Raw genomic sequence first — 46,400 nt, forward strand, 5'->3', positions numbered from 1 at the left:
AGCGCCTTTTCGAGCTTTTCGCGCTCGCGCGACAGCATCAGCCGTTCTTTTTTGGTCAGGCCGGAGGCGCCGGCGCCGAGCTGGTCGTCGAGCTTGCGCAGCCGCGAGATCGAGCCGGAAATGGTCTTCCAGTTGGTCAGCATGCCGCCGAGCCAGCGCGAATTGATGTAATATTGCGCGGAACGCTTGGCGGCGTCGGCGATCTGCTCCTGCGCCTGACGCTTGGTGCCGACGAACAGCACGCGACCGCCGCGGGCCACGGTGTCGGACACGGCCTTGAGCGCCTGATGCAGCAGGGGCACCGTCTGGGCGAGGTCGATGACGTGAATATTGTTGCGGACGCCGAAAATATAGGGGGCCATTTTCGGGTTCCAGCGATGCGACTGGTGGCCGAAATGCGCGCCGGTCTCCAGAAGACCACGCATGGTGAAGTCGGGAAGCGCCATGTAACTTTTTCTCCGGTTGAACCGCCGCGAAACTTTTGGGCCGGAGATCCGGCCACCGGAGCGCGACCTTGAAGCAGGAAGCGCACATTTCGCGTGTGGATTGGAGCGCCCTGTTATACCAGCGCGGGGGGTTTGGCAAGGCGCGGGAAAATCGATCGTCGATTTGGTCTTTGCCGGGCTGCGGCGAAGGGCTTTATGCGGCGGGAAGCGGACAGGCGCCAAAAAAACCTTCTCGAAGTTTCGGCATTGGAGTAGTTTGTGGTCTTGAGGTGTGTTGCGATGGCCCGGTGGCTTTGGCTGTTCCTGTCTGTCTTCGCGCTCGCAGGCTTGCTGGCCTCGACGCAGGGGCGATCGTTTGCCCCGCGAACGCAGCATGCCCTCCATGGGCAACAGGATTGCTGCCCGGGGATGGCCGGCGCGCCTCAAGACCAAATGCAACACGGCTCGAAACATGGCCACGCCACTCTGCCCGAGTGCTGCGTCGTCGGCATTTGCGCCTGCCATATCGCTCAGCCCGTTGTTTTGCGCATCGCCGACCTTCTGCCCGTGACCTTTTCAGCCATTCATTTTGCCGGCTCAAGGCATGACAACGGCCACGTCGGCCAGTCCCGCCCGCCGGACCTGAGGCCTCCCATCGCCTGACATCGCCAGAAATTGCGCCGTGACGCCCTTTTGGGCGATGCGGCGAATGCGATGTCGCGCGCGCCGGTTTGCCGGCTGGAGTTCCTGTCATGCCCTTCCCTTCACGGCTGAATGCGCTTGCGCGCATGGGCCTCGTCGTCCTTTTCGCCTTGCCGGCCGCGCTGGCGCAAGCCGAGCCGGCTGGCGGCGCGCGGACGACGCCGGACGATCCGATCCTGCTCTATCGCGATCCGATGGGCGGTCCCGAACTCTCGACGACGCCGAAGAAAGACGCGATGGGCATGGAGTTCCTGCCCGTTCGCGCCTCCGCGCTCGCCGGCCGCCTGCCAGCCCTTGGGGGGACGCAGGCGCCTGCGGGCAGGCGAGTCCTTTATTATCGCAACCCCATGGGTCTGGCGGACGTTTCGCCGACGCCCAGGAAGGATTCCATGGGCATGGACTATATCGCCGTCTACGAGAGCGACGAAAGCGACGCCGCCGTCGTCAAGCTCTCTCCCGGCAAGGCGCAGCGCATCGGCGTGCGCTCCGAACCGGCGAAGCTCGCGTCGCTTGCCGAAAAAATCCGGGTTCCGGGCGCCATTCAGCTCGACGAACGGCGGGTCACCATCGTGGCGACGCGCACGACGGCCTATCTCGAAAAGGTCGCCGACGTCACCACCGGCGACAAGGTCGTCAAGGGACAGACCCTGCTGCGCTTCTACGCGCCGGAGATCGTCTCGGCGGCGGCGGAATATGCCGCCAATCCGGGTTTCGAGGGCGCGCGCTCCCGGCTCGATGTACTCAATGCGCCGCCCGATTACATCGCCGAGGTGGCGCGAACCCGCAAGGCGCAGCGTTCGATCGTCTGGCCCGCGCCCCAGAGCGGAATCATCCTGGAGCGCAACGCCATCGAGGGCATGAAGGCCGATCCCGGCCAGCAATTGTTCAGAATCGCCGATCTGTCGGTGATCTGGGCGCTGGTTGACGTGCCGGAACGCGATTATCCGCGCGTCGCCCCCGGCCAGAACGTCACCCTCCACGCGCGCGGCCTGCCCGAACGCGCCTTTCTCGGGCGCGTCAGCCTGATCTATCCGCAGATCAACCGCGACAGCCGCACGGCGCGCGTGCGGATCGAATTGCAAAATCCCGATCTCATCCTGCGGCCCGACATGTATGTCGAAGCCGAAATCGATGTTGTCGAGCCCGGCAAGGTTCTGGTCGTTCCCGAAAGCGCGGTGCTGGATTCGGGCGCGCGCAGGATCGTGCTGCTCGATCTCGGCGACGGGCGCTTCGCACCGCGCGACGTCGCCATCGGGCGGCGCAGCCAGGGTCTGGTCGAAATCCGCAACGGCCTGAGCGAGGGCGACAAGGTCGTCACCTCCGCCAATTTCCTGATCGATTCCGAGAGCAATCTGAAGGCGGCGCTGCAAAGCCTCGCGCCGCAAGGCGAGACCCAGGACAAGACGGAAGACAAGGCGAATACGGCGGACAAGCCATGATCGCCCGCCTCATCGCCTGGTCGGCGCGCCATCTCGTGCTGGTCTTCGTCGCCGTCGCCTTTGCGGTCGGAGCCGGATGGCTGGCGCTGAAAACCCTGCCGCTCGACGCGCTGCCGGACCTGTCCGACGCGCAGGTCATCATCTACACCGAATTTCCGGGCCAGGCGCCGCAAGTCGTCGAGGATCAGGTCACCTATCCGCTGTCCAGCGCCATGCTGACGGTTCCGCGCTCGCGCACCGTGCGCGGCTTTTCGTTTTTCGGCGTCTCCTTCGTCTATGTGATTTTCGAGGATGGCGTCGATATCTACTGGGCGCGTTCGCGCGTGCTGGAAAATCTCAATTCGGTCGGCGGCCGGTTGCCTGCCGGCGTGACGCCGTCGCTCGGCCCTGACGCGACCGGCGTCGGCTGGGTCTATCAATATGCGCTGACAGCGAAAAACCGGACTTTGGCGGAGCTGCGCTCGCTTCAGGACTGGACCCTGCGCTATGGTCTCGCCAAGGCGGAAGGCGTGGCGGAAATCGCCAGCGTCGGCGGCTTTGTCAAGCAATATCAGGTCGTCGTCGATCCCAACCGGCTGCGCGGGCTGAACGTGCCGCTGGCGAAAGTGCGCGACGCGATCCGCTCCAGCAACAGCGATTTCGGCGGCCGCAGCATCGAATTGTCGGAGTTCGAATTCGTCGTGCGCGGGCGCGGCTATCTGCGCGGCGTCGAGGATATCGAGAACATCGTCATCCGCTCCGACAATGGCACGCCCTTGCTGGTGAAGGATGTCGCGCATGTCGAGATCGGCCCCGACGAGCGGCGCGGCCTGACCGAACTGAACGGCGACGGCGAGGTCGCGAGCGGCATCGTGCTGCAACGCTATGGCGCCAACGCGCTGAGCGTGATCGACAACGTCAAGGCGACGCTGGCGCAACTGGCGCCAAGCCTGCCCAAAGGCGTCGAGATCCTGCCCGTCTACGACCGCTCGCAACTGATCCACGCCGCGATCGAAACTTTGCAATCCACCCTCGTCGAGGAAGGCCTGATCGTCGCTCTGGTCTGCGTGGTTTTCCTGCTGCATGTGCGCAGCGCGCTGGTGGCGATCCTGATGCTGCCGGTCGGGGTCTTGATGGCTTTCGCCGCGATGCGGGGGCTGGGGCTTGGCGCCAATATCATGAGCCTGGGCGGAATCGCCATCGCAATCGGTGCGATGGTCGACGCCGCCATCGTGATGATCGAGAACGCGCACAAGCATCTGGAGCGGGCGCCGCAGGGCGAGAGCAGGATCGACAGCCTGATCGCGGCGGCGGTCGAGGTCGGGCCGGCGCTGTTTTTCAGCCTGCTGGTCATCACCGTCTCCTTCCTGCCGATTTTCACGCTGGAGGCGCAGGAAGGACGGCTGTTCGGCCCGCTCGCCTATACCAAGACCTTTTCCATGGCGGCGGCGGCGCTGTTGTCGGTGACGCTCGTTCCGGCGCTGATGGTCGTCTTCGTGCGCGGGAAAATCATCGCGGAATCCCGAAACCCGATCAACCGGGCGCTGATTTTTCTGTACCGGCCGGTCATCGCCCTGGCTTTGCGCGCCCGCGTCGTCACCGTCCTGCTGGCGCTGGCGGTTCTGCTCGCGACCATCCTGCCGGCGCAAAAAATCGGCGCCGAGTTCATGCCGACCCTCAACGAGGGAACCCTGTTCTACATGCCCACCACGCTTCCCGGCCTTTCCGTCACCAAGGCGGCGGAACTCCTTCAGCAACAGGACGCGATCATCAAGAGCTTCGGGGAAGTGCAATCGGTCTATGGCAAGGCGGGGCGCGCCCAGACGGCCACCGATCCGGCGCCGATGGAAATGTTCGAAACCATCATTGCTTTGAAGCCGAAGGCGCAATGGCGTCCGGGCGTGAACATCGACAAGCTTGTCGCCGAAATGGATGCGGCGCTACAATTTCCCGGCGTCTCCAACGCCTGGACCATGCCGATCAAGGCCCGGCTCGACATGTTGTCGACGGGCATACGCACCCCGGTCGGCGTCAAGATTTTCGGACGCGACCTCGCGCAGATCGAAGGCGTCGCGCGTCAGGTTGAGGCCGTGGTCAAGCATGTGCCGGGCGCGACCAGCGCCTATGCCGAGCGGATCATGGGCGGCTATTATGTCGAAATCGTCCCGGACCGTGCGGCTTTGGCGCGCTATGGCCTGATGATCGGGGACGTGCAGGACGTCGCCGCCTCGGCGCTCGGCGGCGAGACCGTGACGACGGCGGTGGAGGGGCGTGAGCGCTATGGCGTCGCCCTCCGCTACCCGCGCGATTTCCGCTCGACGCCGGAGGAAATGGCGAGCGCCGTATCGATCGCCCTGCCCGGCGGGGGGAGCGTGCCGCTCGGCGAAGTGGCGCGCGTGGAGCGGACCGTCGGTCCCGCCGCGATCCGCACGGAAAATGGCCAGCTCGCGGCCTATGTCTTTGTCGATCTGCGCGGGCGCGACATCGGCTCCTTCGTCGCCGACGCTCGCAAGGCGGTGGCGGAAGAGGTGAAAATCCCGCCCGGAGTCTATGTCGTGTGGAGCGGCCAGTTCGAATATATGCAGCGGGCTGAAGCGCGGCTCAAAATCGTCGTGCCGATCACACTGCTGATCATTTTCCTGCTGCTTTATCTCAATTTCGGCCGATTGACCGAGACCCTGATCGTCATGGCCTCGCTGCCTTTCGCCCTCGTCGGCGGCGTCTGGCTGATGGCGCTGATGGGCTTCAACATGTCGGTCGCCGTCGCCGTCGGCTTCATCGCGCTGGCCGGCGTGGCGGCCGAAACCGGCGTGGTGATGCTGATCTATCTCGACCATGCCCTGAAAGCGATCGTGGCGGAACGCGCCGCGCAAGGTAAGGTTCTGACGCGCGCCGACGTGCATGAGGCGGTGATGCGCGGGGCGGTCGAGCGCGTCCGGCCGAAAATGATGACGGTCGCCGCCATCATGGCCGGCCTGCTGCCGATCTTGTGGAGCCAGGGCGCGGGGTCGGAAGTGATGCAGCGCATCGCCGCGCCGATGATCGGGGGGATGATGTCCTCGACCCTGCTGACCTTGATCGTCATTCCAGCGCTTTACGATCTGATCAAGGGATTTGGGCTGCCCGCCAGGGCTTGAACGGGGAGACCGGCGAAATCGCCGCTCGCCTTGGCATCAACCCGATGTTCGAAAGCCGGGACCGCGCGGCGGCGAAAACGGAAAAGGGGAGCAAGACCCCCGCCTTGCTCCCCCTTGCTGTCCGATGACAACGCCCCCCAAAAAATCAGGGCGTCGGAACTTCCGAGATGGTCTTCAGGATCTGCGAGGCGATCTGGTAGGGGCAGCCCTGCGAGTTCGGGCGGCGGTCTTCCATATAGCCGCGCCAGCCGTTTTTCACGAAACTATGCGGCAGACGGATCGAGGCCCCACGGTCGGCGACGCCCCAGCTGAACGAGTCGATCGCCGCCGTTTCATGCTTGCCGGTCAGACGCAGATGATTGTCCGGACCGTAGACGGCGATATGGTCGGCGACGTTCTTGCTGAAAGCCTCCATCAGCGACAGGAAATATTCCTTGCCGCCTTTTTCCCGCAGATAGGAGGTCGAGAAATTGGCGTGCATGCCCGAGCCGTTCCAGTCGGTGTCGCCGAGCGGCTTGCAGTGGAATTCGACGTCGACGCCGTATTTCTCGGCGAGACGCAGCAGGATGTAGCGGGCGACCCACATTTCGTCGGCGGCCTTTTTGGAGCCCTTGCCGAACACCTGGAATTCCCACTGGCCCTTCGCCACTTCGGCATTGATGCCTTCGTGGTTGATGCCCGCGCTGAGGCAGATGTCGAGATGTTCCTCGACGATCTTGCGCGCGATGTCGCCGACGTATTTGTAGCCGACGCCGGTGTAATAGGGACCCTGCGGCGCCGGGTAGCCATTCTCCGGGAAGCCGAGCGGGCGGCCGTTCTGGTAGAAGAAATATTCCTGCTCGAAGCCGAACCAGGTGCCTTCGTCGTCCAGAATCGTCGCGCGAGCGTTGGTCGGATGCGGGGTCACCCCGTCGGGCATCATGACTTCGCACATCACGAGCGCCCCGTTCACGCGGGTGCTGTCCGGATAGATGGCGACCGGCTTGAGCACGCAATCCGAGCTTTGGCCCTCGGCCTGTTTGGTCGAGCTGCCATCGAAACCCCACAGGGGCAGATCCTCCAGCGCGGGGAACTTGTCGAACTCCTTGATCTGGGTCTTGCCGCGGAGGTTCGGAACGGGTTTATACCCATCAAGCCAAATGTATTCGAGTTTGTACTTGGGCATTTTGCTCATAAGTCCTTTGATGGATTTAACAGCGAGATTTTGCCCGGATCGGAACAACGCCTTGCATGGACGCATTCGGTTTGCTTCGCCCATTCGGCTTGCTTCGCCCAATGCCGCCCGGGTTCGACCGATCCAGCCAAACCATGCACAGCATAAATTGCGCCAATTGTGACAAACCCCTAAATATCTGAATCTTAATGGCTTGAGCTTGACATTTTGGCGGGGTGGCGCCCAAATCTTGGGAGATTGCCAAACCCTTCGGCTCAGGACGCGATCAAACAGCCTATTTTTTTAGCAGGCTGCTAAATGTGCTCCACCTCGGCCACTCCGGGGATGGCCTTGATCGCGTTCGACGCCTGGGCGTTGATCGGATAGCGGCCCGGCAGCTTGACCTCGACTTCCTCTCCCGGCGCGTCGAGGCGAAGGACCAAAGTCACCTCGCCTTCCGCCCTGCCCTTGAGCCGCTCGACCAGATGCTTCAAGGGCGATGGATCGTGCAAGAAGATGCGCAGGCCTTTCTGGATGCGCGCCGCCGCCTCGTCGAGCTTTTCCACCAGCGTGATGCGGGCGCGCACATCCTCGCCCTCGATATTGGCCTGCAAGGTCACGAGCACGGTCGCGCCTTTTTCGAGCAGGTCGCGGTAAAGGTTGAGCCCCTCCTGGAACAGGATCGCCTCGTACTGTCCCGAGGGGTCGGACAGCGTGACGATGCCCATCTTGGCGCCGTTCCTGGTGCGCCGCTCGGTACGGTCGAGCACGGTCGCGGCCAGTCGTCCCGCCGACGCTCCCTGTTTGACCGCGCGAAAAAACGTCGCCCAGCGGTCGACCCGCAGGCGCTGCAACACGCCGTGATAGGCGTCGAGCGGATGGCCGGAGATGAAAAAACCGATGGCGTCGAATTCGCGCCGCAGCTTTTCCTCGGCCGACCAATGGTCGAAGCGCGCGAGCCGCAGCGGCTCCGCCTCGCCGCCGCCAAACAGCCCGCTCTGGCCGGCGAGGCTTTCGTCCTGGTTGCGGTTGGCGACGGCGAGCAGCGGCTCGACGGAAGCATGGGCGCGGGCGCGGTCGCGCTCGATCTCGTCGCAGGCCCCGGCGGCGGCGAGGCTTTCCAGCACCTTCTTGTTAACCTCGCGCGGATTGAGCCGCGTCGCCAGATCCGCGAGGTCGCGAAAGGGCCTGTCGCCCCGGATCGCCACCAGGGCCGCCGCCTGGCCTTCGCCGACGCCCTTGACCGCCGAAAGCGCATAGCGGATCGACAAACTGCCCGAATCGTCGGCATGGACATCGAAATCGACGCCGGAAAAATTGATCGAGGGCGGATCGACCCTGATGCCGAGCCTTTGCGCCTCGTTGCGAAATTCCGCGAGCTTGTCGGTATTGTTCTTGTCGAGCGTCATCGAGGCGGCGAGAAATTCGACCGGATAATTGGCCTTGCACCACGCCGTCTGATAGGCGACCAGCGCATAGGCCGCCGCATGGCTCTTGTTGAAGCCGTAATCGGCGAATTTGGCGAGCAGGTCGAAAATTTCGTCGGCCTTGGCCCGCTCCAGCCCGCCGGACATCGCGCCATCGACGAAACGCGCGCGTTGCGCGTCCATTTCCGCCTTGATCTTCTTGCCCATCGCGCGGCGCAGCATGTCGGCCTCGCCGAGCGAATAGCCGGAAAGAATCTGCGCGATCTGCATCACCTGTTCCTGATAGATGATGACCCCGAACGTCTCCTTGAGCACCGGCTCGATCTTGGGATGGATGTAGTCGGCGTCCTCCTCGCCGAGCTTTACCGCGCAATAGGTCGGGATATTGGCCATCGGGCCGGGCCGGTAGAGCGCCACCAGCGCGATGATGTCTTCAAAGCGGTCGGCGCGCATTTCCGACAGCGCCTTCCTCATGCCGGCGCTTTCGAGCTGGAACACCCCGATGGTCTCGCCGCGCCCGAGCATGTCGAAGGTTTTGGCGTCGTCGAGCGGGATTTCGGTCAGGTCGATCGCGACGCCGCGCCGTTCGAGCAGGGCGGCGCAGGTCGCCAGCGTGGTCAGGGTTTTGAGGCCGAGAAAATCGAACTTGACCAGCCCCGCCGGCTCGACCCATTTCATGTTGAACTGGGTCGCCGGCATGTCGGATTTGGGATCGCGGTAGAGCGGGACCAGTTGGTCGAGCGGCCGGTCGCCGATGACGATGCCCGCCGCATGGGTCGAGGCGTTGGAATAGAGCCCCTCCAGTTTCTGGGCGATTTCGAGCAGCTGCTTGACCCGCGAATCCTGTTCGGCGGCCTCGCGCAGCCGCGCCTCGCCGTCGATCGCCTGTTTGAGCGTGACCGGCGCGGCGGGATTTTGCGGCACCATCTTGGCGAGCTTGTCGACGAGGCCGAGCGGCATTTCCAGCACGCGGCCGACATTGCGCAACACGCCGCGCGCCAGAAACGAGCCGAAGGTGATGATCTGCGCCACCTTGTCGGCGCCATAGCGGCGGCGGACATAGGCGATCACCTCGTCGCGCCTTGTCTGGCAGAAGTCGATGTCGAAATCCGGCATGGAGACGCGTTCGGGATTGAGAAAGCGCTCGAACAGCAGCGAAAAGCGGATCGGGTCGAGATCGGTGACGGTCAGCGCCCAGGCGACCAGCGAGCCGGCGCCCGAGCCGCGCCCCGGCCCGACCGGAATGCCCCGCGCCTTCGCCCATTGGATGAAGTCGGCGACGATCAGGAAATAGCCGGGGAAATTCATCTTCTCGATCACCGACAATTCGAAATCGAGCCGGTCGCGGTAATCCTCCTCGCCGTGGCCCGGCGCGGCGCCATATTTGGCCAATCGCGCCGTCAGCCCTTCCACCGCCTGCGCCCGCAGAACGGCGGCCTCGTTGGCGGCGCCTTGCGTGAAATTCGGCAGAATCGGCTTGCGCGTCAGCGGACGCCACGAGCACCTCATGGCGATTTCGACGCTGTTGCGCGTGGCTTCGGGAAGGTCGGCGAACAGCGCCACCATCTCGGCGCGGGTCTTGAAGCGATGGTCGCGGGTCAGCCGGCGGCGGTCGTCCTGGCTGACCACGGCCCCATCGGCGATGCAGAGCAGCGCGTCATGGGCTTCGTAATCGGATGCGGCGGCGAAATAAGGCTCGTTGGTCGCCACCAGCGGCAGGTTTTGCGCGATGGCGAGGTCGATCAGCCGCGGCTCGACCATTTCCTCGCTTTCGAGCCCGTGGCGCTGCAATTCGATATAGAGCCGCTCAGAAAACAGCGGCGCCAGCGCGGCCAGCCGGGCGTAGGCGGCTTCCGGCTTGTCGAGCGCGAAAGCCCGGTCGAGCGGACCGGCCGGGCCGCCGCTCAACGCGATCAGCCCCTCGCTCGCCAGCGCCAGCTGCGCCAGCGAAACATGCGGCGTGTCGCCCGGATCGATTTCCAGCCAGGCCTGCGAGACCAGATGCATCAGATGATCGTAGCCGTGCTCGTTTTGCGCCAGCAGCACGATATTGGCGCGGGAGGCGTGCTGGACAAAGGCCTCGCCGCGCGTGCGCAAAGCCTCGGCGTCGCCGAAATCCACCGTCAGCTGGCAGCCGGGGATCGGCTGCACCCCGTCCTTGGCGAATTTTTCGGAAATTTCGAGCGCGCCGAACAGATTGTTCGAATCGGTGACGGCCAGCGCCGGCATGAGGTCGGCGAGCGCCAGTTTCAGCAGCTTGCCGACCGGCAGCGCGCCTTCGCGCAGCGAAAAGGAGGTGTGGACATGCAGATGAACGAAGCCGACCGCGGCAATCGTCGCATCGGTCATCGAATCGGTCCTCTTCCGGAACATCCGCCACCCTTTCAGGTCCGCCGCCAGGCCTTTGGTTTTGTGACACTCGCGCAAAACGCCTTGCACCGCAGCACGGAAGGGTTTGCGCCAGAGCCATCGGAGTTAAAGCCGCCGATCCCGGTTTTTTCTCTCAGAAACAGGCCGGCGGCAGCAAGTTTGTTCTATTTACATTCCGGTTGTGTTCCGTCGACGCCATTTCGTCGTCGATATTTTTTTTCGATCCGGAAAGACCAATAAAATTAAAATCATGCCAATCGACAGCCTGTGGATAAGTCCGGCCCGCGACTGTGGACAAAGCAACGATGAGCCAGAGAGGAGAACAAACCCAATGCGTTGAATTTTTTATCTAACCTGCTTTCGCAAAGTTAAGGCTCATGGTCAGGCTTCAACCTGTTGGTTGTCATGTTACTGCAATTCTACCACCAGTCCATTGCGTAAGGTGAGCCTCCTGTCCATCCGCGCGGCGAGCTCCAGATTGTGCGTTGCGATGAGCGCCGCGAGGCCGGTGGCGCGCACCAGCGCCATCATGGCGTTGAAGACCCGATCCGCGGTTTCCGGATCGAGATTGCCGGTCGGTTCGTCGGCGAGCAGCAGCGAAGGCGCATTGGCCACCGCCCGCGCAATGGCGACCCGCTGCTGCTCGCCGCCCGAAAGTTGCGACTGACGATGAGTTCCGCGCGCCGCGAGGCCGAGATAATCCAGCAATTGCGAGGCGCGGCGGCGCGCCTCGTCCTTTGAAAGGCCGGCGATCATCTGCGGCGTCATGACATTTTCGAGCGCGGTGAATTCCGGCAGCAGGTGATGAAACTGGTAGACGAAGCCGATCTGGTTGCGCCGCAGCGCGGTGCGCTGCGAATCGTTCATGCCGGAGGTCGGGCGGCCGTCGATCTCGACTTCGCCGCCGTCGGCTTTCTCCAGCAGCCCGGCGATATGCAGCAGCGTCGATTTGCCGGCGCCGGAAGGCGCCGCCAGCGCCACCGCCTGACCCGGCCACAGCGTCAGATCCGTTCCGCGCAGGATTTCCAGAAACCCCTCGCCTTCGGGGTAGCGGCGCACGACGCCAGACAGACGCAAAATCGGCCGCTCCGGCGCCGGCGCGGCCTCGCTTGCATATGCCGCTTCATTCATGACGCAGCGCCTCCACCGGATCGAGCCGCGCCGCCCGCCAGGCCGGATAAAGCGTGGCGAGGAAGGACAAGGCCAGGGTCATCAAGGCCACGCCGGCCACTTCATGCGGGTCGAGCGCCGAGGGCAGTTGCGACAGGTGGTAAATATCGGCGGGAAACAGGTTGAGGCTGAAGACGCGGTTGACGAAGCCGCGAATGTCTTCGAGGTGATGGGCCAAAGGCACGCCGAGGCTCATGCCGAGCAGGTCGCCCAGCGCCCCGATCGACAGGCCGGTGAGGATGAAAATGCGCAGGATGGCCGCGCGCGGCGCGCCCATGGTGCGCAGGATGGCGATGTCGCGGCCCTTGTCCTTGACCAGCAAAATCAGCCCCTGGACGATCAGCAGCGAGGCGACGGCGACGATGATCGCCAGAATCAGGAAAATGGCCTCGCTCTCGACCTGGAGCACGTCGAAAAAGCTTTTGTAGCGCTGGCGCCAGTCGGTCAGGATGCTCGGCCGCTCGACCGCCTGGCCGATTGCCGCGCGGATCGCGTCCATGTCGTCGGGATGGGCGACGAACCCCTCGATGATGCTGGCCTCGCCCGGCCGGTTGAAAAACAGCTGCGCTTCGGCAAGCGGCAGGAAGACGATGAGCTGGTCGAAATCGTAAAGGCCCGACGAGAAGATCGCCCGCACCGGATAGGCCTTGATCCTCGGCGTGACGCCAAACGGGGTCTGCGCGCCATGCGCGGTCAGGATCGAGACATTGTCGCCCACCTGGACGCCGAGATTTTCCGCCATGCGCTGGCCGAGCGCCAGTCCGCCCGATTCGTCGAAATGGTCGAGCGTCCCCGTTTTGACATTGCCGACGATGCCCGGCAGCCGCTTGATGTCGGCCTCGGTGACGCCGCGCACCAGCGCGCCGGTCTGGTTCTGCGGCGAGGACACGCCCGCCGCCGATTCGACCATCGGAAAGGCCATGGTGACGCCGGGGACTTTTTCGAGAACCTTGGTCAGTTCCCGGTAATCGGTCATCGGCGTGTCGATCGGCTGCAGGAAGATGTGGCCGTTGACGCCGATCAGCTTGGACATCATCTCGTCGCGCATGCCGTTCATCACCGACATGACCACGATCAGCGCCATGACGCCGACGGTGATGCCGGTGACCGAAAGGCCGGCGATGGCCGAGGGCAGCCAGCGATGGCGGCGCGAGCGCAGATAGCGTAGCGCCAGCATCCGCTCATAGGCCCCGAAGGGTTTCGGGCCGGACGTTTCGTTCGAGGGATGTTCGGTCCGGCTGAACAGGGTCTTGCCCAGGTTGATCATCTTGTCCAAGTGAATCATGATGTTCCTGTTCGAGGCCCGCCGCCATGGCGCAGTCGCCGTCGGCAAGGCGGGTTGGAACCCAATAGCGCGCAAATCGCGACTTTTCGGCGAGCGATTCGGCGAACGCCGCAGTTTAACGCTTTTAAACTGCAAGTTTAACGAATTCCCAAACGGCCCTTCAATCCCGGTGTGACAAAACGCTCCTCGACAGACCGGGGAGACCAGCAAAGTGAAGCATTTCCAGCCCATGCAATTCGCCCGCCTGCCGGCGAGCCGGCGCGCCCTGCGCATCGCCGAGCTTTTTTCGCTGGCGACCGAGGACCGCAGTCCTCCAGCTTCAAAGGAAGGCGACAGCGGGCAAAATCCGACGCAGGTTCAGCCGCGCCGCAGAACCGCGATGTAGAAACCGTCCACGTCGTAGCGCGCCGGGGTGAGCCTCAGGCCCGCGCCATGCGGCGACGCGGCGCCCGATAGAGCCGACAGCCCGGCCTTTTGCAGGCTGTCCTGCGCCGGTTCCGCCGTAAAATCCGGGTTTTGCGCCAGAAATTCCGCGATACGGTCCTCGTTCTCCTCGCAGAGCAGCGAGCAGGTGACATAGACCAGCCGACCGCCTTGTTTCACAAAATCCTTGGCGCGGCCGAGGATCTCCGTCTGGGCCTTGACCCGCTGCTCCAGCGCGCCGGGACGCGTCCGCCATTTGGCGTCGGGATTGCGCCGCCAGGTTCCGACCCCGGTGCAAGGCGCATCGACGAGGACGAGATCGCAAGCTCCGGCGAGATCGGCGACGGGATCCATGTTCGGCCCGCGCGGCGCGCGGACCTGGACATTGCGCGCTCCCGCCTTGTCGAGCCTCGCGAAGATCGGCGCGAGCCGGCGCCCGTCCGAATCGGTGGCGTAAATCTGGCCGCGATTGTCCATGTCGCCGGCCATCGCCAGGGTCTTGCCGCCGCCTCCGGCGCAGAGGTCGAGAACCTGTTCGCCGGGCGCGGCGCGGGCGAGGCGCGCCGCGAGCTGCGAACCCTCGTCCTGAATCTCCACGAGGCCGCGCACATAGGCCGGCTCGGCGGCCAGCGCCGGGCCGCGCGCGCCGCCGGTCTGGACGATGCGGAGCCCGAGCGGCGCTAAGGCGCAGGGCGCCGGCGACAAATGGGCCAGTTCGGCGAGCATTTCGGCGCGGCTGGCCTTGAGCGCATTGACGCGCAGGTCGAGCGGCGCGCGGGCGGCGAGCGCCCGCCCCTCCTCGACCGCGGAGTCGCCAAAGCTGCGTAAAAAGCTCGGCGCCAGCCATTCGGGAAAATCGCCCAGAACCCAGTCGGGCGCGCCGGAAAAATCGGCCCGGCTCAGGTTTTGACGCTCCTTTTCGTCGAGCGGCGGCGGCGCGTGGCCGATTCCGCTGAAATGCGTCTCGATTTCCTCGACCGGCATGTTTCGCGCAAGATGCAAGGCTCCGATCATTTCGGCGCGAGCGGATTCCGATTTCATGATCCAGCGCGCCGAAGCGCGGCGACGCAGGGCGTCGAACACCAGCGAAGCGATGGCGGAACGGTCCTTCGACCCGGCGAAGCGATGGGCCAGCCCCCAGTCCTTGAGGGCGTCGGCAGCCGGACGCCGGCGCGTTTCGAGTTCGTTCAAGACTTCGATGGCGGAGTCGATGCGGGCGGCGGGATGCATGGCGGCTTTTCGCTCGGGCGCGTCATCGCGCCAAGGGGCTTGATCTCCGCCGTCGTTTCACGAACGGCGACCCGACGCAATGCAAATATGCGGCGGCCAGGCGCGCGGCGGCGATCGATTCCGCCGGGAAATCCCGGGGCAAACCGCAATTGCGGGGTTGCACACGGACGCCTGCGGGAGCAGATTGAGGCTCCAAAGAGGGCTCGCCCGACCGGAGAAACCCGGGTCGCCGTTCCCGGCGAGCCCGACTCGATCCGTTTTTTTGACGGAGTATTCCTGATGAATGACATCCGCCTGCTGGCCTCGGCCAGACTTTTCGTCTTCGCCGCTCTTGTCGCGCTCACGACCTGGGCGACCGGCCCGGCGCATGCCGCGCCCGTCGCGGCCTCCAGCCTCGCGGCGCAAGTCGCAGCCGAGCCGCCGATCGAAAAGACCCGGCTCTATTGTTTCAATCGCTATACGGGTCAATTTCTGCACTGGGGACCCTGCGGCGGCTATCGCCGCACCTATTATCGGCCGGTCTATCACTATTATCGGCCCGTTTACCGGTCTTATCGGCCGGTTTACCGCCGCCATTACTATCATCGCCCGCGCTGGCATTATTATTAGTCCGCCCGGCGCCTGACGCCGTCCTGAACTTGCAGGCCGAGGCAGCAACAGGAGGTTGCGGCCGGAGGGAGGTATTTTGCCCTTGCCTTCTGCTCGCAACCAAATATTGTTTCAGGTGAGCATCAGGTTTCTCCTGAATTGTGGCAACTGGAGCGCGGATTAATATTTCATGCTCACCGCGATCCATGGAGTTTTTTACTATGCACGCAATCCGACTGCTTTCCTTGCTGACCTTTGCCGCCGCCGCCTTCGCAATTGCGCCGTCAGTCCCGGCGGGCGCCATGCCGATCGCCGCCGCGCCGCTTTCCCCGGCGGCGTTCAACGAGGCCGGAATGGTCGAGAACGTCAACTGGCATCGCCGGCCGTGGCACCAACGTCAGGTGCATCACAAAAGGTATCACCGCGGCAGCAGGAACTGACGCCGGAAGGGAAAAACCGCCGGTTTGCCGAAGGCCGGCGTTTTCGCTGTTTCGGTCTGACGTCTCAAGGCCCGGTCGGCGCTTTCCAGCTTGGCCGGCGCCCGCTGGGCGCGGACGGTCGTAATCATTGTCATGGGCGAGACCAACCGCGCGATCCGGCTCACAGTCCCGTCGGGTAATTCGGGCTTTCGCGGGTGATCGAGACGTCGTGGACATGGCTTTCGCGCAGGCCGGCGTTGGTGATGCGCACGAAGCGCGCCCGCTGCTGGAACTCGGCTATGTCGGGCGCCCCGACATAGCCCATGGCGGCGCGCAGGCCGCCGGCGAGCTGATGCAGAATCGGACCGACCGGGCCGCGGTAGGGGACCTGCCCCTCGATGCCCTCGGGAACCAGTTTGAGCGCGTCCTTGATGTCCTGCTGGAAATAGCGGTCCGCCGAGCCGCGCGCCATCGCGCCGACCGAACCCATGCCGCGATAGGCCTTGAACGAACGGCCCTGAAACAGGAAGACCTCGCCGGGGGCTTCTTCGGTGCCAGCCAGCAGCGAACCGATCATCACGCAATCGGCGCCGGCGGCGATGGCCTTGGCGAAATCGCCCGAATATTTGATGCCGCCGTCGCCGATCACCGGCACGCCGGCCTTGCGCGCCTCGCTGGCCGCTTCGAGGATCGCCGTGAGCTGCGGCACGCCGACGCCCGCGACAATGCGGGTGGTGCAGATCGAGCCGGGGCCGATGCCGACCTTGATCGCGTCGGCGCCGACGTCGATCAGCGCCTTGGCGCCTTCTGCGGTGGCGATATTGCCGGCGATCACCGCCACGGCGTTGGACAGCCGCTTGATCCGCGCCACCTGGTCGAGCACCTGTTGCGAATGGCCATGGGCGGTATCGACGACAATGCAGTCCACGCCGGCGTCGATCAGCACTTCGGCGCGGAAAAATCCCTTTTCGCCGACGGTCGAGGCGGCGGCGACGCGCAGGCGCCCGGCCTCGTCCTTGCAGGCCGAGGGATGCTGGGTCGCCTTCTCGATGTCCTTGACGGTGATCAGGCCGACGCAGCGATGCTCCTCGTCGACCACCAGCAGCTTTTCGATGCGGTGCTGATGCAGCAGGCGGCGCGCCTCTTCCTTGGTCACGCCTTCGCGCACCGTGATCAGCGTCTTGGTCATCAGTTCCGACACCGGCTGCGCCCGCTTGTCGGCGAAACGCACGTCGCGGTTGGTCAGAATGCCGACCAGCGTGCCGGGCCGATTTTCGGCGCCGCGCGCCACTACCGGAATGCCGGAGATCGAGTGGCGGCTCATCAGGTCGAGCGCGTCGGCCAAAGTCTCGTCGGGAAAAATGGTGATCGGATTGACCACCATGCCGCTTTCATAGCGTTTTACGCGGCGCACTTCCTCGGCTTGCTGCTCGGGTTCGAGATTGCGGTGGATGACGCCGATGCCGCCGGCCTGGGCCATGGCGATGGCGAGCCGCGCCTCGGTGACCGTATCCATCGCCGACGACATGATCGGCAGGTTAAGCAGAATATCGCGCGTCAGCCGGGTCTGGATCGAGACGCCGGACGGCATGACTTCCGAATGGCCGGGCCGCAGCAGCACGTCGTCGAACGTCAGCGCTTCGGTCAGCAAGGGGGTCGGGTCCATGGCCAGCTCCATCGGCGCGGGGCGCGACAGGCGAAATTTTTTGGTTTTCGCCTGAAGGCGGAAAGGGACGGCGGCGCTTCGCGCGCCACTGCTCGAGTTGGCATATGCCGATAGCACTTCCGGGGCAGGTTTCCAACAAAACCGCTGCGATAATCGAAATTTATCCGGGCGGCGCGCACGGGAGACGCCGCGCCCGGATAAAAATTTCCCATCGGGGCGGCCGAAGGCTAAATAAGACCCCCGGCCCCCGGAAACCCCGCCTTGCGTCCGTTCATTCTCACGCCGCTGATCGTCGCCTGCGCGCTGTTCATGGAGCAGCTCGATTCGACCATCGTCGCCACCTCGCTGCCGGCGATCGCCGCCGACCTGCACCAGGACCCGATCGCGCTGAAACTGTCGATGACTTCCTACATGCTGGCGCAGGCGGTGTTCATCCCCGCTTCCGGCTGGGTCGCCGACCGTTACGGCGCCCGCACGGTTTTTCGCGCGGCGATCGTGGTTTTCACCCTTGGCTCGATCCTGTGCGGCCTGTCGAGCAGCTTGCCGCAATTCGTCGCCGCCCGCATTTTTCAGGGCTGCGGCGGCGCGATGATGGCGCCGGTCGGACGTCTGGTGCTGTTTCGCTCGGTGGAGCGCAGCGAAATCGTGCGCGCCATGGCCTATCTGACCATTCCGGCGCTGGTCGGCCCGATGCTTGGTCCGCCGCTCGGCGGCTTCATCTCGACCTATCTGAACTGGCGCTGGAATTTCTGGATCAATGTCCCGTTCGGCCTGCTCGGCGTCGTGCTGGCGACGCTCTATGTCCAGGATGCGCGCGAAGAAAATATCGGCGCCTTCGACGCCAAGGGGTTCCTGCTCACGGGACTGGGCCTCTCAAGCCTGATTTTCGGCCTGACCGTGCTGGGACGCGGCTTCATCGGCCATGATTTGAACCTCGGCCTGATCCTGTTCGGCGTCGTCTGCACAAGCTTTTATATCTTTCATGCGCTGCGGGTCGAAAATCCGATCCTCGACCTGCGGCTGCTGGCGATCGACTCGTTCCGCGCCAGTGTCGTGGGTGGCTTTCTGTTTCGCGTCGGCGTCGGCGCGACGCCTTTTCTGCTGCCGCTGATGCTGCAACTCGGTTTCGGCATGACCCCGTTCCAGTCGGGACTGACCACTTTCGTCGCCACCGCCGGCGCGCTGGTGATGAAGGCTTCCGCCGCGTCGGCGCTGCAGCGCTTCGGCTTCAAGAACACGCTGGTGTTCAATTGCCTGATCAGCGCCGCCTTCCTTGCGGCCAATGGCCTGTTCCGCCCGGACACGCCGCAGGCGCTGATGCTGCTGACCTTGTTCGTCGGCGGCTTTTTCCGCTCGCTGCAATTCACCGCGCTGAACGCTTTGGCCTATGCCGATATCGATCATGCCGCGATGAGCAAGGCGACGAGCTTTGCCGCCGTCGCCCAGCAATTGTCGCTGTCGTCGGGGGTCGCCATCGCCGCCGCCGTGGTCGAGCAGACGCGCGGCCGCTCGATTGACGCCCGGATCGGAGCTCTGGATTTCCCGCCGGCCTTCTTCGTCGTCGCCGCCATCACCGCCGCCTCGGCGCTGGTCTTCATGCGCCTGCCGCCCGACGCGGGCGCCGCGCTTTCCGGACAGGGGCGCCAACAGGCGGAGTGACGCGCTCCCGGCTTCGATTCGGCGCGGGCGCCGCCTTCGCAAAACGCCGCTCCTCGGCGGCGTCTTCGCCCAAGCTTGCGGGCATGGCTGACGAAAAAGTGATCTGGCATGAAGTTTTTTTTCTTGACTGGTTTGCGGCTCCTCCGACGCCTCGCGGGCCGGCTCGCTTGCCGACAACAAAAATAATCGAATTATTCCTTTTTTATCAATAACTTACATAGAACATGCGCGTTTCTGACGCTGGCGCAGGGTCGACGCAATTGCCGCATTTTTGCAACACCGGGTGACAAACGCGTCCAATCGCGACCAACCTCCTGTTCCGCCACGCCATTCTTGAGTAATGTAACTCGAACAGGTTCCACTGGTCCCAAAAAAAAGGGGTTTGAAAATGCGTCATCTTCTTCTCTCCACCGTCGCCATTGCGGCTCTGGCCGGACAGGCCTTCGCCGCCGATCTGCCCTCGCGCAAGGAAGCCCCGGTCTATGTCGCCCCGGCCCCGCTCTTCTCCTGGACCGGCTTCTACATCGGCGCCGACATCGGCGGCTCCTGGGGCAACGCCAATCTCTGGGTTCCCGGCACGAACTACACCTTCAGCCACAACGCCCAGAATAATGGCGTGATCGGCGGCGGTTTCATCGGCTATAACTATCAGATCAACAACTTCGTCATCGGCGTGCAGGGCGAATTCGACGGCACCGGCACCGGCAATTCCCGCTACACTGCTCCGGGTCTCGGCCTGCGCAACTACGTCTACGAATCCAGCTTCAACCAGAACTGGATCGCCTCGATCGACGGCCGCCTCGGCTACGCCATCGACCGCACCCTGATTTACGCCATCGGCGGCGCGGCCTGGAGCGACAATTCGGCGCATCTCAACAACCTGTCCACCGGCGCCGGCTGGAGCACCAACAACACCCGCACCGGCTACGATGTCGGCGGCGGCGTGGAATACGCCTTCACCAACAACTGGACCGGCCGGATCGAATATCGCTACTACAACTTCGGCACCAGCAACTACGCCGGCATCGACCCCTACCTCGCCAACGCCTTCTATCGCACGACTCTCACCAACAACGTCGTTCGCGTCGGTCTGGCGTACAAGTTCGGCGCCCCGGAACCCGTCGTCGCCAAATACTGAGACTCACGCCTCACGGCGTATCGAGAAAGCCCGGCCTTTTGGCCGGGCTTTTTCATATCGTCGCGCGTCGGGCTCGATCCGATCTAAAATTAAATTTAAACATGTAGTTGGCATTTATATCTCATGTATTACATGAGGTACGGAAATGTTTCAGGCGGCTGGTTGGCTCGGGTCCCCGGCCGCGCGAAAGCCCGTCGCCAGCACATAGAGCTCGGCGGAATCGGCGCGGCTCGACTGCGGCTTGATATGCCGCACCGTTGCATAGTCGCGCTTGAGCCGCGTCACCAACTCGCCGGTTTCGCCGCCCTGGAACAATTTGCACAGGAACCAGCCGCCCGGCTTGAGGACTTCGCCGGCGAAATCCGCCGCCAGTTCCGCGATATGGACAATGCGCAAGTGATCGGTCTTCTTGTGGCCGGTGGTGTTGGCGGCCATGTCGGAAAGCACGCCATCAGCCTCGCCGCCCAGCATTGATCTGAGCTTGTCGGCGGCTTCCGCGTCGAGAAAGTCCATCACCGCGAAATCCACCCCGGCGATCGGTTCGATATCGATGAGGTCGATGCCGACGACCTTGCCGCGTCCGTCGCGCGACCTGGTTTTTTTCGCCGACACCTGCGACCAGCCGCCCGGCGCCGCGCCGAGATCGACGATTCTCTGGCCCGGTTGCAGCAGCTGGTATTTCTCGTCGATTTCGAGGAGCTTGAACGCGGCGCGCGAGCGCCAGCCCTCGCGTTTGGCGCGCGCGACATAAGGATCGTTCAATTGCCGCTGGAGCCACAGCGTCGAGGACAGGGTCCGTTTGCGCGCCGTCTTCACGCGCGTCTTGAGACCGCGTCCGCCTTCGCCGCCCGATCCTCCGGTGGTTTTTTTCACTTGATTTCGCCTTTTGCCGCCTTCGGCGCGAATCGGAAGTGCCGGCTTCTTCGCTCGGAACGCGACCCGCAAACCCCTTCGCTCGCAATCGCCCTCAGATGGCGAAGGAACGGTCGGCGCGCATCAGTTCGAGCAGCATTCCCTCGCGCAGGCCCCGGTCGGCGATGCGGATTCGCTCCGAGGGGAAGGAGCGTCGGATGCCTTCAAGAATGGCGCAGCCGGCCAGCACCAGATCGGCGCGCTCGGGACCGATGCAGGAATTCTGCGACCTTTCGGCATAGGACATGCGGCGCAGACGATTCATCACCGCGTCGATTTCCGCGTGGGACATCCATAGCCCGTCCACGCGGCGCCGGTCATAGCGCGGCAGGTTGAGATGAATGCCGGCGAGCGTCGTCACCGTGCCGGAGGTGCCGAGCAGATGGAAGCGATGGCATCTTTCCTCCTTGGCGGCGGAATCGATGAATTGTTGCAATTCGCTGACGACGAGATCGGTCATGGCGTTGAACTGGGCGTAGGACACTTCGTCGCCGCCGAAACGCTCGGCCAACGTCACGACGCCCAGTTTGAGCGAAGTCCAGTGGCGGATGCGTTCGCCGCCCTGCGGCCCGCCGCGCCCGAGCCAGACGATTTCCGAAGAACCGCCGCCAATATCGAACAGCACCACGGCTTTCGCCGCCGCATCGGCGAGCGAGGCGCAGCCGACGGCTGCGAGCCGGGCTTCGGTCTCGCGGCCGATGATTTCGAGCTTGAGGCCGGTTTCCGCCCTCGCCCTTTCGATGAATTCGAGGCCGTTTTCGGCGGCGCGGCAGGCTTCGGTGGCGATGAGCCGCGCGCGGGTGACGCCGCGCGCCACCATCTTGTCGCGACAGACGAGCAGCGCGTCGATGGTGCGGGCGATCGCCTCCTCGCTGAGGCTCCCGGTCTGGCTTACGCCCTCGCCGAGCCGGACGATGCGGGAGAAGGCGTCGACAATGCGGAAATTCTCGTTTCCGCCCTGCGAAGAATCGCGAATCGGACGCGCCACGAGCAGCCGACAATTATTGGTGCCGAGATCGAGCGCGGCATAGGTCGCGGGAGCGCGGGAGGCGCGCCTGTCGCCATCGCCGCCAAAGTTTTGCGGGCGCGCCGCCACAGCCTCGCCAAGCGAGCTCTGCGCCGCAGTCGCGTTCACCGCCGTCAAATCCGTATCTCCCGCGCCAGAAACGCGCCTGTTCGTCAGAGCGCCAGCATAAGGCCGGGGGGACCGGCGCGACAAGCAAATTGTGGAGCGGGATCGAGCCGATGGCCCATCCCGCGCCGCCAGGCGCTCAAAGCGGGTTGCGCAAAGGGGGTTGCGCTCGGCTTCGCCGTTGGCTATGTCAAACGCGACTTGCAGCGGCCTGCCTCCAGGCGGCGCGCGGTGGGGGATAGTTCAACGGTAGAACAGCGGACTCTGACTCCGTTAATCTTGGTTCGAATCCAGGTCTCCCAGCCAACCATTTGAATGAATGCGCGAAATGGTGACGTCTTCCATGCCGATTTGGCGACAAATCGGCATGGAAAGCTAGGCGGCGCGCCGCCGGTCGCGGGAAGCAGCGCGGCGCGCCTTCTGCAAGTTCAAGCACTATCTGGCGTCCGGCGCGATGAACTGGCCGAAGGCGCGCGGGCTGGCGGCGACGGCGATCTTGTCGACCAGTTCCAGCGATTCCACATCGATGCGCGCCAGCACGTCGTCCATCCAGCACGCGATATAAAGGCTGCGCCGATCGGGCGCGAGCAAGGCGCCTTCGGGATAACCGCAGACCGCGATCGTTTTGAGTTCCGCATAGGTTTCGCCGTCAACGACCGAAACGCTGTCGTCATGCTGGTTGGTGACGAAAATGCGCCGCCCGTCCGACGTCGCCGCTATGGCGTAGGGAAAGCTACGAACTTTCAGCCGGCGCGTCTCGCGTCGCGTCGCCAGGTCAATCACCGAGACATCGCCCGATTGCACATTGGCGACCAGCAGGCGTGGACCGTGCGGGTCGTAGGTCACGCCGAAGGGCGCCTTGCCGGCGGCGATTTCGGCGACGCTTTTCAGGGTCGCCAGATCGACCATCGAGACCGAATCGCTCTCGCGATTGGCGACGAATAAGAACCGCCCTTCGGGGTCGGTGGCCATGCCGGCGGGCGATTGGCCAACCGCGATCTCGGCGATTTCCCGCAACCGCTCCGCATCGAACACATGCACCCGATTCCCATACCAGTCGGCGACGAAAATTCTGGCGCCGGCCGGGTCCAGCGCAATGCCGAGCGGACCGGCGCCGCAGGCGATTTCGGCGATGACCCGGTGGCGTCCATCGGGGCCGCGTTCGATGACCGAAAAGCTCCTGCCTTCGGGATTGGTCGCGTAAATCCGTAGGCCGCCAGGGGCGACGGCGACCCCGGCAGGCTTTTTGCCGATTTTCACCGTCTCGACCACGCGGCCTTGCGCCAGATCGACGATCGACAAGGCGTCGGCGCCCTGCGCCGTGACATAGGCCAGAGGCTCGGCGCTCAGTGGGGCGCCAGGGGCGAGCCAAAACAGGGCCGCGCAAAACGCCGAGCTTTTTGCAAGAGGCGGGAAAGCCGGGTGGCTCATTCCGGCGGCTCCGAACCGCCGGAAAATCACGGTGCGGCTTCCAGAATCTTCTTCAGATTGTCGAGACCGGCGCGATAGACCCCCTTCACCGCCGCGACCGAGGATTCGTCGTTCAATTCGGGCGGCGGGTCGTTGAGCATGTAACCGCGGTAAAACGCGCCTTTCCATTCCACGGTTGAACCGCCCTTGCCATTGTCGAGCACGGAAATGGTCGCGGTGTAATTATTCACCGGCAGGATTTTCGGATCGACCTTGGGGATTTCATATTTGTAGCTGTGGCCGGCCCCGTCATATTTGAGCAGCACCTCGGCGAAACTCGGCGCGCCCGGCGCCCTGAGCACCAGGATTCGGGTCGAGCCTTCCTCATTGCCCTTGTCGGCGGCGCTGGAGGCGACAACGGGATGCCATTTGGCCAGCGCGTCGAAATTGCCGATCACCGCCCAGACTTTGTCCACCGGCCTGTCGATCTCCACGGTCTCGACCAGCTTCTGTCGGGTCGGCCCATGCGCCAAAGCCGGCGCCGCCAGCGCCGCGCAAACAACGGCCGTCGCCAAAGCCAGAAATTTCATTGCGTTTCTCCCGTCCTTCCATCCGGTTTTTCCGGCTTGCCGGGATCATGTCAGAGGGCGCGCGCAGCGGGAAGCAGCCTGTGAAATTTCTAAGAAGTCCCCGCCTTCGCCTTTTCAGGGGGCGGACGCCGCCTCTCTCTAAAGCCGGGCCGCATGCCAGGCGACATGATCGGCCATGAAGCTGGAGATGAAATAATAGGAATGGTCATAGCCCTCGCGGATGTTGAGCGTGAGCGGAATGCCGGCGGCCTTGCAGGCCTCCTCCAGCAGCCAGGGTTTCAGACCTTTTTGCAGGAAGGCGTCCGAGCCGCCCTGATCGACCAGAAATTCCTTGAATCTTTTTCCATCGGCGATCAGCAGCGTGGCGTCGTAATCGCGCCAGGCCTTCTCGTCCGGGCCCAGATATTTGGTCAGCGCCGGGACCGACCAATCGCTGGTCGAGGGCTGGACGATCGGGGAAAAGGCCGAACAGCTCTTGAATCTTTCGGGATGTTTGAGCGCCAGAGTCAGCGCGCCATGGCCGCCCATCGAATGGCCGAACAGGCCCTGCCGCGACAGGTCGGCGGCGGGAAACTGTTCGCCGATCAGTTCCGGCAATTCTTTGGAAACATAGGAATACATCCGATAATTCTTGTCGTAGGGCGGCTGCGTGGCGTCGAGATAAAAGCCGGCGCCGGAGCCAAATTGCCAATTATCGGCCTCGTCGGGCACATCGGCGCCGCGCGGCGAGGTGTCGGGACAAACGATCATCACCCCATGTCGCGCGGCGGCGGCGCGGAATTCGCCCTTTTCGGTGACATTGGCATGGGTGCAGGTCAGGCCGGAGAAATACCAGAGCACGGGAACCTTGCCCTCTGCCGCCTGTGGCGGAACGAAGACCGAAAAGGTCATCGGGGTTCCGGTTTCGCGCGATTCGTGGCGATAGACGCCTTGCACGCCCTCGTGCGATCTGGCGGTCGATACGGTTTCCATTCCAGGCTCCGGCATAAGAATTGGGGCGCTTGGCGCGCCCGGACGATGCGGAACAAGAGAGCGCCGGCGCAAGCGCCGACGCTCCGTTTCGCTGGGGAGAAGCAGTCCCGAGAAAAAAGCGCTCCCGGGCAGGGAATCAGGCCGCCAGCTTGCCGTTGGCCTTGGCGACATGGGTGGCGATGGCGTCCATCAACGGCGGCGATAGCGCGTCATAGGGTTCGAGGCCGATCGACTTGAGCTGGGCGCGCACTTCTTCCATCCGCTCCGGCGGGAAGCCGGATTCAATGATCGAGGAAACGAAGGCGGCGAATTGCGGCTCCTGCCAGCCCTCGTCGCTCGACAATTCGGTATGGATGAAATCCAGTCCATAGAACGGATGGGCTTTGTTTTCGATGCGGCCATACATATGCGCGCCGCAATCCTTGCAGGCGTAGCGCTGGATGGTCGCGGAAGGATCGATGATATGCAGCTTTTCTGCGCCGGAGATCACCTTGAGATTATCCCTGGAGACGACCGCGACCACGGAAAACACCGCGCCCGCCGGTTTCCAGCATTTGGTGCAGCCGCAGGCGTGATTATGCGCGCTATTGCCGGTGATCTGCACTTTCACCGGATTATGCTCGCATTTGCAGGTCAGGACCCCGCCCGCGAAACCGGGGTTCCCCTTCTTGAAGCCGTTGTCGATCGAGGGGTGAAGTTTGAGCGCCATGGTTTCCTCCTTGGGCTTTGGTGAGGCGTTTGGTTTTTCCGGATCGGTCGAGGATCCGGTTGCTATGGTCCAGAGTTTCTTGAGACCCTCCAGCATCGCAGATGTCTCCAGTTTGGGCCTTTCGCGCTTTTTCGCGCGAAGGGCCGTTGTCCCCTTTTTGGTTTCTGGCATGGAACTCCGGCTTGTGCTTCTGGCAAGCATAGGCCAATGTAAAACCGCAGTTCCAGCGAGGCCTTTTGTAAAAATATGAAAGTGTTGCGGGAAAACGACCGCCCGAGGATTATGGCATGGCGCTTCCGTCTATGCATTGGGGGGTGATCTTAGTTCTCTCTTAGGATTTTCACATTGACAGCTTTGCAATAATCGGAAAAATAACCGCCATGATGAAAGCAAGGCCCGATTTTTTTGCTTTGCGGCGCCTTTTCCGCATTGCGGTAGCCGTCGGGATGCTGATCGCCGCCGCAAAGGCTGGCGCAGCCCCGGCGAACGAGGCCCCGGCGAATGAGGCGTTGAACATCGATATCGCCTTTGTCGCTCATGCGCGCCCGCCTTCGCCGCCCTTTGTCCTCGATCCGCCGCCGCCCGGCGAAGGATTTGCCGGCGCGAATCTCGCCATCCAGGAAAACGCCACCACCGGCGGTTTTATCGGCCAGAATTTTGCGCTGACCGATATCGAACTGGCCGAGGAAGACAATCCGGCCGAAGCGGTCAAGCCCTGGCTCGACAAGGGCGTGCGGCTGTTCGTCGTCGCCCTGCCGGCGGACGAGGCGCTGGCGCTCGCCGATGCGGTGCGCTCCGTTGGCGGGTTGGTGTTCAATGCGCAGGCGCCCGACGATCGTCTGCGCGGCGCCGATTGCCGTCCCAACCTGTTCCATACCGCGCCCAGCCGCGCCATGCTCGCCGACGGGCTGATGCAATATCTGGCGGTGCGGCGCTGGTCGAAAATCCTGCTGGTTCCGGGCGCCGGCGCCGGCGACGCCCTGTTCGCCGAAGCCGTGCGCGCCTCGGCGAAGAAATTCGGCGTCAAGATCGTCGCGGAAAAGCCCTGGACCTTCGGGCCGCTGGCCCGCGCCCGGTCCGATGCGGTGACCGAATCCGACGCCTTGACCTTTTCGCGGGGAATCGACGCCGACATGATCGTGGTCGCCGACGAGGCGGAGGATTTCGGCGATTATATTCTTTACCGCACCTCGGAGCCCCGGCTCGTCGCCGGCACCCAAGGATTGACTCCGACCTCCTGGCACCCGACCCATACCGCCTGGGGCGCCGAGCAATTGCAAAATCGCTTCATCCGCGCGAGCAACCGGCGGATGCGGCCGATCGATTATCAGGCCTGGGCGGCGACGCGCGCCATTGGCGAGGCCGCGACCGCGACCCGCGCCGCCGATCCGCAAAAAATTGCCGCCTTTCTGCAAAGCCCCTCGTTCAATCTGGCGATTTTCAAGGGCGCGCCGGCCAGCTTCCGCCCCTGGGACCGGCAATTGCGCCAGGCCATCTTGCTGGCGCAGCCGAAATCGCTGATCGGCATGGCGCCTCAGCCGGGCTTCCTCCACCAGCGCAGCACGCTCGACTCGCTCGGCGTCGATGAGAGCGAGAGCGCCTGCAAGTCCAAACAGGTGACGCGATGAAACCGGCCCGCTTGGCTTGTCTGATGCTCTTTGTCGCCGCCGTCCCGACCAGCGCCAACAAGGTCTATGTGACCAACGAAAAATCCAACACCATCAGCGTGATCGACAGCGACACGCTAAGCGTCGTGCAGACCATCAAGGCCGGCCGGCGGCCGCGCGGGGTGCTGACCAGCCCCGATGGCAAGTTGCTTTATGTGTGCGCCAGCGACGACGACGGCGTGCAGGTGTTCGACACCGCGACGATGAAATTGCAGCGCACCTTGCTGTCGGGTCCCGATCCCGAGCAATTCGCGCTCAACGCCGCCGGCAACCTCCTGTATATTTCCAATGAGGACAGTTCCGAAGTCACCATTGTCGATGTCGAGAAGAACCAGATCATGGCCCGCGTGCCGGTCGGCGTCGAGCCGGAAGGCATGGCGCTGAGCCCCGATGGCGCGGTGCTGGTCAATACCTCGGAAACCACCAATATGGCGCATTTCATCGACGCCCGCACGTTCAAGCCGATCGGCAATGTGCTGGTTGACAAGCGCCCGCGCTACGCCATTTTCAGCCGCGACGGTTCGCAACTCTGGGTGAGTTCGGAGGTGGGCGGCAGCGTCGCCGTCATCGATCCGCACAGCCAGAAGATTCTCAAGAAAATCCGCTTCGACGTGCCCGGGCTGACGTCCGAGGAAATCCAGCCGGTCGGCATTCGCCTCACAGCCGACGGCAAGACCGCTTTCGTCGCGCTGGGTCCAGCCAATCGCGTCGCGGTGGTGGACGCCCAAACGTTCGAGGTGCGCAAATATCTGCTGGTCGGCCAGCGCGTCTGGCATCTGGCGCTGACGCCGGATGAAAAATATCTGTTCACCGCCAACGGCAATTCCAACGACGTCTCCGTCATTGACGTCGCCGGCCTGCGGGTGATCAAATCCTTTCCCGTCGGCGCGGCGCCGCTCGGCATCGCCGTGTCGCCCCATTGAGGCCTGCCATGCGCCGCGTCGCGCCCATCGTCTTCAGCGTTTTTTGCGCTTTCGCGGCGCCGGCTCAGGCGGGCGGACCGCCACCTTCCGACGGCGATTGGCCCTGCGTGCAAAGGCGCGCCGGCGCGATCAGCCGCGCGGCGGTCTGGTCCGGTCCCGAAACACCCGCAAGCCGCCCCGATAACGAGGACGCGGAATATTTGCTGGCCCGCAAGCTGGCGTCTCGGCGCACCCCGATGGCGGAAGCGGAGAGCCTGATCGACCAATTCGCCCAGGAGGCCGGCGCCGACAAGGACGAGCGGCTGACACGGGTCTTTGACAAGGCGCTGGAACTGATCAACGCGGAGCGCGACAAGGTGATCGCCGGCATCTTGCGCTATGCGCGCGGCCAGAAAATTCTGGCGGCGAAAGTGCGTGAGGAAGCCGAAAAGATCAGCGATGCGCAGGAAAACCAGGAGCCGCTGGCGCCCGACGATCTCGAAAAAGCCCATCCCGAATTGAAATGGGACAAGAGGATTTTCGACGATCGCGCCCGCGCCCTGACCGCCGTCTGCGAAACGCCGGTGCTGTTGGAGAAGCGCGCCTTCGCCATCGCCCAGGCTCTGCAGCGACGGCTCTGAATGCGTTATGAGACGCCCGGACTCCAAGGGGTTTTTGCTTCTGGAGGGCGAGCACGGCCGGCTGAAGAGGGCTTGAATAAGACAAAAATAATAAGATTATTGGCAGCGCCGGAACGATTGGGATTTTTTTTCGTTGTGACCTTGGTTTGGAGAAAGTAATCTCCGAACCGTCGACCTGCGGAGCATCAGACTCAACAAGGCGGGCGGCGAGGAAACGCAATACAGGGCAGCAAAAAATGAACGTTCTGATCGTAGGTCATGAGCAGGCCGCCAATTTCTTTCTGGCTGAAGGACTGAAGGCGGAGGGGTTCGACGTCACTTTCGTTCAGGAAGCCGAAGACCCCGTGGAAACCGTGAAGGCGCTCAATCCCTGCGCCGTGCTTTTCGACTCGACATCTTCCAGCGGCGGCGATCTCGAAGCCTGCCGCGCGATGCGCCGCAGCGGCCGCACCGAGCCGGTGCTGTTTCTCAGCGACCGGCACGATCCCGCCGATCGCGCCAGCGGCCTGATGGCCGGGGCCGACGATTACATCGCCAAGCCTTTTTCGTTCGAGGAATTGATCGAGCGGCTGCGGGCGCATCTGCTGCATCGTTCGCTTTCCGACGATTCCCGCGAACGCCGCAAGGTCGGACAGCTGGTGCTCGACATGCACACCCGTCAGGCGCATTTCGGCAAGGCCCATATCCGCCTGACCCAGCGCGAATCCGAACTGCTCGGCATTCTGATGGAGAACGCCAATCAGCCGGTGCGCCGCGTCGATATCTACGACCAGCTCTGGGGCGACCATGGCTGCACCTCGTTGAATGTCGTCGACGTCTACATGGGCTATCTGCGCACCAAATTTGCCGATATCACCCGCATCGGCGGGCCTTTCATCGGCACTGTGCGCGGGCGCGGCTTCATGCTCGACATGGGCGGCTATAAATGCGCGGCGCGCTGACGCGCCGCATTTTTTAATCCTTCCGTCCAACCCTCGTCCGCCGGCCGACGGCGGGCGAATCTATCCGTCGTTCGCCGCCGCCGCGGCGGAGCAAGGTCAAATCATGCACGCCTTCCGCCCTTTCCCGTTGCTTTTCGGCGCGACCGCCTTCGCTCTGGCGCTGTTGCTGGGCGCCGCCTCCGGCGCCCAGGAGCCCCAGCCCGACGCCGCCGATATCCTGTTTGAGCGCCCGCAATTGCAGGCGCTCAAACTCGGCGACAACCTCAAGTACAGCTATCGTTTCCATTCGGCGGACGAGAAGATCTTTGGGCCGTCCTTCGACGACACGATCGCGCTGACCATCGACCGGGGGGACACGCCGGACAAGAAGCGGGTGGATGTGCAATTATTTTCCGCCGAACGGCGCCGCGCCGCCGGACCTTTCGACGACATGGCCGGCAATCCGCTGCTCAGCCTGATGCTGGAGGAAAATCTTCAGCGCCTCGCGACGATTTTCCAGTCCAATCCGCGCTACATGAAAACGGCGATCCGCATGGCGCTGCGTTCCGCCAAGGCCAGCCCCGACCGGGCCGAGGGTTTCGACGCCGCCGCCCCGGCCTGGAAGGTCGAGGTCGCGCCTTTTCTCAACGATCCCAACAAGGCGCGCATGCACGGACTGGAAAGCCTGACCTATCGCTTCCGCGTGTCGGCGGCCGCTCCGGGCGAGATTTATGAAATCGACATTTCCGCGCGCGACGCATCGGGCGCGGTGCTGTTCGAGGAGACCACCCGCTATGACGCCAAGACGCCTTAGCAGGCTGCTGAAAAAAGCGTGCGTTGATCCCGCCGTGCTTCGAGATGCGATGCTTCGCATCGCTCCTCAGCATGAGGGGATCAATGGAATCAATAGGGTAGCCCTCATCCTGAGGAGGCCCGTAAGGGCCGTCTCGAAGGACGAGGGCGGTCCATGGATTTTTCAGCAGCCTGTTAGCGCCGCGTTGGCGCTTCTGGCGCTGCTGGCGCTCCTGGCTGCGCCGCGGGGCGCGGCGGCGCAGACGCCGGCCAATGATTTTCCCACCGAGGCGCGGGCCGATTACGTATTCGCCTGCATGGCGGCCAATGGCCAGACCTCGGAGGCCTTGCGCAAATGCGCCTGTTCGATGGATGTCGTGGCCTCGATTCTGCCCTATGACCGCTACGTCGAGGCCGAGACGATTCTGTCAATGCGCCAGGGGCTTGGACGGTCGGTGTCGATGTTTCGCGCCGCCAATTTCGAGGAAGCGGTCGCCGATCTGCGCCGGGCGCAGGCGGAAGGCGAGATCCGGTGTTTCAACTGATTTTTCGCGCGTCCAATGGTCGAAATCACACGCTTGGCGCCGTCGGCGACGGCAGGAAACGGCGGGTCGCGGACCATCCAGATCACGTCGGCGACCGTCTCATCATTGGCGATTAGCCGCCATCAAACAAGGGCGGGTCACTTCCTGCCCTCGCCCGACGTTACCAAACGTTAGATTTTGACCACTAGAGCACGCCACCATCAGACGCAAAGCTCTGTGAAAATTCGCCCCCTTGCGAATCCTTCGCCTCGATGCGCACCGGCTTGCCATTCGCCGCATAGCTGAAGCGGATGGTCGGGTCTTCGCTCAGCGATATGCCGTTTTTCATCGAGAAAAGCTCTTCGTCGCCCTGCAGCACCCGCACCGAGGTCACGTACCAGGCCGGTGTGTACATGCGGGTGATCTGGTCCATCTGCATGCCGGAATAATTGGGATGGCGGATCATCGCCTGCGCCTCGGCCCGACTTTGCGCGGCGAAAGACCGGAAGCGCATCTGTCCGGCGTTGGCCCGCGCCTCCTCGGGGTCTTTCGACGCCGGCGCCGAACAGCCGCCCGCCGCCTTGACGAAGGCCTTGACCATGTGCAGCGCGCCGCTCTCGGTCTCGGCGATCACACGCACGTAAGAATAGGAATTGACCCGCAACCGCAGCGACAAATCGAAATCGCCCGGGTCGATGCGTCCGCGCGTCACGGTGGTGACCAGCGGCGAGGGATTTTCATCGACGATCACCGTCGCGGCGATGACGCGGTCCCCTTTTTCGCGGGACAGGAATTTTACGTCCACCGGCACAAGCGCGGCGTCTTCGGCGCGGACCGGCGCGTCGAGCGTCACATAGCCCGGCGCCTCGTCGATCGACCGGTCGCCGAAAAACATCGGCTTCAGGCCTTTCCAGGTTTCTTCGCTGTCGGCGGTCTGGGCGCGGGCGGCCATGGGGGCCCAGAGGGCGCATTGCAGCAGCAGGCGGCGGGTTGGCACGGCGGCCTCCTTGTGAACCGCCCTCGTGGTTCGAGACGGCCCTTTCAGGGCCTCCTCACCATGAGGGCTACCCTATTGATTCCATTGATCCCCTCATGCTGAGGGCCACCCTTTTGATTCCATTGATCCCCTCATGCTGAGGAGCGATGCGAAGCATCGCGTCTCGAAGCACGGGGGGATCAACGCACGCATTTTTCAGCATCCTGTTAGGGATCGGGCGTCACGGTTTCCATCGGCCCATCGGCTTCGCGCCACCCTTCGACGCCATCGGCAAACCACAGCACATGTGTGTAGCCAAAGGATTGCGCGCGCTTCGCTGCATTCCACGACATCCAGCAGGCGCGCTTGCAGAAGAACACCATTTTCCGCGCCAGGTCGCCATCGGTCAGCCGCGCCAGCGCGCGCTTGAAATAGCCTTCGGTTTCAGCGGAGATTTCGCCGCGACCGACTTCCGGCAGCCAATGCGCGCCCTTGATGCTGATATGCGGCTTGTCCAGCCAGACCGCGTCCGGCGCGAGACCCTCGGGGCGGGGCGCATGGGGCAGCACGTCGATGAACAATATGTTCTCCTCGAACAGCGCGCGGGCCTCGGCGAATGAGAGCGCCGGCCGGCCCATCAGAGTTTCGGGAACCGGCGCCTGATAGGCGTCGAGCCGGTAGCCTTCGATTTCTGCGGGCGCCGCGATTTCTGCGGGCGCCGCGATTTCTGCAGGCGCCGCGATTTCCGCCGGCGCCGCGCTGGCCGCCGCGACGCTGACGATCAGCGCGACGATGGCGAGGCGCAAGCGCGACGGCGCCGTCATTCGACGTCTCCCTCCTTGCGCCGGTCCGGCGCGAGCGCCGCCGCTTCGACCGGAACCAGCGGAACGCCATAATCTTTTAGCACCTTCTCGATATCGGCCTGGCGCTTGCGCAGAATGTCGTTGAGCCGGTGGCGCCATTCCAGTTCGTTGCGGCGCAGGCCGAAGGCGATACGGAAGGACAGCGCCGGCCGCGCCTCGGATTTCAACGGCGCCACGCTCATCGGCTGTTCCGCCTTTCCGGCGAAATAGGCGCCGATCGGCCCCCAGAGAATCGCCGCGTCGATGACGCCGGTTTCGACATCGTGCAGCGCCTCTTGCGCCGGCGAGGCGAAACGGCGGTCCACCAAAAGGGCGTAAGTGCGCGCCTTGTCGATCAGGCCGAGCCGCAACAGGTGATCGGCGGGCGGCGTGGCGGCGATGACGCCGAGCCTGACGTCGGCCAGTCGCGGGTCGTCGAGGCTTTCGATCTTGTCCAGACCCGAACCGGCGCGCGAGACCAGCACATAGGTCGAGGCATAATAGGGGTTGGAATGATCGACAATGTCGGCGTCCGCCGCATAGCCCACGATCAGGTCGCACATGTCTTCGCCGAGCGTGGCGCGGACATAGCCGGGACCCTGCGGCATCCAGAAATAATGCAGCGGAACTTTCAGTTCGTCGGCGACAATTTCGGCGATTCTGTTTTCAAAACCCTGCTTCGCCCGGTCGGAAAAAGGCAGATCGGCGGGGGCGGCGCAGACGCGCAAACGATCGTGCGAAACAAGGTCCGGCCGGACTTGCGCGATCGCGGCTTTGGGAACCAGCGCCGCCAAAACCGGCAGCGCCAAAATCAATCGCGAAAAGCCGGTCAGGCCAGCCATGGTTTTAACTCGGAGCGCCCATGCAACTGTCCTGGGCATCCTGCCAGGCTTTGGGTTTGGCCTCATGATCCGGCGGGCGGCCGCGAGCGACGGCGTCATCCGAGCGCGCCTTCAGATAAATATAGATATCGTCGATGTAGCACATCACGTTCTTGTTCAGGCCGAGTTCGGGCATGACCTTTTCCTGGCCATTTTCGAGGTTCTTGCGGCCCTGTGCGACAACGGCGAGAAAATCGGTATAGGACAGCCTTTTCAGCGAGTCCTTGAGCGGCGGCGCGTAGGACGAGCCCATGCCGTCCGGTCCGTGGCAGACATGACATTCCGAATGATAGCGACGGAATCCGGAATAGGTGTACCAGTCGGTCTTTCCGTCCTTGTCGATATTATAGGTCGGATCGCCGCTGGCGTCGGTGTATTTACCGTCTTCGCCGGGGGTCGCGGGACCCGAATCCGCCTTGGCGGCGCCCACCAGTCCGAATACGGCGCAAAGGGTGAAAACGGAAAGGGCGAGGCAGACTTTTCCGGCCCGGCGGTTCGGGTGTTTTTCCACGATATCGGTCACAACGCTCATTCCATTCGGCTATGGGGCGCGCGTTCCCTTGCCGCTTTCGGGGAAGGCGACCCGCGATTTGGCGCAAGTTCGGAACAAAAAGCCAGGCGGGCAATGTGCTCCGCCTGGCAGGATTTGGCGTTAGGCGATCATTCGGGGAGCGCGAAGACCGTCAGGGTGCCGCCAAGGGCTGTGTAGTTGCTAAGGGCCGCATAGCCGCCAACCGCGCCGAGACCGGCGTGAGGATCGGCGAGGCCGGCCGCGAGTCCAATGCCGGCCCAGCCGCCGACACCGGACAGCACCGCCACATATTGGCGTCCCTTGTGCTGGTAGGTCATCACATTGCCGATGATGCCCGACGGAGTCTTGTATTTGTAGAGCTCCTTGCCCGTCTTGGCGTCCACGGCTTTCAGATAGCCTTCCAGCGTGCCGTAGAACACGACGTCGCCGGCGGTGGCGAGAGCGCCCGACCAGACCGAGAACTGCTCGGAATCTGACCAGACAATCTTGCCCTTGGTGGCGTCCCAGGCGATGAAATTACCCATATTGGTACCGCCCGGCGCGGGGAACATCGTCAGGGTGGCGCCGACATAGGGCTGGCCCGGGGTATAGGACACTCGGAACGGCTCGTAATCCATGCAGACATGGTTGGTCGGCACGTAGAACAGGCCGGTCTTGGGCGAATAGGCCGCAGGCTGCTGATCCTTGGAGCCGAGCGCCGCCGGACAGATGCCCTGCGAATTGACGTCTTCGCCATTATGCTCGGTGGAATATTTGGCGACCACCAGCGGACGGCCATAGGTCGGGCTGCTCTTGTCCATATCGACCTTGGTCGCCCAGTTCACCGCCGGATCGAATTTTTCGGCGACGAGAAGTTCGCCGGTGACACGGTCGAGGGTGTAGCCGAAGCCGTTGCGGTCGAAATGCACCAGCAGTTTGCGGTCCTTGCCGTCGATCTTCTGATCGACCAGCGGCACTTCATTGATGCCGTCGAAGTCCCACTCGTCATGCGGGGTCATCTGATAGACCCATTTGGCTTCGCCGGTGTCGGGGTTGCGCGCCCAAAGGGTCATCGACCACTTGTTGTCGCCGGGACGCTGTTTCGGATTCCAGGTCGAGGGGTTGCCCGAGCCGTAATAGAACAGGTTCAGGTCCGGATCGTAGGAATACCAGCCCCAGGTGCAGCCGCCGCCGGTCTTCCACTGGTCGCCCTGCCAGGTCTTGAGCGAGGAATCCTTGCCGACCGGCTTGCCGAGCGACGTGGTCTTTTCCGGATTGACCATGATCTGGTCGTCCGGGCCCTCGGAGAAGGCGCGCCAGACGCGGGCGCCGGTCTTGATGTCATAGGCGGTGACATGGCATTGCACGCCGAACTCGCCGCCGGAAATACCGACGATCACCTTGTCCTTAACCGGCAGAACCGTCGCGGTGTTGGTCTCGCCGCGCTTGGGATCGCCATTGGCCACCGACCACTCGACCTTGCCGGTCTGGGCGTTGAGGGCGACAACGGTGGTGTCGGCCTGGTGCAGGAAGATCTTGCCATCGGCATAGGCGAGGCCGCGGTTGACGGTGTCGCAGCACATCACCGGAACGACGTTAGGGTCCTGTTTGGGCTCGTATTTCCACAAGATCTTGCCGTCGTTGTTGAGATCGAGGGCATAGACGTTGTTGGGGAAGGGCGTATGCACATACATCACGTCGCCGATGACCAGCGGCGCGCCTTCGTGTCCGCGCAGCACGCCGGTGGAGAAGCTCCAGGCCGGAACGATCTTGGCGACGTTGTTTTTGGTGATCTGGTCGAGCGTCGAATAACGCGTATTCGCGTAATTGCCCGCCTGCATCACCCATTGCTTGGGGTCCTGGGAGCCCTTTTGCACGGATTCATTGGCGAACGCCGCCGTGTTGAGCGCCAGCAAGCTGACCGACAAGAACGATGTATAAAGCCTTCTCATGGAATTCCTCCCTTGCGCCGCCGACCGCGGACGGCTTCCCTCCGCCAAATTTGCGGTCGATGTCTTTTTGTTGTGCCGATGCCGCCGTCAGCACGCGTTCAAAGCCGGCGATCCGCCGAGCTTAGGCGCTGTCAAAATCTGACGACCTTCAGAATCTAATCTCTAAGTTCGGCGGCGGCAACTGTGCAAAGGGAGTGTGTCTTTTATAATTGTCTTAGAAGAAAATCGATTGCGGTCTCATTTCATGCTGCGCTGCAATAATAGTCAAAATGATTATTGCCATTCCAGTTCGTGATAGGCGGCGGTGGCGTTACGCGGATTGAAATCGTCGAACAGCCGCCATTTGCCGCGCTCGGTCGCGGCGGCGGACCCGGCGGCCTCGCGAATGGTCCGCCCCTCGCGCAGCGCCTCGCCGACATCGTCGCGCAACCGGCGTAAATAGGCCTCCTCGGCTTCGGCCGCTTCGGGCCAGGCCACGGAGGCCGGGCCATGTCCTGGAACCGCCCGTTTCGCCTGCCGCTGTTTCAGCTTTTGCAGATTGTCCAGCCAGCCGGTCAATTTGCCGTCCAGCGCCGGGATATGCCCTGAAAATAACAGGTCGCCCAAAAACAAGGCGCCGCTGGCCTCGTCGGTGATGGTGATATCGGCATTGGTATGGCCCGAGGGCCAGGATTCGAGTTTCAGCCGCCGGTTGCCGAGATCGATCTGCGTCTCTCCATCCACCAGCAGCGTCGGCGGCACGATCCTCGTTCCGGCGAATTCCTGTTCCCCGAGCAGATTTCGCGCGGCGTTGAGGTAATCGTCGGCATGGGCGGCCATCGCCGCAGGCAGCGCGCGATGGCCGACAAATTGCGGACGATCCTCGACAAAGGCCGCGGCGCCGAGGATATGATCGGGATGGCCATGCGTAAAAATGACATAAAGGATCGGCTTGCTAGTCAGTGCGCGGATGGCGGCGCGCAATTTTCGCCCGATGGCAGGGCTTCCGCCGGTGTCGATGACGGCGACGCCGTCGCGGCCGATAATGAAGCCGCTATTGCTGATCTGGCCCGCGTTTTGCTTGTCGGTCAGGGCAATGACGCCGGGCAGGACATAGGCGCCCGGCGCGATTTCAATGGCAGCGGACGGCCCCGCTTGTCCCGGCAAGGCGCAAGCCCCGGAACCAGCGATCAACCCGGCGAAAACAACAGCTGCGAGACGTACGGAGAGGAAATATCGGTTCGCTTTTCTCGCGGCGGTCGCCGCGGGAGACCTGTACCGACAGGCGCTTCGGAGCCTGACCTCGGGACTCATCGACGTTTCGTCAGAAGGAACAGGATATGTCCGTTTTCACCGCCGTGATCCTCGTTTGTCAACTCTCCACCCCACCGCAGGCCTGCGACGAGATGAACGCCGTCGACGTTATTTCCACCCAGGTGGAAAATGAACTGGCCTGCCTGCACGGCGGGCAGGAAGTCGTGGCGCGCGGCGCCCTGCGCGACGGCGTGGGCGATACGCTTTATGTAAAGACGATCTGCCGCAAGAACCGGACCGCCGCCCTCATTCGAGACTAGGACCTGCGCGGGTCAGGCTCAAGCCCTTCCTGCGCGCTTGACGCACGGCGTCTCTCAATTTGTTCTTAATGAGGCCGCCGGTCGTTGCGTGCGATGCTGGGCGCCCCTTTAATGGGTGGCCATTTGCTCCCATTAAAAGGTCGTTCCCATGAAAACGCGCGCGGCGGTCGCCTGGAAAGCCGAAGCCCCCCTGACCATTGAAACGGTCGATCTCGAAGGTCCAAAAACCGGCGAGGTTCTGGTCGAAATCATGGCCACGGGCGTCTGCCATACCGACGCCTATACTCTGTCCGGGCTTGATTCGGAGGGAAAATTTCCGGCCATTCTTGGCCATGAAGGCGCGGGAATCGTCCGCGAGGTCGGCCCCGGCGTGACTTGGGTCAAGCCTGGCGACCATGTCATTCCGCTCTACACGCCGGAATGCAGGCAGTGTAAAAGCTGCCTCTCGCAGCGCACCAATCTCTGCACCGCCATCCGCGCCACCCAGGGCCAGGGCATTATGCCTGACGGCACGAGCCGATTCTCCTGCGCGCCGGCCGGCGGCAGCAAGGATATCCTGTGGCATTACATGGGCTGCTCGACCTTCTCGAACTTCACCGTCCTGCCGGAAATCGCGCTCGCCAAGGTGCGCGAGGACGCGCCTTTCGACAAGATCTGCTATATTGGCTGCGGCGTCACCACCGGGATCGGCGCAGTGGTCTACACCGCAAAGGTCTGGCCGGGCGCCAATGTTGTCGTCTTCGGCCTGGGCGGCATCGGCCTCAACGTCATTCAGGGCGCGCGCATGGTCGGCGCGGACAAGATCATCGGCGTCGATCTGAACCCCGGCAAGGTTGAAATGGCGAAGAAATTCGGCATGACCCATTTCATCAACCCGGACGAAGTCGGGCGCGACAAGGTCGTCGAAGCCATTGTCGACGCCACCGGCGGCGGCGCCGATTTTTCGTTCGAATGTATCGGCAATGTCCATACGATGCGGCAATCGCTGGAATGCTGCCATCGCGGCTGGGGCACGTCGATCCTCATCGGCGTGGCGCCGTCGGGGCAGGAAATCGCCACGCGGCCCTTTCAGCTGGTCACGGGCCGCAACTGGCGCGGCTCGGCCTTCGGCGGCGCGCGTGGCCGCACCGATGTGCCGAAAATCGTCGATTGGTACATGGAGGGCAAGATCAACATCGACGATCTGATCACCCACACCATGCCGCTCGACAAGATCAACGACGCCTTCGACCTGATGCACAAGGGCGAGTCGATCCGCTCGGTGGTGATCTTCTGATCCCGACGCGGCGCGCTCGGGCAGGCCGGCAACCTCCGATTTGTCGGTCCCCCTCGCATTTGGCAGGCTGCTGAAAAGTGCCTGGGTTAATCCCCCCGTGCTTCGAGACGCGATGTGTCGCATCGCTCCTCAGCATCAGGGGATCAATGGAATCAATAGGGTAGCCCTCATTGTGAGGAGGCCCTGAAAGGGCTGTCGCGGAGCCGTGCGCAGCCTGTCAGGGCTGTTCTTTGAGGACGCGCCGCTCCAGCAGGTATTTCAGGCCGCGATCCCAGGTCTCATCGGTATTGCCGCGAATATCGACGCTGCCGCCCTTGAGCGTCTCACCGGTGGCGGCGTCCTCGATGCGGATGTTCAGGTTCAGGATCAGATTGCTGACCTTCTGCGTCCAGGCCACGATGGCGAGCTGCGCGCCGGCCTTTTTCGCCAGTTCGACCTCGCAGCCGTTGCAATCGTGGATATCCTTGACGGCGTCGATCTGGCTTGCGACCGGCGCGAGGTCGATGACGCGATACTGGCCGGTCTTTTCCAACGCCAGTTTCAACGCCGCAGTCATGCGCTGGATTCGCGCGGCTTCCTCGGGCGAGGTCTCCTGCGGCGAGGAATTGACGAAGACCGTGTCGAAGACGGCGGCGGTCTTCGGTTCGTCGGCCCGCGCGCCAGCCGCCGCGCCGAAGGCATGAGCCGCCATCAGGGCGAGGATCAGAGGTTTTTTCATGCGCATGGGATTCCGTCACAAGGTTGGGGCGGGAGGCCCGTCGCTGTTGGCAAGCTATCACGGCGCGGGCGCTCGGCAAGCCGCCGCTCGCGCTGGAACCGCGCCAGCCGAATCATGGCGCGCCCGCCTCGCGCGGACCGGCGGCGATTCGCCCGGCCAGCAGGGTTCCCGACATCCAGGCGCCTTCGACGCGCGCGCCGACCAGCCAGTCGCCGCACAGGCCGAGCCGGCGGTCTGCATCCCACAAGGCGCCCGATCCCTCGACGCTCTCGACTCCGGCGCGCGCATAGCGCCACCGGTGCGCGCCGCGCGAGATCGTCGCCGGCAAGGCCAATCCGAGCCACTGCGAAAAAGCCGCCGACAGCGCGAGCGCCACCCATTCCGCGTCGGCTTCGAGATGACGCCGCGACCAGTCGGGGCCCGCCTGAAGCACCCAGGCTTCGGGTCCGGTCCGCCCCGGCTTGGATCGATTGCGCGCCGCCCAGCCGAGGATGTCGGCCTCGCCGCCCTCAAGACAGTCCACAGCGGTCGGTAGAGTCTCGGCGAAAGCCAGCATCGCGGTCCAGCATGGCGCGCTCGGCGCCGAGGCCGCGCGCCCCGCGAAATCGGGCGCAACCGATGCGAGCAGGGCCGCCGCCTGTTCGGCGGGCGTTGCGACGACGGCGATATCGACAACGATGGACTCCCCTGCCCCCAAAACCAGCCGCCAGCCCGCGCTTGACCGCTCCAGCCGCGTCACGGGGGTCGCCCAGCGCGCCGACTGGCCCTCGGCCATCTGCCTTATCGGCGCGTTCATCGCCGGAACACCGACATAGGCGCCCTCTCCCGCCGCCGGCCAGGGCGCGACCGCGCCGCGCGCCAGCCAGTCGTCCACCCGCGCCCGAAAAGCGGCGTCGCGCACCGTGAAATATTGCGCGCCATGATCAAAACTGGCTTCGCCCGCCAATGTGGGGACGCGCCGCGTCGACATGCGCCCTCCCGGTCCCCGCCCTTTGTCGAACAGCGCCACATCGTGACCCTGTCCCGCCAAACCCTCGGCGCAAGCCAGCCCCGCCATGCCTGCGCCAACAATCCCGATCTTCACCGAAAATTCCCCCGCAACAGCGTCTCAACCGGCGGCAGGGCGGCAAATTCGATCATGCGGGAACTCCGGAACTTTGGGCTTTTTGATCGAGCCGGTCGAGAAAGGCGTCGGCCTCGGCGACGATCGCGGCTTCCCGCTCTTTCGGCCAAAGGCCAAGCGTGCGGTAGGGCATCGCCAGCCGTGGATTGCCCGAAAGCCGGTCTTTCTGACGGATCAGGAAAGCCCAGTAAAGAAAGTTGAACGGGCAGGCGCGCGGACCGGTCTTCTGTTTGACGTCGTAGGCGCAGCCTCGGCAATAGTCCGCCATCCGGTCGATATAGGCGCCCGAAGCCGCATAGGGCTTGGACGCCATTTGCCCGCCATCGGCAAAAATCGCCATGCCGAGCGTATTGGGCATTTCCACCCATTCATAGGCGTCGGCGTATACCGCGAGATACCAGCGCTCGACTTCGCTTGGCGCGAGACCAGCCAGAAGCGCGAAGTTTCCGGTCACCATCAGCCGCTGGATATGATGCGCATAGGCGTAACGCGCCGTGCCGAGAATCGTCTCGCGCAGACAGCGCATGTCGGTGTCGCCGGTCCAGTAGAACTCCGGCAGCTTACGGGTCGCCGCCAGCGCGTTGCGCTCCGCATATTCCGGCATCAGCGTCCAGTAGACGCCGCGCACATATTCCCGCCAGCCCAAAACCTGACGCACGAAGCCCTCGACCGCGTTCAACGGCGCGGCATTCGACTTCCAGGCGGTTTCAGCCGCGCGGCAGATTTCTGCAGGGGAAAGCAGCCCGAGGTTCAAGGCCGGCGCCAGCAGCGAATGGAACAGGAAGGGCGCGCCGGCTTTCATCGCGTCCTGGTAATCGCCGAATTCGGGCAGGCCATGGGCGATGAAATCTTCGAGCGCGCGCAAGGCATCGGCGCGCGTCACCGGCCAGCCGAATGCCTCCAGCGCGCCAAAATGATCGGGGAATCGCCGCTCGACCAGCGCCATGACCTCGCGCGTCGTCGCATCGGGCGGGAAGCGCAGCCGCGCGGGCGGAATGGTCCGCGCCGGCAGCCGCTTGCGGTTCGCGGCGTCATAGTTCCACTGGCCGCCCGCCGGCTGTCCGTCCTCCATCAGAATTCCATGTTCGCGCCGCATCTCGCGGTAGAAATGCTCCAGCCGCCAGCCGCGACGCCCTTTCGCCCAGGCGGCGAAGCGGGCGCGGCTGGCGAAGAAGCGTGTATCGGCGCGCACCTCGACTTGCGTTCCCGTCAGCGACGCCCAGCCCTCGGCCATTTTCTGCACGCGCCATTCGGAAGGTTCGGTCACGATAATACGATCCGGCCGATGCCGCGCGACCGCGCGCTGGACCTCGCCGGTGAACCCCCCGGTGTTAAGCTTTGCATCGAGTTTTATGTAATCGACGTTCACGCCGCGCCGGCGCAACGTGTCGGCAAAGTGGCGCATCGCCGAGAGCGCCAGCACGATCTTCTGCTTGTGGTGGCGCACCCACGCGCTTTCCTCCTCGACCTCCATCATCAGGACGACGTCAGACCTTTCATCGATACCTGTCAACGCACTGAGGTTATCGGAAAGCTGGTCGCCGAGAACAATTCGCAAGTTGGTCATGGCGCCGGCGATCCCGGTCCGCGCGCCGATTGCGGCGGCGTCATGCGGCAGCGGTCGGAGCAATATTTGACGTTGTCCCAGTCACGCGCCCATTTCTTGCGCCAGACCAAAGGCCGCCGGCACTGGACACAGGTCTTGGTCGGCAGGTCGGCCTTGCGGCGCATCCGGGCCATGCGATCACCTGCGCGCGGGCCGGACGCGTCCTAACAGCCGCGAGATGAAGGGCCGGACCGGAAGAAACATCCGGTAGCCAAACTCCATCACCGGCAAGGCGCCCGGCAGCGACGCGGCGCGCGCCGCCCAGCGCCACCCGCCCGGCAGGCTCTTCCACACCTCGACGAAACCCGCCGCGCCGGAGACGACGCGCCCATCGCCGGCGCGCACATGAAACCGCTCCATCGCCCGCTGCCGGGTCACGCCTTCGGGAGTTGCGGCGTCGGCTTGCGAGACATCGACAAAGCAAATCGCGTCGGTTTCGTCCTTGCGGCGGTAATAGCCGATTTCCGCCCGACAGAGCGGACAGGAGCCGTCGAAATAGACCGTCGATTTCGAGCCTTCCGACATCGCGCAACTCTCCTGTATGGGGCGTTCAGTTGACCAGCACGGGGGACTGACGCAAATAGGTCTTGTCCTCGATCTGTTTTACGAGGAAGTCGGCGACGTCCGCGCGCGAGACGATCCCGTTGCGCCAAAGCGACGGCTCGGCAAGAACCTTGTAGCGTCCGGTCCTGGGTCCGCCGGTCAGGACGCCGGGCCGCGCAATCGTCCATTCCAACCCGCTTTCCTCGATCAGGCGCTCCTGCACGCTCTTGTCGTCATAGGCGCGGCCAAGGATAAGCTGGAACGGCAGGCGCTGAAGGCAGCCGATATGCGCGCGGCTTTCGCCGGCGCCAAAACCGGTCACACAAATCAGACGCTTGACGCCTTTGACGTCCATCGCCGCGATCAGCACCCGGGTCGCGTCCGAGAAAAGGCTTACCGGTTTGAACAAATCGCCCGCCGCCACGCCGAGAGCCTCGATCACGACGTCCACCCCGTTCAGGGCGGCCTCGACGTCCACGGTGCTCAAGGCGTCGCCGCGAACTTTTTCGAGATTGGGATGCGAAAGCGCCATTCCGGCGGCGGAGCGCGCGAGCGCGCGAACGCGGTAGCCGGCCTGGAGAGCCTGGCGCGCCGTCTCCAGCCCGATGCCCTTGCTGGCGCCGATGATCAGTACCTGCATCATGGAAACCTTCCCGAAGCCGGGCGAAGAATATTTTGCCCTTGCCGTTCCCAGATCATACGCTCGGAAGGCCTGTTTGGATTGGCCTTGCCGCGCGTTCAAGGCTTGCCCGATGTCACTGCGCGGCGGCGGCGGGACCAGAACGCCCCCCGTCGAACGGATGAGGGCAAATGCGGCGGCCCTGTCGCGGCGCGGCCTTGACATGGCAGGGACATCAGAGGACTCTCAGCCTCCAAAGTGGAGCAAATCCACAGAAAAAATCGATGGGGAAGCGTTCATGATATCGGCTTTATCGCAGAACAGGCGGCGCCTGTTCTCATTGTCCGCGCTTGTCATCGGCTCGATGATCGGCGCCGGAAACTTCCCGATTCCCCAGACCTTCGCGGTCCAGATGGACCCGCCCGGCTCGAACATGACTTGGCTCATGGCCATGGCCGGCATGTGCGCGCTGGCGCGGGTTTTTCAGGCCCTCGCCGAACGCAAGCCCGATCCGGACGCGGGCGTCCCAAGCCTGTGCGCGAGCGGGTTTCGGCGCATGTCCGGGCGGTCTGTCGGTTAGGGTTGGGCGATGACCGGAAGGGAAGGCTCGCGATGAGTTCTGAACAGCAAAAAATGCCGCTCTCCTCGCTGACCGCCATGGTGATCGGGTCGATGGTCGGCGCCGGCATTTTCAACCTGCCCGGCCGGTTCGCGACGGCGACGGGCCCCTTCGGCGCGCTGATCGCCTGGGCGATCGCCGGCACCGGCATGTATATGCTGGCGCGCGTGTTCCAGGCGCTCGCGGAAAAGCGGCCGGATATCGACGCCGGCGTGTTCGCCTACGCCAAAGCCGGCTTTGGCGATTACGTCGGCTTTCTGTCGGCCTTCGGCTACTGGATCGGCAGCGTCCTCGGCAACACCTTTTATTGGGTGCTGATCACCGCGACTCTCGGCAGGTTCTTTCCCGAAATATTCGGGGAAGGAACCAACGCAACCGCGATCGGCGTTTCGCTCATCGGCGTCTGGGCGTTCCATTTCCTGATCTTGCGCGGCGTCAAGGAAGCGACCTTCATCAACAAGGTCGTCACCGTCGCCAAGATCGTTCCGCTCATCGTCGCGGTCCTGATTTTCGTCTTCTTCTTCAATTATGCGCAGTTTTCGCAGAACTTCTTCGGCGGCGTCGGGATGCCGGAAAAGACCCTGCTCGCGCAGGTGCGCGACACCATGCTGATCACGGTGTTCGTGTTCATTGGCATCGAAGGCGCGAGCGTCTACTCCCGTTTCGCCACGAAGCGCTCGGATGTCGGCGCGGCGACCATCCTTGGATTCGTCGGCGTCACCGGCCTTATGGTCGCGGTCACGCTGCTACCATACGCCACCGCGCCCCGCGCGGCGATCGCCGGCGTTGCGAACCCGTCGCTGGCGGGCGCACTGGAACTCGTGGTCGGACACTGGGGCGCGGTGATGATCTCCATAGGCGTGCTGGTCTCGGTGCTCGGCGCCTTCCTTGCCTGGACGCTCATATGCGCCGAAGTGCTGTTCGCCGCAGCCAAGTCGGGCGATATGCCGCGGCTGTTTGCGACGCAGAACAGCAATGAAGTTCCAACGCTTGCGCTTTGGGTCTCCAACATCGTCGTTTCGCTTTTCATCATCTCGACCTACTGGTCCCAGGACGCATTCAACTTCATGCTCGACATGACCAGCGTGACGACGCTGCTGCCTTATCTGCTTGTCGCAGGGTATGGCGTGCTGCTGGCGCGCAGCGGCGTCGGCTACGAGAAGACGCCGGATGAGCGCGGCCGCGACCAGATCATCGCGGGGATCGCCGTCATCTACGTGATCTTCATGTTCATCGCCGCCGGCCTGAAATACGTGCTTCTGGTGACGGTCCTCTTCGCGCCGGGGACAATCCTCTATTTCTGGGCGCGGCGGGAACAGAACGCGCGTCTGTTCACCCCGGTCGAACTCGGTATTTTCGCTGTCGTGATCGTCGGGGCCGCCATCGGCGTCTACGGCCTGGCGACCGGGCTTATTACGCCCTGATTTGGTCGGGACGTGAGAATTCATATGGAAAACGCGTCCAGTGCGCGCGCACGAAAACAGGTCAAGAAGGGTGAAATGACCATGACGGACAAGGCAACCAAATTCGGCGTCCACTCCGAAGTGGGCCAACTGCGCAAGGTTCTGGTCTGCGCGCCGGGCCGGGCGCATCAGCGCCTGACGCCGAGCAATTGCGACGAGTTGCTGTTCGACGACGTGCTATGGGTCGAGAACGCCAAGCGCGACCATTTCGATTTCATCACCAAGATGCGCGACCGCGGCGTCGATGTCGTGGAGTTGCACAATCTGCTGGCCGAGACTGTCGCCATCCCCGAGGCCAAGGCCTGGATCCTCGACAATCAGGTCGTGCCCAACCAGG

The 46,400-nt window shown here is 63.6% G+C and carries 46 protein-coding genes and 1 tRNA gene; 21 read left to right on the forward strand and 26 right to left on the reverse strand.

Annotation, left to right across the window (positions count from 1 at the left end; genetic code table 11):
• Positions 1–446, reverse strand: a 446-nt coding sequence (gene rpsB / locus QZY01_RS08515) for a 30S ribosomal protein S2 (RefSeq protein ID WP_294535872.1), incomplete at its 3' end; no start/stop codon positions are given.
• 432 nt (positions 447–878) lie between these two features.
• On the opposite strand from rpsB, the gene QZY01_RS08520 reads away from it, so the two are divergent.
• The 3 genes from QZY01_RS08520 (at position 879) to QZY01_RS08530 (ending at position 5,682) form a co-directional block, all read left to right on the forward strand.
• A complete protein-coding gene (locus QZY01_RS08520) occupies positions 879–1,088 on the forward strand; it encodes a hypothetical protein (RefSeq protein WP_294535875.1) in 210 nt (69 codons plus the stop codon).
• Positions 1,089–1,177: 89 nt separating this feature from the next.
• On the forward strand, positions 1,178–2,566 hold the full coding sequence (locus QZY01_RS08525; protein ID WP_294535878.1) for an efflux RND transporter periplasmic adaptor subunit: 1,389 nt from the start codon (positions 1,178–1,180) through the stop codon (positions 2,564–2,566).
• Positions 2,563–5,682, forward strand: a complete 3,120-nt coding sequence (locus QZY01_RS08530; RefSeq protein ID WP_294535881.1) for a CusA/CzcA family heavy metal efflux RND transporter — start codon at positions 2,563–2,565, stop codon at positions 5,680–5,682. Before QZY01_RS08525 ends, QZY01_RS08530 begins: the two co-directional genes overlap by 4 nt.
• Before the next feature lie 145 nt (positions 5,683–5,827).
• Here the strand turns inward: QZY01_RS08530 and QZY01_RS08535 are convergent, their stop codons facing one another.
• From QZY01_RS08535 to QZY01_RS08550, 4 genes are all read right to left on the reverse strand, one after another.
• A complete protein-coding gene (locus QZY01_RS08535) occupies positions 5,828–6,847 on the reverse strand; it encodes a glutamine synthetase beta-grasp domain-containing protein (protein WP_294535884.1) in 1,020 nt (339 codons plus the stop codon).
• Between the two features lie 302 nt (positions 6,848–7,149).
• The gene (dnaE, locus tag QZY01_RS08540; protein ID WP_294535887.1) at positions 7,150–10,611 is read right to left on the reverse strand and encodes a DNA polymerase III subunit alpha; all 3,462 of its coding nucleotides are present in this window, start codon (positions 10,609–10,611) and stop codon (positions 7,150–7,152) included.
• Positions 10,612–11,040: 429 nt separating this feature from the next.
• Positions 11,041–11,763 carry an ABC transporter ATP-binding protein gene (locus QZY01_RS08545; RefSeq protein WP_294535890.1) on the reverse strand — a complete coding sequence of 241 codons (723 nt, stop codon included), beginning with the start codon at positions 11,761–11,763 and terminating at the stop codon, positions 11,041–11,043.
• Positions 11,756–13,087, reverse strand: coding sequence for a lipoprotein-releasing ABC transporter permease subunit (locus tag QZY01_RS08550; RefSeq protein ID WP_294535893.1), 1,332 nt, complete (start codon positions 13,085–13,087; stop codon positions 11,756–11,758). Before QZY01_RS08550 ends, QZY01_RS08545 begins: the two co-directional genes overlap by 8 nt.
• Between QZY01_RS08550 and QZY01_RS08555 the strand changes: the two genes are divergently transcribed.
• On the forward strand, positions 13,086–13,262 hold the full coding sequence (locus tag QZY01_RS08555; protein ID WP_294535896.1) for a hypothetical protein: 177 nt from the start codon (positions 13,086–13,088) through the stop codon (positions 13,260–13,262). The genes QZY01_RS08550 and QZY01_RS08555 overlap by 2 nt on opposite strands.
• Before the next feature lie 36 nt (positions 13,263–13,298).
• Positions 13,299–13,472: a hypothetical protein gene (locus QZY01_RS08560; protein WP_294535899.1), complete on the forward strand. Its 174-nt coding sequence runs from the start codon at positions 13,299–13,301 to the stop codon at positions 13,470–13,472.
• On the opposite strand, the gene QZY01_RS08565 is transcribed toward QZY01_RS08560, so the two are convergent.
• Positions 13,445–14,740: an RsmB/NOP family class I SAM-dependent RNA methyltransferase gene (locus QZY01_RS08565; protein WP_294535902.1), complete on the reverse strand. Its 1,296-nt coding sequence runs from the start codon at positions 14,738–14,740 to the stop codon at positions 13,445–13,447. The two genes, QZY01_RS08560 and QZY01_RS08565, sit on opposite strands and share 28 nt — an antisense overlap.
• A gap of 279 nt (positions 14,741–15,019) precedes the next feature.
• On the opposite strand from QZY01_RS08565, the gene QZY01_RS08570 reads away from it, so the two are divergent.
• Together QZY01_RS08570 and QZY01_RS08575 are read left to right on the forward strand one after the other, a co-directional pair.
• Positions 15,020–15,349 (forward strand): hypothetical protein, encoded by a 330-nt coding sequence (locus QZY01_RS08570; RefSeq protein ID WP_294535906.1) that lies wholly within the window; start codon positions 15,020–15,022, stop codon positions 15,347–15,349.
• 224 nt (positions 15,350–15,573) lie between these two features.
• Entirely contained in the window at positions 15,574–15,768 is a 195-nt protein-coding gene (locus QZY01_RS08575) for a hypothetical protein (protein WP_294535909.1), read from the forward strand.
• Positions 15,769–15,928: 160 nt separating this feature from the next.
• Here the strand turns inward: QZY01_RS08575 and guaB are convergent, their stop codons facing one another.
• A complete protein-coding gene (gene guaB / locus QZY01_RS08580; RefSeq protein WP_294535911.1) occupies positions 15,929–17,413 on the reverse strand; it encodes an IMP dehydrogenase in 1,485 nt (494 codons plus the stop codon).
• 261 nt (positions 17,414–17,674) lie between these two features.
• Between guaB and QZY01_RS08585 the strand changes: the two genes are divergently transcribed.
• On the forward strand, positions 17,675–19,072 hold the full coding sequence (locus tag QZY01_RS08585; RefSeq protein ID WP_294535914.1) for a DHA2 family efflux MFS transporter permease subunit: 1,398 nt from the start codon (positions 17,675–17,677) through the stop codon (positions 19,070–19,072).
• 388 nt (positions 19,073–19,460) lie between these two features.
• Positions 19,461–20,210 (forward strand): outer membrane protein, encoded by a 750-nt coding sequence (locus QZY01_RS08590; protein WP_294535916.1) that lies wholly within the window; start codon positions 19,461–19,463, stop codon positions 20,208–20,210.
• A 150-nt stretch (positions 20,211–20,360) separates the two neighbouring features.
• Here the strand turns inward: QZY01_RS08590 and QZY01_RS08595 are convergent, their stop codons facing one another.
• Both QZY01_RS08595 and QZY01_RS08600 read right to left on the reverse strand, forming a co-directional pair.
• A complete protein-coding gene (locus QZY01_RS08595) occupies positions 20,361–21,083 on the reverse strand; it encodes an RlmE family RNA methyltransferase (RefSeq protein WP_294535918.1) in 723 nt (240 codons plus the stop codon).
• A 94-nt stretch (positions 21,084–21,177) separates the two neighbouring features.
• Complete coding sequence (locus QZY01_RS08600; protein WP_294535920.1) at positions 21,178–22,266, reverse strand: Ppx/GppA phosphatase family protein; 1,089 nt, start codon at positions 22,264–22,266, stop codon at positions 21,178–21,180.
• A 220-nt stretch (positions 22,267–22,486) separates the two neighbouring features.
• Here QZY01_RS08600 and QZY01_RS08605 point away from each other — a divergent pair.
• A tRNA-Gln gene (locus QZY01_RS08605) sits at positions 22,487–22,560 on the forward strand.
• A gap of 129 nt (positions 22,561–22,689) precedes the next feature.
• Here the strand turns inward: QZY01_RS08605 and QZY01_RS08610 are convergent.
• The 5 genes from QZY01_RS08610 to QZY01_RS08630 all read right to left on the reverse strand — a co-directional run bounded on the left by QZY01_RS08610 (position 22,690) and on the right by QZY01_RS08630 (position 26,452).
• The gene (locus tag QZY01_RS08610; protein WP_294535922.1) at positions 22,690–23,685 is read right to left on the reverse strand and encodes a YncE family protein; all 996 of its coding nucleotides are present in this window, start codon (positions 23,683–23,685) and stop codon (positions 22,690–22,692) included.
• A gap of 26 nt (positions 23,686–23,711) precedes the next feature.
• On the reverse strand, positions 23,712–24,254 hold the full coding sequence (locus tag QZY01_RS08615; RefSeq protein WP_294535924.1) for an SRPBCC family protein: 543 nt from the start codon (positions 24,252–24,254) through the stop codon (positions 23,712–23,714).
• Between the two features lie 138 nt (positions 24,255–24,392).
• On the reverse strand, positions 24,393–25,226 hold the full coding sequence (gene fghA / locus QZY01_RS08620) for an S-formylglutathione hydrolase (protein WP_294535926.1): 834 nt from the start codon (positions 25,224–25,226) through the stop codon (positions 24,393–24,395).
• 136 nt (positions 25,227–25,362) lie between these two features.
• Complete coding sequence (gene gfa, locus QZY01_RS08625; protein WP_294535982.1) at positions 25,363–25,935, reverse strand: S-(hydroxymethyl)glutathione synthase; 573 nt, start codon at positions 25,933–25,935, stop codon at positions 25,363–25,365.
• A gap of 340 nt (positions 25,936–26,275) precedes the next feature.
• Positions 26,276–26,452, reverse strand: coding sequence for a hypothetical protein (locus tag QZY01_RS08630; RefSeq protein ID WP_294535927.1), 177 nt, complete (start codon positions 26,450–26,452; stop codon positions 26,276–26,278).
• Between QZY01_RS08630 and QZY01_RS08635 the strand changes: the two genes are divergently transcribed.
• From QZY01_RS08635 to QZY01_RS08660, 6 genes are all read left to right on the forward strand, one after another.
• Complete coding sequence (locus tag QZY01_RS08635; RefSeq protein ID WP_294535929.1) at positions 26,445–27,563, forward strand: ABC transporter substrate-binding protein; 1,119 nt, start codon at positions 26,445–26,447, stop codon at positions 27,561–27,563. The two genes, QZY01_RS08630 and QZY01_RS08635, sit on opposite strands and share 8 nt — an antisense overlap.
• A gap of 23 nt (positions 27,564–27,586) precedes the next feature.
• Positions 27,587–28,525 (forward strand): PQQ-dependent catabolism-associated beta-propeller protein, encoded by a 939-nt coding sequence (locus QZY01_RS08640; RefSeq protein ID WP_294535931.1) that lies wholly within the window; start codon positions 27,587–27,589, stop codon positions 28,523–28,525.
• 8 nt (positions 28,526–28,533) lie between these two features.
• Positions 28,534–29,145, forward strand: coding sequence for a hypothetical protein (locus QZY01_RS08645; protein ID WP_294535933.1), 612 nt, complete (start codon positions 28,534–28,536; stop codon positions 29,143–29,145).
• Between the two features lie 236 nt (positions 29,146–29,381).
• Complete coding sequence (locus QZY01_RS08650; RefSeq protein ID WP_294535935.1) at positions 29,382–30,086, forward strand: response regulator transcription factor; 705 nt, start codon at positions 29,382–29,384, stop codon at positions 30,084–30,086.
• Between the two features lie 103 nt (positions 30,087–30,189).
• Positions 30,190–30,879 carry a hypothetical protein gene (locus QZY01_RS08655; protein ID WP_294535937.1) on the forward strand — a complete coding sequence of 230 codons (690 nt, stop codon included), beginning with the start codon at positions 30,190–30,192 and terminating at the stop codon, positions 30,877–30,879.
• Positions 30,880–31,072: 193 nt separating this feature from the next.
• A complete protein-coding gene (locus QZY01_RS08660) occupies positions 31,073–31,402 on the forward strand; it encodes a hypothetical protein (protein WP_294535984.1) in 330 nt (109 codons plus the stop codon).
• 184 nt (positions 31,403–31,586) lie between these two features.
• Here QZY01_RS08660 and QZY01_RS08665 read toward each other — a convergent pair whose 3' ends face one another.
• From QZY01_RS08665 to QZY01_RS08690, 6 genes are all read right to left on the reverse strand, one after another.
• Positions 31,587–32,378: a quinoprotein dehydrogenase-associated SoxYZ-like carrier gene (locus tag QZY01_RS08665; RefSeq protein ID WP_294535940.1), complete on the reverse strand. Its 792-nt coding sequence runs from the start codon at positions 32,376–32,378 to the stop codon at positions 31,587–31,589.
• A gap of 206 nt (positions 32,379–32,584) precedes the next feature.
• Positions 32,585–33,181, reverse strand: coding sequence for a rhodanese-like domain-containing protein (locus tag QZY01_RS08670; RefSeq protein WP_294535944.1), 597 nt, complete (start codon positions 33,179–33,181; stop codon positions 32,585–32,587).
• Positions 33,178–34,041, reverse strand: a complete 864-nt coding sequence (locus QZY01_RS08675) for a quinoprotein dehydrogenase-associated putative ABC transporter substrate-binding protein (RefSeq protein WP_294535946.1) — start codon at positions 34,039–34,041, stop codon at positions 33,178–33,180. The genes QZY01_RS08670 and QZY01_RS08675 overlap by 4 nt, the downstream gene beginning before the upstream one ends.
• A 4-nt stretch (positions 34,042–34,045) precedes the next feature.
• Positions 34,046–34,513 carry a c-type cytochrome, methanol metabolism-related gene (locus QZY01_RS08680; protein ID WP_294535986.1) on the reverse strand — a complete coding sequence of 156 codons (468 nt, stop codon included), beginning with the start codon at positions 34,511–34,513 and terminating at the stop codon, positions 34,046–34,048.
• A 227-nt stretch (positions 34,514–34,740) separates the two neighbouring features.
• Positions 34,741–36,543: a lanthanide-dependent methanol dehydrogenase XoxF5 gene (gene xoxF5 / locus QZY01_RS08685; RefSeq protein WP_294535948.1), complete on the reverse strand. Its 1,803-nt coding sequence runs from the start codon at positions 36,541–36,543 to the stop codon at positions 34,741–34,743.
• 273 nt (positions 36,544–36,816) lie between these two features.
• Entirely contained in the window at positions 36,817–37,689 is an 873-nt protein-coding gene (locus tag QZY01_RS08690) for a quinoprotein relay system zinc metallohydrolase 2 (protein ID WP_294535950.1), read from the reverse strand.
• A 173-nt stretch (positions 37,690–37,862) separates the two neighbouring features.
• Between QZY01_RS08690 and QZY01_RS08695 the strand changes: the two genes are divergently transcribed.
• Positions 37,863–38,096, forward strand: coding sequence for a hypothetical protein (locus QZY01_RS08695; protein WP_294535952.1), 234 nt, complete (start codon positions 37,863–37,865; stop codon positions 38,094–38,096).
• Between the two features lie 148 nt (positions 38,097–38,244).
• On the forward strand, positions 38,245–39,372 hold the full coding sequence (locus tag QZY01_RS08700; RefSeq protein WP_294535955.1) for an S-(hydroxymethyl)glutathione dehydrogenase/class III alcohol dehydrogenase: 1,128 nt from the start codon (positions 38,245–38,247) through the stop codon (positions 39,370–39,372).
• Positions 39,373–39,589: 217 nt separating this feature from the next.
• On the opposite strand, the gene QZY01_RS08705 is transcribed toward QZY01_RS08700, so the two are convergent.
• The 6 genes from QZY01_RS08705 to QZY01_RS08730 form a co-directional block, all read right to left on the reverse strand.
• The gene (locus QZY01_RS08705) at positions 39,590–40,090 is read right to left on the reverse strand and encodes a DUF3280 domain-containing protein (protein ID WP_294535958.1); all 501 of its coding nucleotides are present in this window, start codon (positions 40,088–40,090) and stop codon (positions 39,590–39,592) included.
• 112 nt (positions 40,091–40,202) lie between these two features.
• Positions 40,203–41,174: an FAD-dependent oxidoreductase gene (locus QZY01_RS08710; protein ID WP_294535960.1), complete on the reverse strand. Its 972-nt coding sequence runs from the start codon at positions 41,172–41,174 to the stop codon at positions 40,203–40,205.
• Positions 41,175–41,226: 52 nt separating this feature from the next.
• Positions 41,227–42,780, reverse strand: coding sequence for a cryptochrome/photolyase family protein (locus tag QZY01_RS08715; RefSeq protein ID WP_294535963.1), 1,554 nt, complete (start codon positions 42,778–42,780; stop codon positions 41,227–41,229).
• Positions 42,777–42,953 carry a DUF2256 domain-containing protein gene (locus QZY01_RS08720; RefSeq protein ID WP_294535965.1) on the reverse strand — a complete coding sequence of 59 codons (177 nt, stop codon included), beginning with the start codon at positions 42,951–42,953 and terminating at the stop codon, positions 42,777–42,779. The genes QZY01_RS08715 and QZY01_RS08720 overlap by 4 nt, the downstream gene beginning before the upstream one ends.
• Before the next feature lie 4 nt (positions 42,954–42,957).
• Positions 42,958–43,344: a DUF393 domain-containing protein gene (locus QZY01_RS08725; protein WP_294535968.1), complete on the reverse strand. Its 387-nt coding sequence runs from the start codon at positions 43,342–43,344 to the stop codon at positions 42,958–42,960.
• 25 nt (positions 43,345–43,369) lie between these two features.
• Complete coding sequence (locus QZY01_RS08730; protein WP_294535970.1) at positions 43,370–44,005, reverse strand: SDR family NAD(P)-dependent oxidoreductase; 636 nt, start codon at positions 44,003–44,005, stop codon at positions 43,370–43,372.
• Between QZY01_RS08730 and QZY01_RS08735 the strand changes: the two genes are divergently transcribed.
• The 3 genes from QZY01_RS08735 to QZY01_RS08745 form a co-directional block, all read left to right on the forward strand.
• Positions 44,004–44,561, forward strand: coding sequence for a hypothetical protein (locus QZY01_RS08735; RefSeq protein ID WP_294535973.1), 558 nt, complete (start codon positions 44,004–44,006; stop codon positions 44,559–44,561). The genes QZY01_RS08730 and QZY01_RS08735 overlap by 2 nt on opposite strands.
• Before the next feature lie 32 nt (positions 44,562–44,593).
• Positions 44,594–46,024: a basic amino acid/polyamine antiporter gene (locus QZY01_RS08740; RefSeq protein ID WP_294535976.1), complete on the forward strand. Its 1,431-nt coding sequence runs from the start codon at positions 44,594–44,596 to the stop codon at positions 46,022–46,024.
• Positions 46,025–46,105: 81 nt separating this feature from the next.
• Positions 46,106–46,400 (forward strand): arginine deiminase family protein (locus tag QZY01_RS08745; protein WP_294535979.1); only part of this gene is annotated, 295 nt, incomplete at its 3' end.

The sequence above is a fragment of the uncultured Rhodoblastus sp. genome (assembly GCF_903903185.1).
Lineage (GTDB): Bacteria > Pseudomonadota > Alphaproteobacteria > Rhizobiales > Beijerinckiaceae > Rhodoblastus.

Bases quoted from the DNA above. Each gene is read 5' to 3' on its own strand.
- QZY01_RS08520 (WP_294535875.1), top strand. From the start codon at position 879: ATGCAACACGGCTCGAAACATGGCCACGCCACTCTGCCCGAGTGCTGC.
- QZY01_RS08525 (WP_294535878.1), top strand. From the start codon at position 1,178: ATGCCCTTCCCTTCACGGCTGAATGCGCTTGCGCGCATGGGCCTCGTC.
- QZY01_RS08530 (WP_294535881.1), top strand. From the start codon at position 2,563: ATGATCGCCCGCCTCATCGCCTGGTCGGCGCGCCATCTCGTGCTGGTC.
- QZY01_RS08535 (WP_294535884.1), bottom strand. From the start codon at position 6,847: ATGCCCAAGTACAAACTCGAATACATTTGGCTTGATGGGTATAAACCC.
- dnaE (WP_294535887.1), bottom strand. From the start codon at position 10,611: ATGACCGATGCGACGATTGCCGCGGTCGGCTTCGTTCATCTGCATGTC.
- QZY01_RS08545 (WP_294535890.1), bottom strand. From the start codon at position 11,763: ATGAATGAAGCGGCATATGCAAGCGAGGCCGCGCCGGCGCCGGAGCGG.
- QZY01_RS08555 (WP_294535896.1), top strand. From the start codon at position 13,086: ATGATGTTCCTGTTCGAGGCCCGCCGCCATGGCGCAGTCGCCGTCGGC.
- QZY01_RS08550 (WP_294535893.1), bottom strand. From the start codon at position 13,087: ATGATTCACTTGGACAAGATGATCAACCTGGGCAAGACCCTGTTCAGC.
- QZY01_RS08565 (WP_294535902.1), bottom strand. From the start codon at position 14,740: ATGCATCCCGCCGCCCGCATCGACTCCGCCATCGAAGTCTTGAACGAA.
- QZY01_RS08570 (WP_294535906.1), top strand. From the start codon at position 15,020: ATGAATGACATCCGCCTGCTGGCCTCGGCCAGACTTTTCGTCTTCGCC.
- guaB (WP_294535911.1), bottom strand. From the start codon at position 17,413: ATGGACCCGACCCCCTTGCTGACCGAAGCGCTGACGTTCGACGACGTG.
- QZY01_RS08590 (WP_294535916.1), top strand. From the start codon at position 19,461: ATGCGTCATCTTCTTCTCTCCACCGTCGCCATTGCGGCTCTGGCCGGA.
- QZY01_RS08610 (WP_294535922.1), bottom strand. From the start codon at position 23,685: ATGAGCCACCCGGCTTTCCCGCCTCTTGCAAAAAGCTCGGCGTTTTGC.
- QZY01_RS08615 (WP_294535924.1), bottom strand. From the start codon at position 24,254: ATGAAATTTCTGGCTTTGGCGACGGCCGTTGTTTGCGCGGCGCTGGCG.
- fghA (WP_294535926.1), bottom strand. From the start codon at position 25,226: ATGGAAACCGTATCGACCGCCAGATCGCACGAGGGCGTGCAAGGCGTC.
- gfa (WP_294535982.1), bottom strand. From the start codon at position 25,935: ATGGCGCTCAAACTTCACCCCTCGATCGACAACGGCTTCAAGAAGGGG.
- QZY01_RS08630 (WP_294535927.1), bottom strand. From the start codon at position 26,452: ATGTTCAACGCCTCATTCGCCGGGGCCTCGTTCGCCGGGGCTGCGCCA.
- QZY01_RS08640 (WP_294535931.1), top strand. From the start codon at position 27,587: ATGCTCTTTGTCGCCGCCGTCCCGACCAGCGCCAACAAGGTCTATGTG.
- QZY01_RS08645 (WP_294535933.1), top strand. From the start codon at position 28,534: ATGCGCCGCGTCGCGCCCATCGTCTTCAGCGTTTTTTGCGCTTTCGCG.
- QZY01_RS08650 (WP_294535935.1), top strand. From the start codon at position 29,382: ATGAACGTTCTGATCGTAGGTCATGAGCAGGCCGCCAATTTCTTTCTG.
- QZY01_RS08655 (WP_294535937.1), top strand. From the start codon at position 30,190: ATGCACGCCTTCCGCCCTTTCCCGTTGCTTTTCGGCGCGACCGCCTTC.
- QZY01_RS08670 (WP_294535944.1), bottom strand. From the start codon at position 33,181: ATGACGGCGCCGTCGCGCTTGCGCCTCGCCATCGTCGCGCTGATCGTC.
- QZY01_RS08675 (WP_294535946.1), bottom strand. From the start codon at position 34,041: ATGGCTGGCCTGACCGGCTTTTCGCGATTGATTTTGGCGCTGCCGGTT.
- xoxF5 (WP_294535948.1), bottom strand. From the start codon at position 36,543: ATGAGAAGGCTTTATACATCGTTCTTGTCGGTCAGCTTGCTGGCGCTC.
- QZY01_RS08695 (WP_294535952.1), top strand. From the start codon at position 37,863: ATGTCCGTTTTCACCGCCGTGATCCTCGTTTGTCAACTCTCCACCCCA.
- QZY01_RS08700 (WP_294535955.1), top strand. From the start codon at position 38,245: ATGAAAACGCGCGCGGCGGTCGCCTGGAAAGCCGAAGCCCCCCTGACC.
- QZY01_RS08705 (WP_294535958.1), bottom strand. From the start codon at position 40,090: ATGAAAAAACCTCTGATCCTCGCCCTGATGGCGGCTCATGCCTTCGGC.
- QZY01_RS08715 (WP_294535963.1), bottom strand. From the start codon at position 42,780: ATGACCAACTTGCGAATTGTTCTCGGCGACCAGCTTTCCGATAACCTC.
- QZY01_RS08720 (WP_294535965.1), bottom strand. From the start codon at position 42,953: ATGGCCCGGATGCGCCGCAAGGCCGACCTGCCGACCAAGACCTGTGTC.
- QZY01_RS08725 (WP_294535968.1), bottom strand. From the start codon at position 43,344: ATGTCGGAAGGCTCGAAATCGACGGTCTATTTCGACGGCTCCTGTCCG.
- QZY01_RS08735 (WP_294535973.1), top strand. From the start codon at position 44,004: ATGGAAACCTTCCCGAAGCCGGGCGAAGAATATTTTGCCCTTGCCGTT.
- QZY01_RS08730 (WP_294535970.1), bottom strand. From the start codon at position 44,005: ATGATGCAGGTACTGATCATCGGCGCCAGCAAGGGCATCGGGCTGGAG.
- QZY01_RS08740 (WP_294535976.1), top strand. From the start codon at position 44,594: ATGAGTTCTGAACAGCAAAAAATGCCGCTCTCCTCGCTGACCGCCATG.